The 57,671-nt window shown below is 38.7% G+C and carries 49 protein-coding genes; 34 read left to right on the top strand and 15 right to left on the bottom strand.

All coding sequences use genetic code 11. From position 1 onward, the window contains the following. Nucleotides 1-245: 245 nt before the first annotated feature. Entirely contained in the window at nucleotides 246-1,727 is a 1,482-nt protein-coding gene (locus DPX34_RS07485) for a GH1 family beta-glucosidase (RefSeq protein ID WP_157964649.1), read from the bottom strand. Nucleotides 1,728-1,873: 146 nt separating this feature from the next. On the opposite strand from DPX34_RS07485, the gene DPX34_RS07490 reads away from it, so the two are divergent. After that, nucleotides 1,874-2,458 (top strand): DNA-J related domain-containing protein, encoded by a 585-nt coding sequence (locus tag DPX34_RS07490; RefSeq protein WP_111977793.1) that lies wholly within the window; start codon nucleotides 1,874-1,876, stop codon nucleotides 2,456-2,458. A 344-nt stretch (nucleotides 2,459-2,802) separates the two neighbouring features. Then, complete coding sequence (gene fadD, locus DPX34_RS07495; protein WP_111977794.1) at nucleotides 2,803-4,485, top strand: long-chain-fatty-acid--CoA ligase FadD; 1,683 nt, start codon at nucleotides 2,803-2,805, stop codon at nucleotides 4,483-4,485. Between the two features lie 50 nt (nucleotides 4,486-4,535). On the opposite strand, the gene DPX34_RS07500 is transcribed toward fadD, so the two are convergent. From DPX34_RS07500 to DPX34_RS07520, 5 genes are all read right to left on the bottom strand, one after another. Next, entirely contained in the window at nucleotides 4,536-5,498 is a 963-nt protein-coding gene (locus DPX34_RS07500; protein WP_111977795.1) for a 2-hydroxyacid dehydrogenase, read from the bottom strand. A gap of 280 nt (nucleotides 5,499-5,778) precedes the next feature. Next, complete coding sequence (locus tag DPX34_RS07505; protein WP_111977796.1) at nucleotides 5,779-6,264, bottom strand: glutathione peroxidase; 486 nt, start codon at nucleotides 6,262-6,264, stop codon at nucleotides 5,779-5,781. 42 nt (nucleotides 6,265-6,306) lie between these two features. After that, nucleotides 6,307-6,909 carry a hypothetical protein gene (locus DPX34_RS07510; RefSeq protein WP_232824691.1) on the bottom strand — a complete coding sequence of 201 codons (603 nt, stop codon included), beginning with the start codon at nucleotides 6,907-6,909 and terminating at the stop codon, nucleotides 6,307-6,309. Nucleotides 6,910-7,119: 210 nt separating this feature from the next. Further along, nucleotides 7,120-8,556 (bottom strand): exodeoxyribonuclease I, encoded by a 1,437-nt coding sequence (sbcB, locus tag DPX34_RS07515; protein WP_111977797.1) that lies wholly within the window; start codon nucleotides 8,554-8,556, stop codon nucleotides 7,120-7,122. Between the two features lie 110 nt (nucleotides 8,557-8,666). After that, complete coding sequence (locus DPX34_RS07520) at nucleotides 8,667-9,851, bottom strand: class I SAM-dependent rRNA methyltransferase (RefSeq protein WP_111977798.1); 1,185 nt, start codon at nucleotides 9,849-9,851, stop codon at nucleotides 8,667-8,669. A 276-nt stretch (nucleotides 9,852-10,127) separates the two neighbouring features. Between DPX34_RS07520 and tgt the strand changes: the two genes are divergently transcribed. From tgt to recR, 10 genes are all read left to right on the top strand, one after another. Next, nucleotides 10,128-11,249: a tRNA guanosine(34) transglycosylase Tgt gene (gene tgt / locus DPX34_RS07525; RefSeq protein ID WP_111977799.1), complete on the top strand. Its 1,122-nt coding sequence runs from the start codon at nucleotides 10,128-10,130 to the stop codon at nucleotides 11,247-11,249. Nucleotides 11,250-11,373: 124 nt separating this feature from the next. Continuing rightward, nucleotides 11,374-11,709, top strand: a complete 336-nt coding sequence (yajC, locus tag DPX34_RS07530) for a preprotein translocase subunit YajC (protein ID WP_111977800.1) — start codon at nucleotides 11,374-11,376, stop codon at nucleotides 11,707-11,709. Nucleotides 11,710-11,721: 12 nt separating this feature from the next. Continuing rightward, complete coding sequence (gene secD / locus DPX34_RS07535; protein ID WP_111977801.1) at nucleotides 11,722-13,575, top strand: protein translocase subunit SecD; 1,854 nt, start codon at nucleotides 11,722-11,724, stop codon at nucleotides 13,573-13,575. A 12-nt stretch (nucleotides 13,576-13,587) separates the two neighbouring features. After that, a complete protein-coding gene (gene secF, locus DPX34_RS07540; RefSeq protein WP_111977802.1) occupies nucleotides 13,588-14,532 on the top strand; it encodes a protein translocase subunit SecF in 945 nt (314 codons plus the stop codon). A gap of 170 nt (nucleotides 14,533-14,702) precedes the next feature. Next, a complete protein-coding gene (locus DPX34_RS22265; protein ID WP_269815514.1) occupies nucleotides 14,703-14,825 on the top strand; it encodes a hypothetical protein in 123 nt (40 codons plus the stop codon). Nucleotides 14,826-14,877: 52 nt separating this feature from the next. Further along, on the top strand, nucleotides 14,878-15,246 hold the full coding sequence (locus tag DPX34_RS07545) for a response regulator (RefSeq protein ID WP_111977803.1): 369 nt from the start codon (nucleotides 14,878-14,880) through the stop codon (nucleotides 15,244-15,246). Between the two features lie 76 nt (nucleotides 15,247-15,322). Continuing rightward, the gene (gene apt / locus DPX34_RS07550; RefSeq protein ID WP_111977804.1) at nucleotides 15,323-15,868 is read left to right on the top strand and encodes an adenine phosphoribosyltransferase; all 546 of its coding nucleotides are present in this window, start codon (nucleotides 15,323-15,325) and stop codon (nucleotides 15,866-15,868) included. Nucleotides 15,869-15,873: 5 nt separating this feature from the next. After that, nucleotides 15,874-18,696, top strand: a complete 2,823-nt coding sequence (gene dnaX / locus DPX34_RS07555; RefSeq protein WP_111977805.1) for a DNA polymerase III subunit gamma/tau — start codon at nucleotides 15,874-15,876, stop codon at nucleotides 18,694-18,696. A gap of 27 nt (nucleotides 18,697-18,723) precedes the next feature. Next, nucleotides 18,724-19,050: a YbaB/EbfC family nucleoid-associated protein gene (locus tag DPX34_RS07560; RefSeq protein WP_111977806.1), complete on the top strand. Its 327-nt coding sequence runs from the start codon at nucleotides 18,724-18,726 to the stop codon at nucleotides 19,048-19,050. A gap of 106 nt (nucleotides 19,051-19,156) precedes the next feature. Further along, complete coding sequence (gene recR, locus DPX34_RS07565) at nucleotides 19,157-19,756, top strand: recombination mediator RecR (RefSeq protein ID WP_111977807.1); 600 nt, start codon at nucleotides 19,157-19,159, stop codon at nucleotides 19,754-19,756. Between the two features lie 98 nt (nucleotides 19,757-19,854). Here the strand turns inward: recR and DPX34_RS07570 are convergent, their stop codons facing one another. From DPX34_RS07570 to mutS, 3 genes are all read right to left on the bottom strand, one after another. After that, a complete protein-coding gene (locus DPX34_RS07570; protein ID WP_111977808.1) occupies nucleotides 19,855-20,688 on the bottom strand; it encodes an SDR family NAD(P)-dependent oxidoreductase in 834 nt (277 codons plus the stop codon). A 474-nt stretch (nucleotides 20,689-21,162) separates the two neighbouring features. Beyond that, on the bottom strand, nucleotides 21,163-21,738 hold the full coding sequence (locus tag DPX34_RS07580; protein ID WP_111977809.1) for a peroxiredoxin family protein: 576 nt from the start codon (nucleotides 21,736-21,738) through the stop codon (nucleotides 21,163-21,165). A 77-nt stretch (nucleotides 21,739-21,815) separates the two neighbouring features. Then, nucleotides 21,816-24,413, bottom strand: a complete 2,598-nt coding sequence (gene mutS / locus DPX34_RS07585; protein ID WP_232824692.1) for a DNA mismatch repair protein MutS — start codon at nucleotides 24,411-24,413, stop codon at nucleotides 21,816-21,818. A 24-nt stretch (nucleotides 24,414-24,437) separates the two neighbouring features. Here mutS and DPX34_RS07590 point away from each other — a divergent pair, with 24 nt between their 5' ends. The 10 genes from DPX34_RS07590 (at nucleotide 24,438) to DPX34_RS07635 (ending at nucleotide 36,382) form a co-directional block, all read left to right on the top strand. Beyond that, nucleotides 24,438-24,941 (top strand): CinA family protein, encoded by a 504-nt coding sequence (locus DPX34_RS07590; protein ID WP_111977810.1) that lies wholly within the window; start codon nucleotides 24,438-24,440, stop codon nucleotides 24,939-24,941. 166 nt (nucleotides 24,942-25,107) lie between these two features. Continuing rightward, the gene (recA, locus tag DPX34_RS07595) at nucleotides 25,108-26,145 is read left to right on the top strand and encodes a recombinase RecA (protein WP_111977811.1); all 1,038 of its coding nucleotides are present in this window, start codon (nucleotides 25,108-25,110) and stop codon (nucleotides 26,143-26,145) included. A 212-nt stretch (nucleotides 26,146-26,357) separates the two neighbouring features. Further along, the gene (locus DPX34_RS07600; RefSeq protein ID WP_111977812.1) at nucleotides 26,358-27,578 is read left to right on the top strand and encodes a hypothetical protein; all 1,221 of its coding nucleotides are present in this window, start codon (nucleotides 26,358-26,360) and stop codon (nucleotides 27,576-27,578) included. Further along, nucleotides 27,578-28,009 (top strand): type 2 periplasmic-binding domain-containing protein, encoded by a 432-nt coding sequence (locus DPX34_RS07605; RefSeq protein ID WP_111977813.1) that lies wholly within the window; start codon nucleotides 27,578-27,580, stop codon nucleotides 28,007-28,009. Before DPX34_RS07600 ends, DPX34_RS07605 begins: the two co-directional genes overlap by 1 nt. Further along, nucleotides 28,002-29,579: a sensor domain-containing diguanylate cyclase gene (locus DPX34_RS07610; RefSeq protein WP_111977814.1), complete on the top strand. Its 1,578-nt coding sequence runs from the start codon at nucleotides 28,002-28,004 to the stop codon at nucleotides 29,577-29,579. Before DPX34_RS07605 ends, DPX34_RS07610 begins: the two co-directional genes overlap by 8 nt. An 8-nt stretch (nucleotides 29,580-29,587) precedes the next feature. Further along, the gene (locus DPX34_RS07615) at nucleotides 29,588-31,486 is read left to right on the top strand and encodes a putative bifunctional diguanylate cyclase/phosphodiesterase (RefSeq protein ID WP_111977815.1); all 1,899 of its coding nucleotides are present in this window, start codon (nucleotides 29,588-29,590) and stop codon (nucleotides 31,484-31,486) included. A gap of 175 nt (nucleotides 31,487-31,661) precedes the next feature. Beyond that, nucleotides 31,662-32,183: an RNA pyrophosphohydrolase gene (rppH, locus tag DPX34_RS07620; protein WP_111977816.1), complete on the top strand. Its 522-nt coding sequence runs from the start codon at nucleotides 31,662-31,664 to the stop codon at nucleotides 32,181-32,183. Next, a complete protein-coding gene (gene ptsP / locus DPX34_RS07625; RefSeq protein WP_111977817.1) occupies nucleotides 32,180-34,453 on the top strand; it encodes a phosphoenolpyruvate--protein phosphotransferase in 2,274 nt (757 codons plus the stop codon). Before rppH ends, ptsP begins: the two co-directional genes overlap by 4 nt. 92 nt (nucleotides 34,454-34,545) lie before the next feature. Continuing rightward, nucleotides 34,546-35,352, top strand: coding sequence for a sulfite exporter TauE/SafE family protein (locus DPX34_RS07630; protein ID WP_111977818.1), 807 nt, complete (start codon nucleotides 34,546-34,548; stop codon nucleotides 35,350-35,352). 196 nt (nucleotides 35,353-35,548) lie between these two features. Continuing rightward, nucleotides 35,549-36,382: a thymidylate synthase gene (locus DPX34_RS07635; protein ID WP_111977819.1), complete on the top strand. Its 834-nt coding sequence runs from the start codon at nucleotides 35,549-35,551 to the stop codon at nucleotides 36,380-36,382. Between the two features lie 410 nt (nucleotides 36,383-36,792). On the opposite strand, the gene DPX34_RS07640 is transcribed toward DPX34_RS07635, so the two are convergent. The 4 genes from DPX34_RS07640 to rpsT all read right to left on the bottom strand — a co-directional run bounded on the left by DPX34_RS07640 (nucleotide 36,793) and on the right by rpsT (nucleotide 40,418). Continuing rightward, complete coding sequence (locus DPX34_RS07640; RefSeq protein ID WP_111977820.1) at nucleotides 36,793-37,728, bottom strand: diguanylate cyclase domain-containing protein; 936 nt, start codon at nucleotides 37,726-37,728, stop codon at nucleotides 36,793-36,795. 382 nt (nucleotides 37,729-38,110) lie between these two features. Beyond that, nucleotides 38,111-38,581 (bottom strand): hypothetical protein, encoded by a 471-nt coding sequence (locus DPX34_RS07645; protein ID WP_111977821.1) that lies wholly within the window; start codon nucleotides 38,579-38,581, stop codon nucleotides 38,111-38,113. A 14-nt stretch (nucleotides 38,582-38,595) separates the two neighbouring features. Next, entirely contained in the window at nucleotides 38,596-39,963 is a 1,368-nt protein-coding gene (locus DPX34_RS07650; RefSeq protein ID WP_111977822.1) for a M28 family peptidase, read from the bottom strand. A gap of 194 nt (nucleotides 39,964-40,157) precedes the next feature. Beyond that, nucleotides 40,158-40,418, bottom strand: coding sequence for a 30S ribosomal protein S20 (gene rpsT, locus DPX34_RS07655; RefSeq protein WP_111977823.1), 261 nt, complete (start codon nucleotides 40,416-40,418; stop codon nucleotides 40,158-40,160). 284 nt (nucleotides 40,419-40,702) lie between these two features. On the opposite strand from rpsT, the gene murJ reads away from it, so the two are divergent. The 12 genes from murJ (at nucleotide 40,703) to DPX34_RS07715 (ending at nucleotide 55,268) form a co-directional block, all read left to right on the top strand. After that, nucleotides 40,703-42,271: a murein biosynthesis integral membrane protein MurJ gene (gene murJ, locus DPX34_RS07660; RefSeq protein ID WP_111977824.1), complete on the top strand. Its 1,569-nt coding sequence runs from the start codon at nucleotides 40,703-40,705 to the stop codon at nucleotides 42,269-42,271. A gap of 53 nt (nucleotides 42,272-42,324) precedes the next feature. Further along, complete coding sequence (ribF, locus tag DPX34_RS07665; RefSeq protein WP_111977825.1) at nucleotides 42,325-43,257, top strand: bifunctional riboflavin kinase/FAD synthetase; 933 nt, start codon at nucleotides 42,325-42,327, stop codon at nucleotides 43,255-43,257. Nucleotides 43,258-43,369: 112 nt separating this feature from the next. Next, the gene (gene ileS / locus DPX34_RS07670) at nucleotides 43,370-46,201 is read left to right on the top strand and encodes an isoleucine--tRNA ligase (protein WP_111977826.1); all 2,832 of its coding nucleotides are present in this window, start codon (nucleotides 43,370-43,372) and stop codon (nucleotides 46,199-46,201) included. 18 nt (nucleotides 46,202-46,219) lie between these two features. Beyond that, nucleotides 46,220-46,726: a signal peptidase II gene (lspA, locus tag DPX34_RS07675; protein WP_111977827.1), complete on the top strand. Its 507-nt coding sequence runs from the start codon at nucleotides 46,220-46,222 to the stop codon at nucleotides 46,724-46,726. Between the two features lie 9 nt (nucleotides 46,727-46,735). Next, nucleotides 46,736-47,170 carry an FKBP-type peptidyl-prolyl cis-trans isomerase gene (gene fkpB / locus DPX34_RS07680; RefSeq protein WP_111977828.1) on the top strand — a complete coding sequence of 145 codons (435 nt, stop codon included), beginning with the start codon at nucleotides 46,736-46,738 and terminating at the stop codon, nucleotides 47,168-47,170. A gap of 29 nt (nucleotides 47,171-47,199) precedes the next feature. Then, nucleotides 47,200-48,129 (top strand): 4-hydroxy-3-methylbut-2-enyl diphosphate reductase, encoded by a 930-nt coding sequence (gene ispH, locus DPX34_RS07685; RefSeq protein ID WP_111977829.1) that lies wholly within the window; start codon nucleotides 47,200-47,202, stop codon nucleotides 48,127-48,129. Between the two features lie 387 nt (nucleotides 48,130-48,516). Beyond that, on the top strand, nucleotides 48,517-49,131 hold the full coding sequence (gene pilV, locus DPX34_RS07690; protein WP_111977830.1) for a type IV pilus modification protein PilV: 615 nt from the start codon (nucleotides 48,517-48,519) through the stop codon (nucleotides 49,129-49,131). A 25-nt stretch (nucleotides 49,132-49,156) separates the two neighbouring features. Further along, on the top strand, nucleotides 49,157-50,161 hold the full coding sequence (locus tag DPX34_RS07695; protein ID WP_111977918.1) for a PilW family protein: 1,005 nt from the start codon (nucleotides 49,157-49,159) through the stop codon (nucleotides 50,159-50,161). Continuing rightward, nucleotides 50,158-50,709 (top strand): pilus assembly PilX family protein, encoded by a 552-nt coding sequence (locus DPX34_RS07700; protein ID WP_111977831.1) that lies wholly within the window; start codon nucleotides 50,158-50,160, stop codon nucleotides 50,707-50,709. The genes DPX34_RS07695 and DPX34_RS07700 overlap by 4 nt, the downstream gene beginning before the upstream one ends. Before the next feature lie 7 nt (nucleotides 50,710-50,716). Then, complete coding sequence (locus DPX34_RS07705; RefSeq protein ID WP_157964650.1) at nucleotides 50,717-54,472, top strand: pilus assembly protein; 3,756 nt, start codon at nucleotides 50,717-50,719, stop codon at nucleotides 54,470-54,472. Next, nucleotides 54,472-54,954: a type IV pilin protein gene (locus DPX34_RS07710; RefSeq protein WP_111977833.1), complete on the top strand. Its 483-nt coding sequence runs from the start codon at nucleotides 54,472-54,474 to the stop codon at nucleotides 54,952-54,954. The genes DPX34_RS07705 and DPX34_RS07710 overlap by 1 nt, the downstream gene beginning before the upstream one ends. Next, a complete protein-coding gene (locus tag DPX34_RS07715) occupies nucleotides 54,954-55,268 on the top strand; it encodes a hypothetical protein (protein WP_111977834.1) in 315 nt (104 codons plus the stop codon). The genes DPX34_RS07710 and DPX34_RS07715 overlap by 1 nt, the downstream gene beginning before the upstream one ends. A 77-nt stretch (nucleotides 55,269-55,345) precedes the next feature. Here the strand turns inward: DPX34_RS07715 and DPX34_RS07720 are convergent, their stop codons facing one another. Both DPX34_RS07720 and DPX34_RS07725 read right to left on the bottom strand, forming a co-directional pair. Beyond that, nucleotides 55,346-56,791, bottom strand: coding sequence for a polysaccharide lyase family 7 protein (locus DPX34_RS07720; protein ID WP_111977835.1), 1,446 nt, complete (start codon nucleotides 56,789-56,791; stop codon nucleotides 55,346-55,348). Nucleotides 56,792-57,064: 273 nt separating this feature from the next. After that, on the bottom strand, nucleotides 57,065-57,583 hold the full coding sequence (locus tag DPX34_RS07725; protein WP_111977836.1) for a hypothetical protein: 519 nt from the start codon (nucleotides 57,581-57,583) through the stop codon (nucleotides 57,065-57,067). Nucleotides 57,584-57,671 lie beyond the last annotated feature (88 nt).

Consider the following 57,671-nt stretch of genomic DNA (forward strand, 5'->3'; position numbering starts at 1 on the left):
CTAAATGCAGGTGCCTATTTTTACCTTTACGTGGCTTTCTCAGGTACATAACCTTTGTTGGGTTTATGCGGATATCGTATCACCCGGCTTACGCGCCAACGGCGCTAAACCGGTCTACGTCGTTTAAATTGAATAAATTTATCGCAGTATGACGGGTTAAATGGATTTTGTAGGGTGGTTTAGCGAAGCATGAGCGTAAGCCACCATTTTAATACACACCCTCCTTACACAATTTAATACATACTTTAATAAACAACGTTTGACCCTCTCGTGCCATTTTGTTCCACAGTCAAGGGTTTACTTTTTGATTCATTTTGCATGATATTTTGTTTATGTGTTTGTAGTAATGATTTAAACCAATAACCGCTTTGTTTTATTGTGCGTTGTTGGGTTTGATGATCGACATAAACCAAACCAAAACGTTTTTTGAACCCTTCATGCCATTCAAAATTATCTAATAATGACCAAGCAAAATACCCTGCACAATTTGAACCGGCTTTAATGGCTCGCGACACTTGATGCAGGTAGGCATTAAAAAATTCAACGCGTTTAATATCATCAACCTGATCATTAACAATATGATCAGTAAAGGCTGCGCCGTTTTCGGTGATAAATACTTTAGGGTTGTTATATTCGTCTTTAAGCAACATTAATAATTCGTATAAGCCTTCTGGGTAAACCTCCCAGCCCATGCTGGTATATTGCACGTTGTTGAGTTCATATTCTTTTTCGGGCGCTTTGGCCTGATATTCGGGCCAAAATTTATGCCCGATAAACCAAGGTGAGTATTTAACGCGATCACGTGAGTAATTATTAATTCCGATAAAGTCAATTGGGCTATTAATGATGTTCATATCGTTAGCTTCAATGGCCGGAAAAAACATTTTAATGCGATCTAGATGAGCTTGCGGGTAATAACCGCGCAAAATAGGGTCCAGAATCATGCGTCGCATGGTTAAATCAGCAAATTCAACTGCTTGATGGTCATATGGATTTAATTCGTCTAGTGGATAAATGGGGCGTAAATCAACTGTGATCCCCACTTGGTTATTGGCATTTGAACGTTTTAAATATTGAGCGGCTAAACCATGCGCTCTTAACTGATTATGTAACGATTGATAATAAGCCCAAATGTTATACCGCCCCGGTGCATGTATGCCTAAAAATTGCCCAGCAACGCAGTTAACAAAAATTTCGTTAAAGGTGATCCAGTTATTTATTTTTGCGCCGAGGTGAAAATTAACTTGCTCAACAAACTCTAAAAACCAATTGGCACAATCTCTATTGGCCCAGCCGCCTTTATCTTGTAATGCTTGTGGTAAATCCCAATGGTATAGCGTAACAAAAGGCGTTATGCCGGCTTTGTGCAAGGCATCTAACAAATTTGCATAATAGGCAATGCCTTGCATATTAACTTTGCCCGTGCCTTCTGGCATGATGCGCGCCCAAGAAAGGCTAAAGCGGTATGTTTGAAAGCCCAATGTCGACAATAGCTCAACATCATCAAGGTATTTGTGATAATGATCACAAGCAACATCGCCATTGGTGCCATCACCTATTTTTTTAGTGGTGTGGCAAAATCGGTCCCAAATGGATTCGCCTTTGCCTTCTGTTTGCCATGCACCTTCAATTTGAAAAGCGGATGTGGCGGTGCCAATTAAAAAATCAGTAGGGAAGGTTGGCTGCCCGACAAATAATGCTGATTTGTTTTTAAATTTGCAGTGCACAATTATCTCTGTCTTTTAGATTAAATGCTAAGCTTATAAACAGCATAGCGCTGCGGTGTTGCAAATTTATGGCATGGGTTGAGCGTGGTGAATGAATTATCTTTATTCATTAAAATAAAAATTTTGATTGGAGAGCTTAACTTTTTATGTTTTCAGCGCAACTGGATATGGCTATTGAAGCCTTGCTAAAAGATCAATTTGGCACGCATAGCGAGCTCGATTTAATTAAAATATTACAAGCTGAACCTTTCAATATTTTTGTTAATTACGATATGAAGTTTACTGACGAGTTATTTAAAATTCATTTTGCTTTATACAATGCGATTTATCGTTTGCGCACCAAGTGGTTAACCGAGCAAGTGGCCACTATTGAAATAAAGCTAAGTCGAATTACGATCTCGCCGTATCAAGACAAGTCCAGTTCAGCGATCAGGTTACCCGATCCCTTGCAAAGCTATTATTTAGATTGGTCTAATTTTTCAACGTCTTCGCATGATGTTGACAACATGCTCGAGCAATTTTGGCGTCAGATGACGGGGCATATTGCCGAGCCCAAGCAAAAGCAGCAAGCTTTGTCTATTTTAGGTTTGTCATTAAATGCGCATTTTACTGAAATAAAAAAGCGTTATAAATCATTGTGCATGAAACATCACCCCGACCGAGGTGGTAAGCCTGAAGAATACCGAACGGTGCAATGGGCATGGGGTATATTACAAAAATCAACGCGTTAATTTATTTGAATTTAAACACTTGTTTGAAAAAATGTTTAAAGCGTAACAAAATTATGACATTATTCAGCATAAATAATACGTTGTATTGACGTTGTGTTATACAGCTTAGCGAGACTTGTGCTGTTGTATAGTCAAAGCGATCGCGTTTTAGGGGAAGCCGTCAAGCTTCGAGACCCCATGAGCATATGCTCTACTATGTGATTGGGGCGAGTAAGCGCTGACAATGAACCATAAAACCTGAGCGAGAAGACTATAACACGCAACCATTTGAACCAGCAGCTAGTAAACTGGCGATCATTAACAACGAATTTTAACCGACTAATCAACATTAGAGAGTGACTAAAGTGGAAAGAACTTGGCTGAACAGTTACCCAGAAGGCATTCCGGCAGAAATCAATCCAGAACATTATAATTCATTGATTGATATTATTGAGCAATCAAGCGAACGCTTTACCGATAGAACGGCCTATATCAGTATGGATAAAGGGTTGTCATTCACTGAAATTGAGCGTCAAAGTCGGTATTTTGCGAGCTATTTACAAAATCATTTAGGGCTTGGTGTTGGTGATAAAGTCGCACTGATGATGCCTAACTGTTTGCAATATCCTATTGCTTTATTTGGTACGCTACGCGCAGGTTGTTGTGTTGTTAATGTTAATCCTCTCTACACTCCACGCGAATTAAAACACCAAATGATAGATTCGGGTGCCACGACAATTGTTATTATCGAAAATTTTGCTAATACCTTAGAAAAAGTGCTACCCGACACGCCGATAAAAAACATCGTGATGACTGGGTTAGGTGATTTATTAGGGCTCGTTAAAGGCACAATAGTTAATGCGGTGGTTAAACATATTAAAAAAATGGTGCCCGCTTATAAATTACCGCAGCCAGAGCCATTTAAACGCGCTATCGCGATTGGTTCATCACTTGAATATGTGCGCCCTGATGTTAAAGGCAGTGATTTAGCTTTTCTTCAATACACGGGAGGCACAACGGGGGTTGCGAAAGGGGCCATGTTAACGCACCGTAATATGGTGAGTAATCTTGAGCAAGTTTCAGCTTGGCTTGATCCGAGTATTGAATATGGTAAAGAACTGATTGTAACGGCTTTACCGCTCTATCATATATTTGCGTTAACGGCTAATGCACTTACCTTTTACAAGTATGGTGGTACTAACTTACTTATTACTAACCCAAGAGATATGCCCGGTTTTGTTAAAGAGTTAGGCAAGTATCAAGTGACCGTGTTAACGGGGGTAAACACGCTATTTAACGGGTTATTAAATACAACTGGTTTTGCTGATTTGGATTTTAGTCAATTCAAGTTTTCATTAGGCGGTGGTATGGCGGTGCAAAGAGCGGTAGCAGAAAAATGGCAAAAGGTGACAAGCTCTCCTTTGTTAGAAGCCTATGGTTTAACCGAGTGTTGCCCTGCTGTGACGATTAACCCTGCCTCTAGCGATAATGAATATAATGGCAGTATCGGTTTACCTATCCCTTCAACTGATTGCCGTGTTGTTGATGAAGAGGGTAATGAAGTTCCGGTTGGTGAATCCGGCGAGTTACAAGTTAGAGGCCCACAAGTGATGGCAGGTTATTACAATCGAGCTGATGCAACGGCTGAAGTCATGCGCGGTGAGTGGTTTTTAACCGGTGATATGGCTAAAGTGGATGAGCAAGGTTATTTTAGAATTGTCGACCGCAAAAAAGATATGATTTTAGTTTCGGGATTCAATGTTTATCCCAACGAAATTGAAAATGTTATTGCGATGCTCGATCAAGTATTAGAAGTGGCAGCGATTGGTCAAGAAGATGAGCGTTGTGGTGAAATCGTTAAAGTTTATATTGTTAAAAAAGACCCGAGTTTAACCACAGATGAGGTCATTGCGCATTGTCGTGAAAACCTAACAGGTTATAAAGTCCCTAAAATGGTTGAGTTTCGTGATGAATTGCCTAAAACCAATGTGGGTAAAATATTACGCCGCGAGCTCAGAGAAGAGAATAATAAGGCGTTATCGGTTTAGGTCTGAACCAAATAAAAGTAACGTCTTGTTTTAAATGCTTGTAAGGTTTTTTAGCTTGCAAGCATCTTATCTAAATTACTTAATGTGGTTTGCACAATACAGGTTAATGCTTCTTCAGTAAAAAAGCCTTGATGCCCTGTGATCACTACATTAGGGAAGGTGAGTAAACGTTGAAAAACATCATCATTGATAATGGTATTGGAGCGGTCTTCAAAAAAGAGTTTATCTTCTTGTTCATAAACGTCTAAGCCTAAATACCCTATATGGCCAGTTTTTAAGCTCGCTATAATCGCTGGTGTATCGAGTAATCCTCCTCGGCTTGTATTGATTAACGTTACCCCTGGTTTCATTAAACTGAGCGCTTTTTTGTTGATTAAATGATGGGTTAAATCAGTGAGTGGACAATGCAGCGATATAATATCAGCTTGGCTATACAGCGTATCTAAATCAACATAATCAACGCCAAGCTCTTCAGCTTTTGCATTTTTAATGAGATCATGTCCGAGTAATTTGCAGCCAAAGCCTTTTAATATTTTTAACGTGGCTAACCCTATTTTACCCGTACCGATTATCCCCACTGTTTTGCCGTGAAGATTAAAACCCAATAATCCGGTTAACGAAAAATTATCTTCTTTTACCCGGTTATACGCTTTATGGTATTTTCTGCTGAGTGTAAGTATTAAACCTAAGGTATGTTCAGCTATCGCCTCAGGTGAATAGGCTGGCACATTCATTAATGTAAAGCCTAATGATTTAGCGGCTGTTAAATCAATATTATTAATTCCGGCACAGCGAAAGGCGATTTTATTAATACCGAGTTCATTTAATATTATTAACGTTTTTTGGCTTAATTCATCATTTACAAATACGCAAATAGCATCTGAGCCTTTTGCTAATACTGCGGTTTCTGCGGTTAATCGCGCATCAATATATTGCAGGTTAAATTTGTTGTTATGTAAATCAAAGAAGGTTTTGTCGTAAGACTTTGCACTAAATAAGGTGATTGTCTTCATTTTTAGCTCCATTAATAACCTAAGCCTGCGTTAAGTTTATTTGCAATAGGCAAGTAATTGAGACAAGTAATTGAGGCAAAAAATTACCGCAGTCGACAATGTCTTATTAGAAATCATAAATAAATTATTCTTTCTAAATAAAAGCCTAAAGTATTGAAAAGCAGATAAATTTAAAAGCTGGCTGTATTTATTAACCTGAATTTAGGTTAAGTAAAGCATAAACCTGATTATGCAATGACGAGTCTAAAGCTGAATTGGGTTTTATTGAAGCGAGTATGGGTTATTTTTTAAGTAACTTAATGATTTGTTGCTCTAGATCAAGTGGTTTTACGGTTGGGCTAAAACGGCCGACTACTTGGCCTTCTTGGTTGATTAAAAATTTAGTGAAATTCCATTTGATACGCTTAGTGCCTAGCAAACCTTTTTTGGCTTTAGTTAAATATTGATATAACGGATCGGCATTTTTACCATTAACTTCAATTTTAGCTAATACCGGAAATGAAACATGATAATTAAGTGAACAAAATGATTGAATGTCCGTATTATTCGCCGGTTCTTGCTTGCCAAATTGATTACACGGAAACGCTAGAATTTCTAACCCTTGCGCTTTGTGTTTTTGGTAAAGCGTTTCGAGTTCTTCATATTGAGGAGTGAAGCCGCATTTACTTGCTGTATTAACAACTAAGACGACTTTATCTTTTAAACTTTCTAGGGCTAATTGCTCACCATTATTAAGACTAACTTTAAAAGAGTAGAAAACAGACATGTTAAGTTTACCTATTTAGAGTTAGTCTTAAGTGGTTATGAATTAGGCGTCGTTTGCTGCTTCTTCTGGTAATTTTTCACCTTTGCGACGGCGACGACGGGTTAATTCAAATTTAGGGTAATCAAATTCATACAATCTAACTTTGCGCCAGCTTCTATATTTATCAAATTTCATTTCATCGCCGTATTCATCCCACTCTTGGCGGAATTGGATCGCGGTTCGATATGCATGAAAATGTAGATCGGCATCAAAGGCAGTATAGCCTAAAGAGAAAGTTTTAACGGCTGGTTTGTCATCTTTACGATAACTTACCCAGAAGAAACGCTCAATTTCATTTCGACGCTTATCAATTTTTTCTCTATAGCCAACACCATTAAACCCACAGCTTGTTTCGGTGGTCGGTTTACGCACACGACGAATTTTGCTGGTTGGATGTAATGCTTTAAGTTGCTTGTTGCGGCTCATTGCAGCTCTCAATGCTTTTTCGATTCCACCCCATTGGTTATATGAGTAAAATCCACCTAAGTCCTTTTTTTTACGAATGAAGCGCATCTGACAACCAGAGCGGCAAGGAAAACTAATACCATGTGCATCTTCAACTAAAATTTTAGCGATGTCTTCAGGGACATAATCAGGTATTGACACGAGAATGAACCTCTTGGTTAGATGATTAAAATTAAAGGGAGTATAATATTGTGTTCAAGACAATATCTTTTTACAACTTAATACTAATACGAACTCTGTGGATATTCAATTACCCCTAACGAAAAAAAACGACGTTAGCCGATTTTTCTTTGTTTTTAACAACATTTAAGGGGTCACACGTATTATTGTCTTCATTAATCTTTGTTTTTGCTAAATTTCGTTAACAAAATGGTATAAAGATTTTAATATATTCAGCTTGGTTTCATCATTACTATGAAGTTCAACCAACTGCTCTAAAGCCTGCATGAGTGAATTAATCGTCATTTCATCGTTATGAGTATCGTTAGTTAATTTATCTGCACAATATGTATGCCATTTTTTTTGTTCTTGCTCATCTAAAGTATGTGGGTAATTTCGAGCTTTAAATCTAAACCATAACGTATTTAATCGCGGGTCATCAAATTCAGGTGACAAGGCCGCATATTGATCAGGTGAAGCACTTTGAATTTTATCTAAAAGCGCTACATCATGGGGTTTAAAAAAACCGTCATAAAGCATGTAATCCGCATTGGTTTCTTTTTCAAACCCAAGTTGATTATAAAACTCGACCAGCTTAGTGGCTAAGGCCGGTTGATTTTTTATGAGGGTTAAATGACTTAAGCATTTTTCTCTGTTGATGTTTAGGCGTTCTGCATTTTCGGCGGTTAAGGTTTTAGCGGGTGCCAGCACAGGGCATTTATTTATGTGCACTAACTTTATCGGTAAACGTTCTTCATCAGGCTCTAAATCTTCTGTGCGTGTAAAAAGTTTTTGCTGAATTTCGTCTACTGATAAATTAAATAAAGGTGTGGGATCTTTGTGTAAATCCAGCATGATCACGGCATTAGGGTTGCTCGGGTGCCATGCTAAAGGCACAACCCAGGTGCAACACCCTTGCGCTGCCGGTATTTTTGAAGAGACGTGCATCAAAGGGGTTAGGTTAACCACATCGATTAGTTTTTTGACTTCATGTTTGCTACGCAAATTAAATAAAAACTCAAATAATTTGGGCTGTTTATTTTTAATCAGCTCGGCGACACCAATGGTAGCCCAAACATCTGATAACGCATCATGCGCATTTGCATGTTCTAAATTATTGGCTTTACTCAGCGCTTCTAACTTAAAGCTCGGGCTGCCATCTTCTTTCAATGGCCAATTAATACCTTCTGGGCGCAAAGCATAACAAGTACGCACCATGTCGATAATATCCCAGCGACTATTACCGTTTTTCCATTCACGCGCAAACGGCTCAAATAAATTACGGTATAAACTGTAGCGTGTTACCTCGTCATCAAAACGAATGCTGTTATAACCCGCTGTACACGTATTAGGTTGTGCCATTTCAGCGAGTATTTTAGCCATGAACTCATGTTCATTTGTGCCTTTTTTAAACGTAAGTTGTGGCGTAATACCTGTGATCAAACACGCTTCAGGGTTAGGTAAATAATCAGCCGCGGGATAGCAATATATATTGATAGGCTTACCAATAGGCTCAAAATTTAAATTGGTTCTAATCGCGGCAAATTGACAAGGCCGGTCTTTTTTGGGTGATGCACCCCATGTTTCAAAGTCGTACCAGAGAATAGTGGGTTCATTACTTGAGTTCATATATATCTGCTTTTTATCGATTTATTCTGAATACTAGACAATATCAAACTTATTTTAGTAGGGGGCCGTATAATGAATAGACGCTATTCATTATACGTTTATAGATAAGGTTATGCGCGTACAACAAAGCCTTTTAGGTAATAACCTTCAGGATAAGCTAACCCAATAGGGTGATCTTTTGCTTGGCCTAGTTTTTCGATGAAAATGCCATTGCGATTAGCATCAAGCGCCGCATCAGCAATTATTTTTTGAAACAATGATTCTTCCATTAAGCCAGAACACGAGAAAGAAAGTAACGTGCCACCTTCGTTTAATAACTGAAAAGCTAACATGTTTATATCTTTATAACCGCGACACGCACCTTTAAGTTGATGTTTGTTTTCAACAAATTTAGGTGGATCAAGAATGATAGTATCGAATTTACGACCTTCTTCTTTATATTGTCTTAACAGTTTGAAAACATCTGCTTTGACAAATTCGGTTTCTTTTTCATCAAAGCCATTTAAAGTATGATTTTGTCGAGCTAAAGCAATCGCATTGGCTGAAATATCGACATTGGTAATGCTTTTAGCACCCGCTTGTTTGGCATATAAACTAAATGCGCCAGTGTAACTAAAGCAATTTAAAACGGTTTTGCCTTGACAGTATTTACGGGTCGCATAACGGCTATCACGTTGATCTAAATAAAAACCTGTTTTGTGACCTTGCTCTATATCAAGCTCTATTTTTAAGCCATGTTCGGTTATCACCACTTTTGTGCTTTCTTGTGGATTTGCTAACCAACCTTTTATCGGGTGTAAGCCTTCTTTTTTACGCACATCAACATCTGATCGCTCAAAAATAGGCGCATTGGGAAATACGTTTAAAAGCGCCGTTACGATATTGGCTTTGTGAAATTCAGCCCCCGCAGATAAAAACTGTGCCACGATAGTGCCCGCATAGTAATCAATGGTGACGCCGGGTAAACCGTCTGATTCGGCTGCGATTAAGCGATATGCATCACTTTCGTCTGCGATAATATCTAAACGGGTTTTTAATGCTTTTGTTATTTTTTGCTCAAAGAAATCAGCATCAATTGTGTCTTTAGCATTAAAACTCCATGCTCTTGCTGTAATTTGCGAATCTGGCGAATAAGCGGCTAAACACAAAAAATTATTTTTGTTATTGACGACTTCAACCGTTTCACCGCGCTCGGGTTTGCCTTGTATTTCTTTTATTGCGCGTGAAAACACCCAAGGGTGCTTTCTAATTAATGATTTGTCTCTGCCTGGGTTTAAAACAATGCGTGCTGTCATGGTGGTCTCGATAGATGCGTTTAATGAGGCGAATTGTACGGAGTGTGCATCTGCTGTGCAATCTAATTTAGACAATCAATTTTAGGTGTGTCGTCTTAACGAATATTAATGCTGCTTGGTCGTATTTTGAGGTTGTTATACGCATTTTCATCGTAAAAATGTCGGTATCTGTTAAATAGTTGGGGTCAATAATTGCTTTCTTTTGCCTATTTTGTTCAAATTGGGGCAAAATTAGAACCACCTTTTTTGTGGCTTGAAATAAAGCGAAGTTAATTGATGAAATTTGAAAAAATAACTACCGAAGGCAAAGCGCGACGCGGACGTCTTATTTTTGAGCGTGGCGTAGTTGAAACGCCTGCTTTTATGCCTGTGGGCACCTACGGAACGGTTAAAGGTATGTCGCCTGATGAAGTTAAAGATATCGGCGCACATATCATTTTAGGCAATACGTTTCATTTAATGCTTCGCCCTGGTACTGAAATCATAAAACAGCATGGTGACTTGCATGACTTTATGAACTGGCAAGGGCCTATTTTAACGGACTCGGGCGGTTTTCAAGTTTTCAGTTTAGGCGATTTACGTAAAATAAATGAAGAAGGTGTTATTTTTCGCTCGCCGATTAATGGCGAACGTATTGAATTAACACCCGAAAAAGCCATGCACGTGCAACGTGATTTAGGCTCAGATATCGTGATGATATTTGATGAATGTACGCCTTACCCTGCTACTGAAAAAGAAGCTCGTGATTCGATGGAGTTGTCTTTACGTTGGGCTCAGCGTTCTAAAGATGCTCATGACGGTAACCCCAATGCATTGTTTGGTATTGTGCAAGGTGGAATGTACCCTCATTTACGTCAAGAAAGTTTAGACGGCTTAGTTAAAATAGAATTTGACGGCTACGCCATTGGCGGGTTATCGGTTGGTGAACCTAAAGAAGATATGATTAATATTCTTGATCATATTGCTTGGAAGTTACCTGAAGATAAACCGCGCTATTTAATGGGCGTAGGCAAGCCTGAAGATTTAGTTGAAGCGGTTCGCCGTGGTATTGATATGTTTGATTGTGTTATGCCGACGCGAAATGCGCGTAACGCTCACATTTTTGTATCAAGTGGTGTTTTAAAATTACGTAACGCTAAACATAAAACCGACACATCGCCGTTAGAAGATAATTGCGATTGTTACACTTGTAAAAACTTTTCACGCGCTTATTTGCATCACTTAGATAAGTGTAATGAAATTTTAGGTGCTCGCCTAAATACTATTCACAATTTGCGTTTTTACCAACGATTAATGAGCGATATGCGAGATGCGATAGAAGAGCATCGTTTTGCTGAGTTTGTTGATGCTTTTTATGCGGCCAGAGAATTGCCTGTACCGACATTAGCCGAGGTTTAAACGTAACAATTTGCTAGCATAAAGCTTGATAATAAGCTTTATGCCCCAACGTATAGCCCACTAGCGCAATTTAATGCGCAAAACGCTAACAATAAAATTATAAATATATTAAGAGGATTTTTTGATGGATTTCTTTATTGCTTCGGCTTACGCCAATGATGCTGCTTCACCACAAGGTGGAAGTTTTATGAGCCTAGCTATGTTAGGTATTATGGTTTTAATCTTTTATTTTTTACTTTATCGCCCACAAGCTAAGCGTGTAAAAGAGCATAAAAACCTAGTTTCATCGCTTTCAAAAGGTGATGAGGTACTAACGCAAGGCGGATTATTAGGTAAAATTACTAAAGTAACTGAAGAGAAAGATTTTGTTCAAGTTTCTTTTAGTGAAAACGTAGAAGTGGCTGTACAAAAAGCGGCAATTACGGCTGTTTTACCGAAAGGCACTATCAAGTCAATCTAAAAGGCGACTCTTGTGTTAAATAAATACCCTTTATGGAAGTACATCATGCTGATTATGATAATCGGCGTGGGTTTTTTGTTTGCGTTGCCTAATTTGTATGGTGAAGACCCTGCTTTGCAAATTTCGGGGTTACGCGGCGCTGAATTAGAATTGGCTGATCTAGATCGAATTAAAGGCGAACTAGACACAAATAGCATTAAGTATCAATCGGCTGCAATTGTTAATAATCAAGTTGAAGTGCGATTTTATGATACTGAGGCACAATTAACCAGTAAAAAAGCGTTAAACCATTCATTTGGTGAAGACTACGTTATTGCTCTTAATTTATCGCCCGCCACGCCAACATGGTTATCTGATTTAAACGCTAATCCGATGAAATTAGGCTTGGATTTACGGGGTGGTGTTCACTTCTTGATGGAAGTCGACATGAGTGCGCCACTCAAGAAATTCGTCGAAGAGACCGTTTCTGGTTTTCGTATGGATTTACGCGAGGCTAAAATTCGTTATCGCAGAGTGAGCGAAGTTAAAAATGGTGCACAGGTGGAGTTTAAATCAGAAGAAGATTTAGATAATGCCGCCCGTATTTTGAAAAAGAAATATGCTGATATCACATTCAAAGATTCGACAGATGAAGGCTTTATTTTAGTTGGCACATTAGGTGAACTAAAAATTAAAGAAATCAAAGAAAATGCATTACAAAAAAACATTACGATCATTCGTAATCGTGTAAATGCAATTGGTGTTGCAGAGCCTGTTGTTATGCGTCAAGGCGCAGAACGAATTGTTGTTGAATTACCGGGTGTACAAGATACAGCGCTTGCTAAGTCAATCTTAGGCGCGACGGCAACGCTTGAATTTAGACTGGTTGATCAAGAAAACGATGTTCGTTCTGCTGCCAATGGTCGTGTGCCGGCGGGGAGTGAATTATTTTATCGCCAAGATTCGGGGCAGCCAGTATTGGTTAAGCGCCGTGTCATGTTAACGGGTGATCATATTATTAACGCATCTTCTAGCTTTGATGAATATGGCAGCCCACAAGTTAACATCGATCTTGATTCTAAAGGCGGTAGTATTTTCTCTAATGCAACTAAAGGTGCTATTGGTAAGCCAATGGCCACGTTGTTTATTGAATATAAGCCAACAGGTAAACGTGATCATGATGGTAACCCTGTGTTTAAGAAAAACATTGAGGTTATTAATGTTGCGACTATTCAAGCGCGTTTAGGTCGCTCATTCCGTACAACTGGATTAGGTTCACCTCAAGAAGCACAAAACTTGGCTTTATTACTTAAAGCGGGTGCTTTGATTGCGCCTATCCAAATTGTGGAAGAGCGCACGGTAGGGCCAAGCTTAGGTCAAGAGAATATCGACTTAGGTATGCAAGCTATCATGTGGGGGTTTGTTTTAGTCTTGTTCTTTATGGCTATTTGGTACAAAGGTTTTGGTTTAGTAGCCAACTTAGCACTAGCCCTAAACTTAGTTTTGATTGTTGGGGTCATGTCGATGATTCCAGGTGCCACATTAACCTTGCCCGGTATGGCGGGTATCGTGTTAACCGTGGGGATGGCTGTTGATGCTAATGTGCTGATATTTGAGCGTATTCGAGAAGAATTACGTGACGGTAAGGGGCCACAGCAAGCCATTCATCAAGGTTATGATAGTGCATTTTCGACTATTGCTGATGCTAATATTACGACCTTTATTGCGGCTGTTATATTGTTTGCCATTGGTGCAGGACCGATCAAAGGCTTTGCGGTTACGTTAGCGATTGGTATTGCAACATCGATGTTTACTGCGATCGTGGGTACACGTGCGGTTATCAATTTAGTATACGGCGGACGTCGTGTTAAAAACTTATCGATATAATAGGGCTTAATTATGTTTGCCATTCGTTTTAAAGAAACTATCGAATTTATGTCATATCGCAAAATTGCGATGATATTTTCGGGGTTACTTATTATTACTTCATTAGTCTCGTTGGGTGTTAACAAGCTAAATTTTGGTCTGGATTTTACCGGCGGAACGTTAATTGAAGTTGGCTTTGAACAGTCGGCTGATTTAAAAGCTATCCGCACGGTTTTAGACTCGAATAATTACTCAGATGCCGTTGTTCAGCATTTTGGTTCAAGCTCTGAAGTGCTTATTCGGTTAGCGCCTCGTGATGGTGTTAAAGCCGTTGATATTAGCAATGATGTTCTCAATGTTTTAGATAGTGCCGGACAAGGAAAAGCCGATATTCGCCGTGTTGAGTTTGTTGGCCCGAGCGTAGGAGAAGAGTTAACAGAGCAAGGCGGTTTAGCGATGTTAACGGCGTTGATCTGTATATTGATTTATGTCGCATTTCGTTTTGAATGGCGCTTTGCGTTAGGGTCGGTATCGGCACTTGCGCATGATGTTATTCTGACTTTAGGTTTATTCTCGGTGTTAAACATTGAATTTGATTTAACGGTTTTAGCGGCAATATTAGCGGTTATTGGTTATTCGTTAAACGATACGATTGTGGTATCGGATCGAATTCGTGAAAACTTTCGTCGTTTACGTAAGGGTGGACCAGAAGAAATTATCAATATTTCACTGACTCAAACGTTAAGCCGAACGATGATAACCTCTGTAACAACGATATTAGTATTACTGGCTTTGTTCTTTAAAGGTGGAGCTCTAATACATGGTTTTGCTACGGCGTTATTGTTTGGTGTTTTTGTGGGTACTTATTCTTCGGTTTATGTCGCCAGTACAATTGCATTAACGTTAGGCGTTAGTAAGGATGACTTAATTCCGACTGTTATTGAAAAAGAAGGCGCAGATCAAGACGCGATTGTTTAATAGCGTATTGAGATAATAGTGCAAATAACTAAAGGCAATGCAATCGCATTGCTTTTTTTTATTTTATGGCTAACGAGAGTTATAAGTCATTTAGGTTAAATTTGTGTAAACAACTAGATTTTTATACCTAAAGTGGCTAGTATAGCGCGCAAATTTTTAGGAGTATTATAATGTCACATCATGATGAAGAAGGTGAAAGCGTAACCGTCGTGCATTTGTTTATCGCGATTGCCGTACTAGGTTTACCTTTGCTTCCCGCTATTTTAACGTGGTTTAATTTATTAGCTGCGTAGTTAATTTTTACACATTCACTTTTGCATAAGTAACATGAATTAAGGAAGAAACATGTTGATATTACTCGTCGATGATAATGCCAAAATTAGGCATGATATTAAATTGAGCTTAACCTCTGATGGGCATGAAGTTATCTGTGCCGAAAATGGGTTAACAGCATGGTCACTTATGCAGAAGAATGAATTTGATTTTGTTATAACGGACCACATTATGCCTATTATGAACGGCATAACCCTTGTTGATAATATTCTACGAGCTGATAAATTAACAGCTAATAAATTGGTTGTGCTTTCAACTAAAATTGATGCGGTTATTAAACATAAACTGGCCAAATATGGTGTCGCTTTAATGAGCAAACCAGTGAGTTATAACTCACTTAAAAATAAATTAAACACAGAACAATCTTTGTCAGTCGCTTAAATTATAAAGTGTACCTTGCATTTATTTGGTAATTTGCTTTAATGCGGGCATAAGATATCAAATAAAAATAGCTAAAATGAATCCTGAAATCCTCGCTAACATCAAATCAAGTATTACGACCATTCCTGATTACCCTAAAAAGGGGATCATGTTCAGAGACATCACCAGCTTAATTCAAGACAGCGAAGCCTTTAATCAAACGATAGATTGCTTCGTTGAGCATTATAAAGATCAAGGTTTTACCAAAGTACTTGGCGCTGAAGCTCGTGGTTTTATTTTTGGTGCGGCGATCGCTCATCGACTCAATATTGGTTTTATTCCTGCTCGTAAGCCACATAAGCTACCACGTGAAACCATTAGTCGCTCATACCAATTAGAGTATGGTGATGACGCGTTACACATCCATAAAGATGCCCTTGACGCTAATGATAAAGTCTTGGTTGTAGATGATTTAATTGCCACTGGCGGCACGATAACAGCTGCTATTGAGTTAGTACGAGAGTTAGGTGCCAGCACAACTGACGCGGCTTTTGTTATTGGTTTACCTGAGTTAGGCGGCCTTGAAAAATTAAGTGCACTTAATATGAATTCTTTTTGCCTAATCTCATTTGATGGTGAGTAATTAATATGAGCTATCAAGTACTGGCCCGAAAGTGGCGTCCCCAAATATTTAGTGAACTGGTTGGACAATCTCACGTTGTTACGGCTTTATCTAATGCATTAACGAATGACAGACTCCATCACGCTTATCTTTTTACCGGTACTCGAGGAGTTGGTAAAACAACCATCGCTCGTATTTTTTCTAAAAGCTTAAACTGTGTTAATGGGGTTACTGCAGAGCCTTGTGGACAATGTCAAAATTGCTCATCAATTGAAGAAGGCCGTTTTGTTGATCTCGTTGAGGTTGATGCAGCATCGCGTACTAAGGTTGAAGATACACGCGAAATTTTGGATAACGTGCAATATCGTCCTAGCCAAGGGCGTTATAAAGTTTATTTGATTGATGAAGTCCATATGTTGTCGCGCCACTCTTTTAATGCTTTGCTTAAAACGTTAGAAGAGCCACCGCCGCATGTGAAATTTTTATTGGCAACCACCGATCCACAAAAGTTACCCATTACGATCCTTTCACGTTGTTTACAATTTAGCTTAAAAGCTTTAACGCCTGAGCAAATTAATAAGCAGTTAGCACATGTATTAACGGCAGAATCATTACCTTTTGAAGCGGCTGCGCTTGATAAATTGTCGTTAGCGGCTAACGGCAGTATGCGAGATGCGTTGAGTTTAACTGACCAAGCGATAGCTCAAGGAAATGGCAAAGTCGGTGAGCAAATTGTACGCAGTATGTTAGGTATGTTAGATGAGCAACATATTGCACAATTATTAACGGCTCTTGTTTCTGCTGATTTTGATGCGGTGATGAATGCGATTGATCAACTTTCGTTAGCGGCTGTCGAGCCTTCGCAAGCGCTTTTAGAATTAATTAATGCCTTACACCAAGTTGCACTTGTTCAAGTATTACCCAGTTATAAACGTTTAAACCCAGCACTGGCGACTTTATTAACGGAATTATCTCAGCAATTATCAGCTGAGCAGATCCAGCTATATTACCAAATATTGCTTGATGGGCGTAAAGATTTACCTTATGCCGCTAACCCGCGATCGGGTTTAGAAATGACGTTGTTACGTGTTTTATCTTTTGCACCGGTTAAAACAATTAACCCCGATGTGATCACCGCAGAAGTCACAGAAAAAAAAACTGAATTAAATAGAGAACTAAATACAGAGCTAAACACAAAATTAAAGACTGAAAGGTCAGCAAGTGATGTAAAAACGTCTAAACCTGACATTCAAGTTGATAATAATATTAGTGAAGGCGTGGTTGATAACGACGCCGATTCACTACAACATTCAGAATTGACTTCTGTTCACTCTGAACCTGAACCGCTTAACGTTACCGATTCATCTGTGAGTCATTCTGCTATTTCTGCTCTCGCTCCTGCCGAATCTATACAGAATGTGCCATCGGCAATAGGTGAGCAAGTTAAAGCACCTTCAGATTCGAGAACGACAAAACCGGAAGTTGAAACTGAATTACCGCGTACTTTAGAACCAGAACCAGAACAAAAAATAACAACGCCAACAGCTGCTCTTAACACAGCCGATACTGCCAATGTGCTGATGGACGTACATGAGCAGATGGGCTCTGTTTTTGCTTCGCAATTTGATGATCCTGGTTATGGTAATACGCATGAATCAGCAGAATATGATCCTGCAATGGATGCTGATTACCATGCGAACTCTATTGAAAATGAATTTCCGCCTTCAGAATTTGAACCGCTAATTGATGATGAATATTTATCAGCCCAACAAGCGCAAATTGAATCTTTAGCCGCTAGTCAAGGATTTGACCAATCCGGTGTGGGTTCAGTTCAAAATGAACCTTCTGATATCGAACAATCAAATCATAAACCGCTACTGATTGATGAAAATGTAACCGCTGAAAGTTTAGATATTATGGGTGCGTTGCTAGGGATAAGAGCGCAAAAAAAACAGTTAGCAGATAAACAAGAAACTGAAAACGCCAGTAATCGTAGCTTTAAAGATCAGGCTCCTAAACCGTCACCCTCGGTAACAAATGAAGCTCAGGCCGCTGATACAAAACCCGAACAAAATGACAGTGAATTGGGGTTGTCTTCGGTAGAGGAAAATCATATTGAGCAGGCCATCCAAGCGCCTGGGCAACCATTTAATGATCCCAGTATCAACAACCAAGATGCTAACGCTATCAACTCAGACGCACATGAGCATGATAATGATGTGCCTTGGGTTGATGAGTTTTCTGGCGATATGTTTGCTGAATCAAGTGATGAGTTATCGACTTCCGATCCATTAAGTACCGAGCGCGAACCCGTTAATGAGCCTATCCCTGCTGCTGTGAATCATACGGCGAATAGCCCCGTTGCACCAGAGATACAGCCGGGTATGACTAACGGCGCTTCGTTAGCCCCTTCACATTCGATTAATGATTTGTCATTACAAGAGAAGGTTCGAGGCGGTGTTATTAAGTCAGCCGAGGTTGATTTATGGGCCGAGGTTGTTGATAGTGCTGATTTAATTGGTTTACAGCGCCAGTTTGCTTTGCATTCTACTTTAGAGCAACAAGGTGATTTAGTTGTACTTTCTTTGCAAGCCGAGCATGCGCATCTTGATACTGAAAATAACCGACTGAAAATAACGGCTGCATTGCAAAAAGCACTGGGCCAACAAGTTGCTTTGCAAGTTAATATTGCTGACCGACCGCAAGTCACTCCGTTTAATATTCAAACTCATATTGATGTTGAACGACTTGATTATGCCAAAGAATTAATATTGAGCGATGTAAACGTTCAAGCGTTACAAGAACACTTTAATGCTGAAATTGATCTTGAATCAATTAAAGCTATTTAATCTTAATAAATTGATATAGGTAAAAATATGTTTAAAGGCGGAATGGGTAACATGATGAAGCAGGCGCAACAAATGCAAGAGCGCATGCAAAAAATGCAAGAAGAAATTGCAAACATTGAAGTCACGGGCGAATCAGGCGCGGGTATGGTTAAAGTGTCTATGTTAGGTAACCATAACGTACGTCGCGTTGCTATTGACGAAAGCTTAATGCAAGACGATAAAGAGATGTTGGAAGATTTAATTGCAGCTGCAATTAATGATGCTGTTCGTCGTGTTGAGCAAACCAATAAAGAAAAAATGGCTGAAGTTACGGGGGGTATGCAATTACCGCCAGGCATGAAAATGCCATTCTAATTTGGGTTTTATATTTGAATTATAAAAAAGCCGATTTTATTATCGGCTTTTTTATGAGTTAATGCGCTTTGTATTATTCCCCCTAAAGTAAATAATTTGGATTTTTATGTCGTTCCCTGTTTTATTAGAAGATTTGATCCGTTCATTAAAAGTATTACCCGGAGTTGGTGCAAAATCAGCTCAACGTATGGCGTTTGCGCTATTAGAAGGTGAGCGTTTAGGTGGAAAAAAACTAGCGAGTACGTTAACCAATGCAATCGCTGGCATTAAACATTGCCAATCATGCCGTAATTATACCGATGTTGAATTATGCGAGCTTTGCAGTAATCCTCGTCGTGTATTAAATGGACAAATATGTGTCGTGGCAAACCCATCTGATGTTGCTGCGATTGAACAAACTGGACATTTTCAAGGCCGTTATTTTGTCTTGATGGGGTTATTATCACCTCTTGATGGTATTGGTCCGGAAGAGCTTGGTTTAGACAAGCTTAAACATTTGATGCAGGATGACACCAGCAATGAATTAATATTAGCGACAAACCCGACTGTTGAAGGCGAAGCTACTGCGCATTATATTGCTGAAATTGCCCAAACCTTAGGCCTGAAGGTAAGCCGAATTGCTCAAGGTGTACCGGTTGGCGGTGAGTTAGGTATGGTGGATGGTAAAACTTTAGGGCATGCGTTTTCAGGTCGAAAAATACTATAACGAAGTATAGAGCCGAAGCTTGTGTTTGGGGTGAAGCCGCAGTTGAGTTATACCCATAAGATTGGGTATAACACGCTTGTTACTTATAGTTTCATTGGTTATGCTTTTGATGCCCCTATTATGGTGTCTAGCCAAGCCGCAGGTAACAACCTTTTTAATGTACCGAATAAATAAGTTGGGAACGTAACATAGTATCGCGGTTTTGGCTTTTTGCTGTTTATGATCTTTGTTATGCGTTTATAAACTGCTGAAGGGGGTAAAGTAAAAGGTACGGCAGGCCCTTCTTTTTCGAGTCGAGCTAACGTTTTTTGGTATAGAACGTGATGAACGCTATCTTCAACATTAATGCTTTTTTGCATTTGAATTAACGCATTTTTTCTAAATTGGCTGGTGATCGGCCCAGGTTCTATTAAGCTAATACTAATATTGGAATCTCGTAATTCTAATCTTAGCGTATCGGCTAAACCTTCAATTGCATATTTCGATGCGTTATAAGCGCCCCTAAAAGGCATTGATACGATACCGAGTACAGATGAGTTGTAAACTATTTTTCCATGCCCGATTTCACGCATGTGTTTAATACACAGGTTAGTGAGTTGATGCCAACCAAAGACATTGGTCGAAAACTGTTTTTCAAGCCACTCACGCGATATATCTTCTAATGCACCGGCTTGGCCATAGGCACCATTGTTAAAAAGTAATGCGATTTGATTATGTTGTGCATTCTTTAAAGCCCAAGCAAACCCTGCTATTACGCTTTCTGAATCGTCTAAATCGAGCTTATAGGCCGTGAAGCCAGCTAAGGTTAAACGCTTTACATCTTCATCATGGCGCGCTGTCGCTAATACATGAAATCCATCAGCTTTTAGTTGTTTTGCAACATATTCACCAATACCAGAAGAGCAACCTGTAATTAAAATAGAACCTTGCATAATTAACTGTATTTGTTTGATTTTAAGGGATTATATACACAAGCTTGGCTTAGAAATAGGCATTTTTATGAATATTGATTGATGTATTGAGAGTTTATTGTTGAAAGCCACATAAATGTAGACGCACTGTTATTTATCAAAAGCGTTTATCGTGTTTGAGTTTAGATTGTTTAATACCAATTCATATAAATAAGTGATCTCTCAGAATGCATCCAGCGGTTTTTGAACAAGGCGTCGGTGTACAGGAATGGTTGTTCCCTTTCAAATACCGATAACGCAGGTCAAAAGCCGCTGGGGCATTCCTTTCAGGCGAGTTTTAAATGCGCTTACTCTGTGTTGCTGGAACTCAAAAGAGTACCATTATTTAATTTAAGCGCATTTAAGCGTTCGCTGAGTGGGCACTTATTATTACGGATTGGTATAAGTGTATTTTTCGGCGTTAAATTTAATTTAACGCCTATTATTGAGGTGTTGTTACTTTAATCGTTTTTTGATGACGTCAAGCATTTGTTGACCTGTCGGGCGCTCTTTAACGTTTTCGCTCACGTAAAACCAAACAATTTTACCTTGCTGGTTTATTAAAAATACACCCGGGTGAGGGTAATCTTTATTGGTTTTTATACCGTAAGTCATGCTGGTTTTGTGGTTTTCATCACTTAAAAATAGGTAGTCTTGGCCAAATTTACGTTGTGTATTTTGATTAGTCTGTACTGAATCTGGGCTGATCGCGACTAATTGCACGTTAAATGCTTCAAGTTCTGGCAGAATGGTTTCAAACGATGACAAGTTGCTAATACAGAAAGGGCACCACTCACCTCGATAAAAAACCAGCATGGCATGTTTAGATTTTAATATATCGTTTAATTCGACCGTTTTATTATTGGAATTTTTAAGGGAAAAGCTCGGTGCTATTTGACCAGTTTGTACTTGTACACCGCTAATGTCGCTGTAACTTTGTTGATTTAATTGTGCTTCTGGCACCCCACTGGCCGTGCAGCCAAAAAGGAGTACACAGAATAGAGATGAAATAATAGAGGTTGTTTTTGTCATTTTGCTATCAAGGCCTTATTGAATTTTATGCTTATTCAATAAGACCTTAACTTTGTATTTTAAATTACACAAATGAATTAATTATTTAGACTTAATTTTTTTAGCTCATAAATTAATTCTAAAGCGGCTTTGGGGGTTAAATCATCAGGTGAAATAACATCAAAAGCACTAACAAGTGGATGAACCGCTTCAAGTTGAGCTAGCGCGAGCTGGGTTTGTTGATTGAGCTCTGCTGAAGATAAGTGAGTTTGTTTATTGATTGTCTCAAGTGCTTGTAGCTTGGCTTTGGCTTGGCGTACTATCTTTTGTGGCACCCCAGCTAAAGCCGCAACTTGCAAACCATATGACCGGTTGGCTGCCCCTTCTTGTACGGCATGCATAAACGAAATCGTGTCGCCGTGTTCGATAGCATCTAAATGAACATTAACTACATTAGCGTGATCTTCTGCCAACTGAGTTAATTCAAAGTAATGAGTTGCAAACAACGTTAGCGCACAAATTTTGGTAGAGAGTGATTCAGCACAAGCCCAGGCTAATGATAAACCATCGTAAGTACTGGTTCCGCGGCCTATTTCATCCATTAATACCAAACTGTTTTCGGTTGCATTATTTAAAATGTTAGCGGTTTCTGTCATTTCAACCATAAAAGTTGAGCGACCGCTAGCCAGATCGTCTGACGCACCAATTCGAGTAAATATACGATCAATTGGGCCTATTTCAGCACTTTCTGCCGGCACAAAACAGCCCATATGCGCCATAATTGTAATTAGGGCTACTTGGCGCATGTAAGTTGATTTACCGCCCATATTAGGACCGGTAATGATCAGCATTTTACGATCATGTGAAAAGCTAGCGGGGTTGGCAATAAAAGGTTCTGTTGATAAAACCTCAACTACAGGGTGTCGGCCACCTTGAATATTTAATCCCGGTTCGGGGCTGAATGTTGGTCTTGCATAATTAAGTGTTTCAGCGCGTTCAGCTAAATTATTCATTACGTCTAAATTAGCTAAATGCTGAGCCGTGAGTTGTAATTGAGTAATATGTGGGACAAATTCATCAAATAGGTTTTCGTATAATTGCTTTTCAAGGGCTAACGCTTGGCTTTGGCTGCTTAACACTTTGTCTTCTAATTCTTTGAGTTCAGGCGTGATAAAACGTTCTGCATTTTTCAAGGTTTGTCGGCGAACATATTCTGTCGGCGCGTCATGTGATTGTGAACGGCTGATTTCGATATAAAAACCGTGAACTCGGTTATAGCCGACTTTTAAGGAATGTAAGCCCGTGCGTTCACGTTCACGTTGTTCAATTTGCTCTAAGATACTTTCAGCGCCACGACTAAGTTCGCGGTAATCATCGAGTTGGCTATTATAGCCTGCCGCGATCACGCCACCATCTCTGATCACGACGGGTGGGTTTTCAACTATTGCGGTTTGAAGTAATTGAGCGAGCGAATCAAATGTAAATATGCCATTGGCATAGGCTTCTAAAATAGCATTATTGGCTTGGCCTAGGTGCTGTTTTAAATCAGGTAATGCATTTAATGCTTTTGATAAGCGTGAAAAATCACGGGGTCGAGCAGAGCGTAATGCTACTCGCGACAGTATGCGTTCAATGTCGCCAACAAGCTTTAATGCCTGTTTTATATCATCGTGGTATTCAACGGATTGTATTGCTTCAATTAAATCTAATCGAGATTCAATAATATTAACATCACGTGTGGGTTGCACTAAATAACGCTGTAGTAATCGGCTACCCATAGGCGTCGACGTTTTATCAAGCACGGCAATGAGCGCGTTTTCACGTTGACCCGCTAGCGTTTGATTAAGCTCTAAGTTTTTAATCGTTACCGCATCTAAATATAAACATTGATCAAGCCTGAGTATTTTAATGCTTTGCAAATGCGGCAGGGCTGTTTTTTGAGTTTCTTTAACATATTGTAATACACAACCCGCTGCCGAAATGGCAAGGTCTGTTTCTTTTAGCCCAAAGCCTGATAAATCTGAAATAGCAAATTGCTTGCACAATTGAATCGTGGACGATTTTAATTCGAAATCCCAATCAGGGCGATGTTTGATGCATTTTAATTTATCTAATACGGCGGTATACATGAAGCTCTCAGGATAGAGCACTTCACTGGGCGACACTTGCTGTAAAAAAGTTTTTAGTTCATCAAGCGATTTTATATTCGCAACTTCAAATCGACCTGTACTGATTTCAATGCAGGCTACGCCAAATTTTTCTTCTGAACTCCCATATACCGCGACTAATAAATTATCTTTTTGCTCATCGAGTAAGGCTTCATCGGTAATGGTACCCGGTGTTAGCACTCGCATTACTTTGCGCTCAACAGGCCCTTTACTGGTTGCTGGATCTCCAACTTGCTCACAAATGGCGACGGTTTCACCGAGCTGTACTAATTTAGCAAGGTAAGTTTCAACCGCGTGATAAGGAACACCAGCCATCGGAATCGGTTTGCCAGCGGTTTTTCCTCGGTGTGTTAATGAAATACCGATTAATTCGGCTGCTTTTTTGGCATCATCAAAAAAGAGTTCGTAGAAGTCCCCCATACGATAAAAAAGCAATGTTGTAGGAAAATCTGCTTTTAATCCTAAATATTGCTGCATCATGGGCGTATGTTGGGTAATATTTTGCTCTTTATTACTATGTTGTGGCATTAACCTTAAACCTGAATCAAAAATATGAATAAAAATTGGACGAATATTAAACAGCTATCAACTGATGTTGGTAAGTTATTAGCTAATAATAACAGTACTTTATCCACTGCCGAATCATGTACGGGCGGTGGGATTGCATATGCTATTACAGAAATAGCCGGTAGTTCTGCCTATTTTACCCAATCTTGGGTAACATACAGTAATTTAGCTAAAATAAATTTACTGAATATTCCAGAGAGCATTATTGAGCAATACGGTGCGGTGAGTGAATCAACGGTTAATGCCATGGCTATATCAGCATTAAATCAAGCGGGTAGCGATTATAGTATCGCTACTAGCGGAATAGCCGGGCCAGATGGCGGCAGCAATGATAAACCCATAGGCTTAGTTTGGTTTGCCTTTGGTATGCAAGGAAAAGATACATTAGTTGAAAAGCAAATTTTTGATGGAGATAGAGAATCGGTGCGTATACAAGCCATTGAGTTTGCACTTAATAAATTGAAAATGGTGATCATGCCTAACGTGTGATTATGAAAAAATTAGATAAAAAACTTGATACTGGATAGTTAAACAGTATACTTACTGTTAATTGATACAGTGTATTTAACATTACATCTCAGCATCATCATAATTTTATAATGAGTAACTAACTAGCGATTGTTACTAGCAAAAACAGAATTTAACGGAGCTAAAAATGAGCGATAATAAAAAGCAAGCCTTAGGCGCAGCATTAACTCAAATTGAACGCCAATTTGGTAAAGGTTCAATTATGCGTTTAGGTGATAACACAACACTAAAAATTGACAGTGTATCAACGGGGTCATTAGGTTTAGATATCGCTTTAGGTATAGGTGGTTTACCTTATGGTCGAATCGTTGAAATCTACGGCCCTGAATCATCTGGTAAAACAACGTTAACGTTGCAAACAATCGCTCAAGCTCAATTACAAGGCAAAACGTGTGCATTTATTGATGCAGAACACGCTCTTGATCCAATATATGCAAAAAAGTTAGGTGTAAATGTAGAAGAGTTAATCGTTTCTCAACCTGATACTGGTGAACAAGCATTAGAAATTGCAGATATGCTGGTTCGTTCAAGCGCCGTTGATGTTGTTATTGTTGATTCCGTTGCCGCATTAACACCAAAAGCTGAAATTGAAGGCGAAATGGGTGATCACCATGTTGGTTTACAAGCTCGCTTAATGTCACAAGCATTACGTAAGTTAACCGCGAATATTAAAAGATCAAATACCTTATGTATATTTATCAACCAAATTCGCATGAAAATAGGCGTTATGTTTGGTAACCCTGAAACGACAACAGGTGGTAACGCGCTAAAATTCTATTCTTCGGTTCGTTTAGATATTCGTCGAATTGGTGCTGTAAAAGATGGCGATGAAGTGACGGGTAATGAAACTCGCGTTAAAGTGGTTAAAAACAAAGTTGCACCCCCTTTCAAACAAGCTGAATTTCAAATTCTTTATGGCGAAGGTATTTGCAAACAAGCTGAACTACTTGATTTAGGCGTGCAGCATAAGTTAGTTGAAAAAGCGGGGGCTTGGTATAGTTATCAGGGTAACCGTATTGGCCAAGGTAAATCAAACTGTACTAAATACCTTAAAGAAAACGTTGAAATTGCAAATGATATTGAAACAAAATTACGTGATTTATTATTATTAAAAGCAGTAGCTGAAGACGTTGAAGATTTAAAAGAAGAAGCACCAGAAGAGTAAACTTTCAATCAAATTTTTTAAACGATATTTGATTTTTAGACACGACTCGTTTTCAAATAAAGCCTAAACAGAAATGTTTGGGCTTTATTTGTTTTGAAACTTGAAAAAATCGTCGTGTAGTACGAAGATTAAAGTACTGTTTCTAAGCCATATTTATAATATGGTTTGGTTTAGATTATTCAATGAGTTTTGTGAGTAGGTAACTATCCCCCATGATAAAAAACCTTGTTATGGTCTTTACGTTGTTAATGGCATCAACCGCTTTTGCTGAACAGTCTGTTATGTTTAGTGGGTTTGGTACGTTGGGAGCAGTATATTCCGATTCAGATGTTTATGGGTATCGCAAAGATGTTAGCTTTAATAAAGGCGTATTTGATGGCGATGTAAATTTTAAAACTAATTCATTACTTGGGGCACAAATTGACGTTAATTTATTAACCGATGTTGATATTGTTATTCAAGGTGTTTTAAAAGATGTACCCAAAGATACCTTTAATCGCTATATAACTCTCGCTTTTATTCGATACGATTTATCGCCTAGTTGGCAATTTAGAGTGGGTAGAACCGCTGCTGACGTATATTTAATAACTGAATTTAGAGATGTAAATTTTTCTTATACTTGGGCAAATGCACCGACAGAAGTATATGGCATAAACCCATTTAAAAGTTTAGATGGTGGTGATGTAACATACTCGACGCGTATTGCTAACGGGACTTTTAGCGCCAAAATCTTTGCTGGCAGTGCCGAATCAGAAATATCGAGTATACAAGTTGTAGAAGATGTTGCGCTGGATAATGTTTATGGTGTTTCGTTAACTTATGATGAATTTGATTGGTTAATTCAGATAAAGCGCACCGAGGTTAAAATTGGTAATGAAAGTGAAACTAATTTACAGCTCATCGCTGCATTGCAAGAGATCCCCGATTTTTTATGGCCATCTGCTGATTCATTTACTGAAACCATGCGAACGAAAGACGCTAGGGTCGCTTATACATCTGTTAATGGTAAATATTTAACGGGCAATTGGTTATTAAATGCAGAGTTGGCACATATAAATTCAGCCAGTGATGTTATCCCCGATATTACGAGTGCATATACTTCAATTGCTTATGAATTGCTTGATAATACTTTTTATGGTGTATATGGTTTAATTAAATCTGATCGATATGTATTTGATGAACCCGATGCTAATACAGAGCTCTTGTTGCCAATTATTTCCGCTATTTCTGGCGCTAGAAATTTCTATTCTGCTAATCAAAAAACATTGTCGCTAGGCTGGCGCTATAATTTTAATACTCACATGGCGCTTACAGCACAGTGGAGTAATACAAAAATAGAAGATACCGGTGGAACCTTGTGGTTAAGAAAAGCGAATAACGCACCGGCTGAAACCGTTAATACTTACCAATTGAATATGAGTTTTACATACTAATGAAAACTTTATATGCAATCCTCATCCTTTTTAGCTTTCTAGCTGGATCATATGCATACGCTAATGACCAGTTGGTTGTTGTAGTTAATAAAAATAACCCAATTGAAAAAATGAATAAATCAGAGGTGATCGATTTATTCATGGGTAAATATGTTGCTTTTCCTAACGGAGAAAAAGCCACACCGGTTGAAATGGAAGGTGAAAATTTAACTAAACAAGCTTTCTATGAACAACTCGTGGGAATGTCATTATCAAGAATAAATGCCTATTGGTCGCGGATCCGTTTTTCGGGCCGAACACGTTCTTCAATCCAACAAAATAATGAAGATGATTTAATGGTTTATATTAATAATACCGAGTCTGCGATCGGTTATATTCCACGTTCTAAAGTGACTGATGATGTAAAGGTGGTTTTTGAATTAAATGAATAAAAGTGGTTTAATTATTCGATTAGCTGTCGTTGTCGTTTTTACGGCTATTTGTGCAGGCGTCGTTATTACACAGCTATTTAATAGAATCACTTATTTAAATGAATTAGCGTTGAGTGAGCAAAAAATTCAACAATTACATAATACTGTCTTTGCAACTGCCTCTATTGCCACCTATTTACAAGATGAAGAACTTATTCAAGAAGTTATCAACGGCTTAAATTCAAACGATATCGTACAAAACGCACAAATATACACTGATTGGGATACAGACCATACTATAACGAAGCCGGCTAACTCGACTGTATTTGCTTTATATTCACCTTTTGAAGTGACACGCAAAGTGGGTGCATTAATTATTACACCCAATGTTGAACATATTAAAGAAAGGGCAGAACAGATTGGCCGAGATAATACGATTGTATTAGCTTTGCAGGCGAGTATTGTATCGTTTATTACCTTAATTGTGGCTTATTTTGTTATCACTAAACCTATTTTAAGAATTGGTCATGGCTTGCATCATATAGAGCCTGGGAACCGTGACCGAGTTAAATTACCTGAATATCACACTGAAAGTGAACTCGGTTTGTTAGTTTCTGATATCAATAGCTTATTAGATAAGGCTGAGCAGCAAATAGAGCAAGAGCGTGCATTACGATCTGAAGTTGAGTTGTTAGAAAAGCGCTTTAGAATGTTATTTGAAAATTCGACTGCGCCTATTGTTTTAATGGAGCCGAAAGGCAATATATTACTTTATAATAATGCTTTTTTAGGATTGGTTAATAAATTAAATATTCCCTTTAAGAAAAATTTTGGCTCATATTTAAAACATCTTTTTTTAGATGAAAAATTATTAGATAACACGGTTCAAGCGGCTTTTAATAATGATGAAACGGCGACAGGAGAGTTTAAATTACATTCAAATAACTCAGATATAACCGTTTGGGTTCAAGCGGTTATTACGTCTACCGTTACCAATGACTACAAAGAATACTACCAAGTTACCCTGCATGATATTTCTAAGCGAAAACAACAACTCGAAATTCTTGATCACAAAGCTAACTATGATCAATTAACGCAGTTATTTAATCGGCATGCTGCCGAAATTAAAATTCAAGGGTTTATTGATAAACGACAACCTTTTGCTTTATTGCTTTTAGACTTAAATGATTTTAAGCCAATCAATGATATTTATGGGCATGATGCTGGAGATGAGATTTTAATCCACGTTACTGGTCAATTAACCGCCTCTTTAAGAAAACAAGATATACTGTCGCGTTGGGGCGGTGACGAGTTTGTCATTCTGTTACCGAATGTAACCCCCGATATAGTCGATAAAATTGCAATAAAGTTATATGACAAGGCGAGTAAAAGTTACTTTCTTAAAGAACATGATAAAAGCGTGGGGGTTACATTAAGTATCGGTGTTTCATTTTTCCCTGATGATAAAGAAACTTTACACACATTAGTCAAAGGTGCAGATCAAGCGATGTATGAAATTAAACGTAATAAAGTGACTCATCCGGAGATATACATTAAGCATTACGCTAACCTTAGCCATAAATTGATTTAGACTTTAAAATGAGTAATCGCTTTTTACCCGATAACAATTTACTTTTTGATGCCAACCGTCGTATTAGCCAATTACGCACGTTATTACGTTTGATATTACTCATTGTTTCTTCACTATTGGCTACATATTTTATCCAATACGATTTTAATCAAATCCATATTGCGTTGATTAGCACCATCTTTGTATTAAGCCTGTTTTATGTATTTTTAACACTTGATACCAGTAGTATTATTTCAGGTATGTTGATATGGGGATTGACAATATTAATTCTCTTTTTGGCTTGGCATAATGGTGGGTTATACGCCTCCGCTATTACCGCGTTGCCATGCATCTTAATGCTCGCGATAATTTCGACGAATCGAGTCGTGTTCATTCCTTTAGTTTTATTTATTTTATTGGCTATTTATGCTTTAGGTTATGCTCACGTTTTTGGGTTGATTGCATTTAAAAGCACAGACCAAATCGAGTTTGTATGGCGTAAAGCGTTTGATATATCGGTCGTCTTGTTTTCTTTTTCGCTTGTTATGTCATTTATTACTAAAGATATTTCAAGTTTATTATTTAATTTATCACAGCAAAATGAAACCTTATTAAATGAAAAAAATGAAGCTATAAAATTAGGTAATTACGACGATTTGACTGAATTACCAAATGAGCGTTTGTGTTTGGAAGGGTTAGAGTCGCTTATCACCATAGCCCAAAAAAAGGGAACTATTTTAGCATTTATAACGCTTGATATACATAACTATAAAGACATTTGCAGTTCATTAGGTCATAGCCAAGGTGACTTAGTTTTAAAAGAGCTTGCGGTTAGATTGTTAGTTTTGTTTAACGGCCAACCTTATTTATACCGTTTTCCGGGCAATGAATTTGTGATTTTGCGCCCTGCTATTGATTATGAAGAAGTCTCTGTTTTTGCTGAGCAAATATTACAAGCGCTGACTAGCCCTTTTATGATAAGAGAATATGAAATTGAATTATTAGGTGCCATTGGTGTTGCTATTGCGCCTTTTGATGGCGATTCAATGGAATTATTGCGTAAAAAATCTCATCTCGCTTTATATAAAATAAAAGATAAAAAAACGTGTGAGTATCACTTTTATGATGAAGATTTAGAGAGTATTGAATCAAATAAATATCAGATGATTAAAGCGCTAAAGTTAGCCTTAGAAAATGACGAGTTTGAATTGTATTTTCAACCCAAAGTTGATTTATCTAATGGTAAAATTATTGGTGCTGAAGCGCTGATCCGCTGGCATCGGCCTAACCATGGAATGGTCCCACCTGATGTTTTTATTGGGCTTGCAGAAGAGTCGGGCTTAATCGTCGATTTAACTAAATGGGTTGCAAAAAATGCGATCCAAGCTTGTAAAGGTTGGCATTCTGCCGATTTAAATCATTTAAGTGTGGCGATTAATTTATCCGCTGTTGATTTTCGCCGCGGCAATTTACCTCAAACTATCTTCAAAATGCTTAATAATGCGTGTTTATCGACTCATTATTTAGAGCTTGAATTAACTGAGTCGATGATTATTGATGATCAGTCGCACGTACAAAGTCAAATATTAGAGCTTCATACTAAAGGGGTCATGCTAGCTATTGATGATTTTGGAACGGGCTACTCAAATTTAGGTTATTTAAGTCGGTTTAATGTCACCACTCTAAAAATCGACCAATCATTTATTAAACGGATGAATGACACGCAACACGATTATTTAATTGTAAAAGCGATTATTCAATTAGGCCAGAGCTTAGGTATTAGCATTGTTGCTGAAGGTGTTGAAGACCAAGAAAATGCCGAATTATTAAAGCAGCTTAATTGCCAATATGGTCAGGGCTATTATTGGTCTAAGCCTTTGAAGAATGAGGATTTCATTCAATTAGTCAAAAAACATAACGTGATATAATTTAAAACCATAGAACCCTACTTTTTTTATGCTGTTTTTTTCGCCTTTTAGCGGTTTTTTTATTCAAAGTGCAAATTATTATCAATACTAAGGCTAAATAACAGATAAGTCGTTTGCGCATGTTGCAAGTTTGTGAAAAAATCAATCTATACAAATATTTTATTGCGAGATTAACGTGATTGATGCCGAAGGTTATCGAGCTAACGTCGGTATAGTCATTTGTAATCGATATGGACAAGTCTTCTGGGCGAAGCGGTTAGGGCAGCACTCTTGGCAATTTCCACAAGGTGGAGTTGATGAAGGTGAGACAGCTGAAGAAACAATGTACCGTGAGTTATTTGAAGAAGTCGGATTGCGCAAAGATGATGTTGAAATTCTTTGTTATACCCGTAACTGGTATCGATATAGATTACCGAAACGCTTAATTAGAAAAGATTCCTCACCTGTTTGTATTGGTCAAAAACAACGTTGGTATTTATTACGTTTAACCTGCCAAGAAAGTGATGTGAATTTATTACACTCATCTCATCCCGAATTTGATGATTGGCGTTGGGTCAGTTTTTGGTATCCAGTTAGACAAGTCGTATCGTTTAAACGTGACGTATACCGTAAAGTATTAAAAGAGTTTGCTTCAGTGGCCATGCCCTTTATCAAACGAAAAGATAATAAAAAGAGACGGAGACAATATCGAAAATGATCACCGCGCTAAAACGCATTGTTGAGGAATTTGTTCAACAACAAGAGCTAGAGCGTGCGCTGACTGATGTTGTGTCTCAAGTTAAAGAGGCAATGTCGACAGAGTGCTGCTCGCTATACTTAGCTGATCATGAGCAGCAGCACTTTTTGTTAATGGCAACTGACGGTTTATCGAGTCATGCTGTTGGTGAAGTTGTTATTGGGTTTAATCAAGGTTTAGTCGGTTTGGTGGGGCAACGTGAAGAACCTGTTAATGTCGCTAATGCGCAAGCACATCCACGATTTTTAAAAACCCCGCAAGTTCAAGAAGATAATTTTAATTCATTTTTAGGGACTCCCATCATCCACCAACGTAAAGTTTTAGGTGTGATGTCGGTTCAACAAACGAATACACGCGTATTTGGTGAAGATGAAGTCGCATTTTTAGTTACATTGGCTGCTCAACTGGCCTCTGCGATTGCTAATGTGGGCATACAAAAGATCACCCGTAAATCGGCTAATAAACCGTCTAATGATTTATCTAAAAAACAAATTGAAGGTGTACCTGGATCTGCCGGTATTGCGATTGCAACGGCTTATGTTCTTGAACCTGAAATTACGTTTAATTCAATTTTACCTCGGCGTGAAGCTAACAGCCCTAAAGAGTTAATTAAATTTCAGCAAGCCATTAAAAATACACGCAATCAGTTAGGTGAATTAGCCGCGCGTATGAATACGTTATTACCATCTGAAGTTTCTGCTATTTTTGATGTTTACAATCATTTGCTGAGTGATGCTAGTTTAGGTATTCAGGTTAACGAACATATTAATGCGGGTTGGAATGCGGCCACATCACTTAAATTTGTTATTGAAAATACGATTAGAGAATTTTCAGAAGTTGATGATGATTATATTCGTGAACGTGTCACGGATATTCGTGATATTGGTCAGCGAGTATTAGTCAACTTAATGCAAAAAGATATCGCTAAACGGGTCATGCCTGAACAGTTTGTATTGGTTGCAGATGAAGTAACCGCGAGTATGTTAGCTGAGCTGCCTCGCGAAAATATTAAAGGTATTTGTTCAAGAAGAGGTTCAAGTAGCTCCCACGCCAGTATTTTAGCGAGTGCGCTGGGAATTCCTGCGGTTATGGGCTTAAATGACTTACCTATTAACTCAATTGATGGGCATTCTATTGTTCTAGATGGTTATAGTGGTCATATTTATATTAACGCTGACGAATCGATCAAGCGTGAATATAAACGTTTACAAACAGAAGAGTTAGAGCTCAATGATTTAGTTCAAGCGTTAGCCGACAAGAAAGCAGTCACGATTGATGGTACTCCTGTTGCTTTGCATATTAATACCGGTCTTGTGACTGACTTTGATATCATTCATGGTTTAGATATTGATGGTATTGGATTATACCGCACGGAAATTCCGTTTATGATCCGTCAGCGTTTTCCTACTGAATCTGAACAGGTTGAACTTTATAAAAGTGTATTACAATCATATCCCGATAAACCCGTTTGCATGCGAACGTTAGATGTAGGTGGCGATAAACCATTACCCTATTTCCCATTAGAAGAAGATAACCCTTTTTTAGGCTGGCGTGGTATTCGTATGACGCTAGATCACCCTGAAATTCAGCTTGTGCAAATGCGAGCGATGTTACGAGCTAACATTGAAACCAATAATCTTAATATTCTTTTACCGATGATCACGTCTATTTCAGAAGTTGAAGAATCAATTCGATTGTTAAATCAAGCTTATGCTGAATTAACGGAAGAGTTAAAAATTGATATTCCTTGGCCTAAACTTGGTGTCATGCTTGAAGTCCCTGCCGCTATTTATCAAATTGAAAAGTTGGCATCGCTTATTGACTATTTTTCTATTGGGACTAACGATTTAACGCAATATTTATTAGCTGTAGATCGGAATAATGCACGGGTTGCTAACTTATATGATTATTATCATCCTGGCGTTTTACAGGCATTACAATTTACGATAAATGAATGTAATAAGCATAAAATTCCTGTAACAATTTGTGGTGAAATGGCAGGTGAAGCCATTGGTATTATTTTGCTTTTAGCGATGGGGTGTACGCGTTTCAGTATGAGTGCGCAAAATTTATTAAAAGCCAAGTGGATTTTACGCCATATATCGCTGCAAGATGCGCATGAATTATTAGCTGAGATCAGTGTCATGTCTTGCCCTAAAATGATTAGGGAAGTCATGATCGATAAATTAGAACAAATAGGTTTAGGTGGTTTTATACGCGCCGGCAAATAATGACGATGACTCATTGCTCCAATCATCGAAGATAAACCTTCTGCTTGATTAACTAACCTGCAATTTTAATTCTGTTTTATAAGTAGACATTTATGGATTTTGTATCACTCGCTATTTTATTTTTGTTAACCGGTGTTGTGGCGGGGATTCTTGCTGGCTTTTTAGGCATCGGTGGTGGGCTTGTTGTTGTGCCATTATTAACTATTTCACTTCCCTTGGTTGGTGTGCAGCAAGAAAACGTGATCACAATGGCTATTGGTACCTCTTTGGCGACCATTATTTTTACCGCGATGTCTTCGCTTATCGCTCATCAGAAAAGGGCTAATATAATTTGGCCTGCGGTCTTTAGTTTATTTCCTGGCATTATGTTGGGTAGTATGTTGGGCGCAGCGATAGGGACACAAATTGCATCAAAAAGTTTAACGTTGATTTTTGGTTGTTTTTGTACTTTTTTAGCTATTTATACGTTGTTTGGTGATAAATGGTTTAAACCTAAATGGGATTACAACAGTAGCCGAAATTGGCTCTCTCTCGTTGGTTTCATTATCGGTGGCGGTTCGAGCATGGTCGGTATTGGTGGTGGGACGTTATTAGGACCGTGGTTGATTTGGCTTGGTTTAGAAGCTAAAAGAGCCGTTGGTACCTCCGCTGCATGTGGTTTTTTTATTGCGATCTTTGGTTCGGCTAGTTATTTAATTACCGGTGTTGGCTTGACTGACTTGCCTGAGTATTCTTTAGGTTATATTTATTTACCGGCGTTTTGGGGCATCATTATTATGTCGATGTTAACGGCACCTTTAGGCGCTAAAATGGCGAGTTATTTTGCACCTAAAACAATTAAAATATGTTTAGGTTTAGCTTTATTTACCGCCGCAAGTAAAATGTTCTTTAGTTTGTGAAAACGACTATCAAGATCCTTGCCCAGTTCTGCTACCTCTGTATTATTTAACTACTTAACTTTGCTTTTATAACAACGTTTTAAGTTAGGAATTGTTATTCAAATTTAAAACTGAGTAGTATAATTGGTTTATGCGTTTAGGTTCATGCTGATTGATATATTCACCAATAGCTTGTGCCACTAATTGAGATGATAAAATGAAACAATATTTAGATTTAATGCAGCATGTGCTCGATAAAGGAACAAAAAAAGAAGATAGAACAGGAACCGGGACTTTAAGCGTATTTGGCTACCAAATGCGTTTTGATTTAGCTGACGGTTTTCCATTAGTTTCGACTAAAAAATGCCATCTTCGTTCTATTATTCATGAGTTACTTTGGTTTTTAAAAGGCGAAACTAATATTGCTTATTTAAAAGAAAATGGTGTTTCAATTTGGGATGGTTGGGCAACAGAAGAAGGCGAGCTTGGTCCTGTTTATGGTAAGCAGTGGCGTTCGTGGGAAGACTCAAATGGCGAATCGATTGATCAAATTAGTGAATTGGTTGAGCAATTAAAAAATAATCCTGATTCTCGCCGTTTAATTGTAAGTGCATGGAACCCCGCTGTATTGCCTGACACTACTTTTTCACCGTCTGAAAATGCTGCGATGGGGCGTCAAGCGTTGCCGCCTTGCCATACTCTTTTTCAATTTTATGTAGCGGATGGAAAATTGAGCTGCCAGTTATATCAACGCAGCGCTGACATTTTTTTAGGTGTGCCCTTTAATATTGCAAGCTATGCTTTATTAACAATGATGTTAGCTCAGGTTTGTGATTTAGAGTTAGGCGATTTTGTTCATACGCTAGGTGACGCGCATTTATACTTAAATCATTTAGATCAAACTAAATTACAGTTAAGTCGAGAGCCTAAAGCGTTGCCGATATTGAAAATAAACCCAGATGTAAAAGATATATTTGGTTTTAAATTTGAAGATTTTGAATTAACCGGATATGAACCTCACCCTCATATTAAAGCAAGCGTTGCTATATAGTTTAACCGATATATAGTCTTCTCGCTCAGGTTTTATAGGTCATTGTCAGCACTTACTCGCCCCAATCACATAGTAGAGCATATGCTCATGGGGTCTCGAAGCTTGACTGCTTCCCCTAAAACCCGAGCGCTTTGACTATAGTTAAACTTATACCCAAGTGACTTGAGTAGGGATACCTAAGCTTAACGTGTTGTTAATTGCTTTGAGCTTAGATTCTCATCTATGATTTTTTCCTACCGCTAGGGCGTGTTTAGCTTTGTCGTATCGATTTTGTTCAATTTCAAAGCGTTTTGATCGCGGTATTGGCTTGATGGCATAGTGGAATAACGACACCGCAATCGCTCTGCCTTGTATAAATCGTGCAAATACGGCTGCAAAAGCATACACAAAAGATAAACACGCCCTAGGCTTTAAAAAGTGTAAGTACCAAACTTATACTTGTTTCGGCCACTGTATTTCGCCGAGTAGAGCAGTTGGTCTGCAGCATCCATAACTGATTCAATATTAGATTCAAGACAAGGGCAGTGATTAATTGCACCTATACTGATACTTAGAATAGGGTGGGTGTCTGATTTTTCGTGTGGAATATCTAAATCTAATACGGCTTCATTACACTCTGCCAAAATTTGCTCATTTAATGCTGAATTATTTTCTGGAAAGTAAAAATAAAACTCTTCGCCGCCACATCGATAAATATGTCCATCATATTTATATAAAATACGTTTTATGCTATTCGATATTTTGCGTAAAACGATATCACCTTTCAAATGCCCATAAAAATCATTATAGTTTTTAAAATGATCGACATCGGCAATACCAAATATGATTTTTTGTTTCTTTTTAGACGCTGTATGCCAGAGAATTTCAGAGTCTGTTTCCCATTTTCTCCGGTTAGGGATTTCAGTTAAAATATCAACATGGGCAAACTTTTCTAATAACTTTCGCTGCCGAACGATCTCTAGATGGGCGTTCACACGAGCAAAGATGATTGTGTGGTTGAAAGGTTTATGAATATAGTCACATGCGCCTAATTTTAAGCCTTTTGCTTCGTCATCTTCACTATGCAAACCGGTAATAAAAATAACGGGAATATGAGCTAGCTGGGGCGTATTTTTAAACTGAGTGATCAGATCAAAGCCATTTTGGTTTGGCATGATAATATCAAGTAAAATGAGATCGGGTTGAATATCGATTGCTTTTTGAAACCCGCTGTCGGCATCTTTAGTTAAGATGACTTTGTAGTGATCGCGAAAAATACTCGAAAGTACTTTTAAATTAACGCTCTCATCATCGATACATAAGATTGTGAACGTTTTGTCTTTTGCTCTGCGGTTGTCTACATCCATTCTATTATTTCCATATTAAGAAGGCTTGTTATTTTTATCGGTATTACTTTTTTGAACGATAGCCATAGCTCATAAACGGGTTATTCTATCGGTGAATATAGTGCAATATACTTTCGTTTTTAACTCAGCTAAATGTACTAATTTAATATAATTTAATTTAAGAGTTGGCTGTTTGCAATTAGTTGCTTAGACCGAATGTGGTAATCGAGTTGTTGAATGTGAATAATTAGGGTGGGGAGATAAGTGCCCAACTAACCTTTTTTAGGAAAAATCACGAATAACGTTATTAGGCTTTATTATTAAACTTTATAGAACAAAAGTAAGAACTGACAAAACTTATTTTACCTGTTTTCACTTTACAAGACGTTAGGCGCTACTGGGGTTATTCTAGTAACTTACCGATCACCGAAAAGATCCCTTTTTTCTCGACTAATAAATAACGCTGACAATTTTGTTTAGTTTGAATGGTATTGCAGATATAAAGCCACTCTCCGCCATTATCGATATTTACTGTGCCATTAGAATCTAAAATTTTTCCCTTTGTAAGGCCTAAAAAACTCGGTATATATATACTCTCTGTTACTATTTTCAGCTTTTCATATTTTATAAGTTTTGGGTACGGCACAATAATCAGTAAAAATAATATAAAACCGCCGATGCTTAACATTTGCTTCGGTGTTGCTGGCTTTTTTTCGACGACCGGTGGCGCATTTTGAGCCGCTTCAGCTGCTTGAATTGCTGCCATTTTTGCTTGAATAGTAGCTTGCTGTTTGGCAATAGCATTCGCTTTCTTTTTTTTCGCGAGTTGGCGATTATATGCTTCTTGGTCGAGTAACTTTTGCTTATTAGCCATACTTATTTCCTTTCTTACCTAAATACCATATCGCTATTGGCAACGCTAAAGATAAACAAACTGTAAGCGGCAACATTTTGTTTTACGTTAGCGATATCTATTTTATCTAAAGTATCGTTTGCTGTGTGGTGAAAATCAAAATAATCCGTACCGTCTTGTACTAGACTAACCACGGGCACACCCGCATCAGCTAAATGAATAATATCAGGGCCACCATATGCTTGATTATGTCCGCGCTGAATATTTAAAGGCAATAAATAGTCATAAATTATATCTGCATTTTTTATTTTAGCGTCTGAAAAGCGAGTATCAAACCGCCAAATGGTGCCTGCGCCAAAGTCAGATTCTGCGGCGACAATGATATTTTGTAAATTACTTTTATTTTTCTCAACATATAGTTTAGCACCTCGTGAACCAAATTCTTCATTAGCAAAAAGAATAACCCGAATACTGCGCTGTGGTTGAGCGAAATTTTTAATGATATGTGCAGAGGCTGTTACGATCCCAACGCCTACTGCGTTATCAATTGCGCCCGTGCCTTGATCCCATGAATCAAGATGAGCGGCTAATACAATAAATTCATCCGGCGATTCTGTGCCTGTTATTTCACCGACGACATTATATGAATTAAGCCATTTATTTTCTGATGTTTGAATATTCAGGCTCATGTTTACACTATCGCCATACATGAGGATACGTTCAAGTTGATCTGCGTCGGTATTTGATAGGGCGGCAGCGGGGATTTTAGGGGTGTTTTTAGCATAAAACATGGCACCAGAGTGCGGGAAATTTGTATTGCTTGTACCAATAGAACGAATGACTAGCGCTTTAGCGCCTAATCTTGCGGCAATAATGGCACTTTTTGTTCTAATGTTGACTAGGCTAGTATAAGCATCGCCTACCCTATCTTTAGGTAATTTAACTGAAATAAACACTATTTTATTTTGAACTTGTTCAACGTTAGCATCAACTAACTCACCAAGTGATTTGAATAGGATAACCTCTCCAGTTAAACCCTCCTTTGGCGTGGAAATTGAGCCACCCAAAGCCACGATATTTAATGTGTGCTTGAAAGGCGAGTCTACGGTGGCGGTTGCGCTTTTTTGTTGCCAATTACGCACAGGAACCGCTTGTTTATAAACCTTATCAAAACCTAATGCATTAAGTTTGTTTTCTGCCCACATCACGGCTTTCATATCGTTGGGTGAACCTGCCAATCTTGGACCTATTTCGGTTGTTAACGAAGTAATGAGTTCGTAGGCAAGTGTACTTTGCATTGCAATTTCTTTTAATTGCTCTGCATTTGGATCGGGTTGTGCGATTGCATGGCGAGCCAAAAGTAAAGAGAGTAGACTGATTAAGCAGAAAAAACGTAAATTCATGTTTATTAGGTTTGTTTAATGAGTTGTGCAGATTGCAGATAGTTGATTGAGTTTACCTTGTTAAGCACTGAGGGGGAACTGTTATTCCAGAGCCAAAGTTATACAACCGGTGTATTTTGTACTAAAAGTTATGCACTTTAGATACAAAAAAACCGCCCGAAGGCGGTTTTTTTAAGTTAGAACAATATAATAAATTATAAAGCTTTAACTTTAGCGCTAAGACGGCTCATATGACGAGCTGCTTTGTTCTTGTGGATTAAACCACGAGTAGCAAAACGGTCTAAAATAGGCTGAACGTCAGATAATGCCTTTTGAGCAATTTCTTTATCACCAGCGTCGATCGCTGCGATTACTTTTTTCAAGTAAGTACGCATCATTGAGCGACGGCTAGCGTTGTGTTTGCGACGTTTTTCAGATTGAATTGCGCGCTTTTTAGCAGACTTAATGTTAGCCAAAACCAAACTCCTAAACGAAAAATAGGTTACCCTTATTTGAGGGCGGGGAATATGCCTTTTTTTCAGCCGTAAGTCAATCTAAATATCATTTTATGCTTATATTTTTATGAAAAATTTAAAATAAGCTGTCTATAGGTCATTTCAAGTCGTTTAAATCTTACGCTAAATGGTTAACTGAAGTATAAGTTAAAGCGTCATGGTCTTTAAATTAACTAGGTTTATTTCTATCAAGCCGATAAACTTCACGCCCATCTATTATCGATACATAAACAAGTAATCCCCCATTGAGCAAAAAATTAATTAAATCCAGTCTTATATTTAGTTTTATGACCCTGATCTCGCGTGTATTGGGTTTGGTTAGAGACGTCGTTGTTGCCAATTTAATGGGCGCTGGTGCGGCTGCAGATGTTTTCTTCTTTGCAAATAAAATCCCTAATTTTTTGAGACGTTTATTTGCCGAAGGGGCTTTTGCTCAGGCATTTGTGCCTGTTTTAGCCGAATACAAAGAAACAAAGCCAGAAGATGAAGTTAAGTTGTTGATCGCTAAAGCGTCAGGCACCTTAGGGTGTATCATTTTAATGGTTACTTTGTTTGCGGTTATTTGTGCGCCGGTATTAGTGGCTTTATTTGGCACAGGTTGGTTTATTGATTGGTTACATGATGGGCCAAATGCTGATAAATTCGATTTGGCTAGTAGCATGCTGCGTATTACATTCCCTTATCTCTTTTTTATTTCTTTAGTTGCTTTATCGGGGGCGATATTAAATACCTATGGGCGTTTTGGTGCTGCGGCTTTTACGCCAGTCTTGCTGAATATTGTTATTATTCTATTCGCCACTTTAGGTCAATTTGAACAACCCGCATTTGCCCTTGCTTGGGGGGTCTTTTTTGGCGGTTTAGTGCAATTACTTTTTCAGCTGCCTTTTTTATTCAAGGTAGGCGCTATCGCACGACCTCGTTGGGGCTGGCATGATGATGGTGTTAAAAAGATACGACTGCTAATGATCCCCGCTCTATTTGGTGTATCGGTTAGTCAAATAAACTTATTATTCGACACTTTTTTGGCTAGCTTTTTACAAACGGGATCAATTAGCTGGTTATATTACGCAGATCGTTTATTAGAGTTTCCACTGGGGTTATTTGGTATCGCTATTTCAACGGTCATTTTGCCGCAATTAGCGAAAGATCATGTTAAGTCTGACGAGACTCATTTTTTACAAACAATGGATTGGGGCGTTGCGACGATCTGTTTATTAGGTTTACCTTCTGCAGTCGGGCTTGCGCTACTAGCGGAACCTATGCTGATGGTTTTATTTATGCGTGGTGCGTTCGATATGACGGTAGTCACGCATTCTGCGCACAGCTTAATTGCTTATTCATCGGGCTTGTTGTTTTTCATGTTAATTAAAGTGCTCGCGTCCGGTTTTTATTCAAGACAAGATACCAAAACACCGGTCAGTATTGGTATCAAAGCAATGATCGCGAATATGGTTTTTAACCTTATTTTGATTTTTCCGTTAGCTCATGTCGGCTTAGCTTTAGCTACATCGATGTCGGCATTATTTAATGCGGGTTTTTTATATTACACATTGCGAAAACAAGGTGTTTACACAATGGGTAAACAAGTTAAAACAAATCTTATTCGTATTATTTTAAGTGTGTTGATCATGGCTGTCTTTTTGATTGTTTATGCGCCAGATTCGGTTGAATGGCTTAACTATTCGACGGTTGAACGGATTCTTAACTTAGTTTATTTAATATTCAGCGGCTTTTTAATCTACATTTTGGCTCTTTTTGTTAGTGGAGCCCGTTTAAAACAGTTTAAACCGGCTGCATTTAATCGTCTATCTTGAAGTCAATCGTGTATGCGTTATAATCCGAGCCCGAAAAAATAAGTTGTAGGTATATGGAGTTACTCCGTAATTTAAGCAGTGTGACTGCCCGCCATCATGGCTGCGTATTAACAATTGGTAATTTTGATGGCGTTCATCGTGGTCATGAAGCTGTACTTAAACAAGTGCTTACTCAATCGGCTGCCTTAAATTTACCTGCCGCGGTAATGGTTTTTGAGCCGCAGCCCGCAGAAGTGTTTAATCCTGAAGCGGCGCCAGCACGCTTAACGCGATGGCGAGAAAAATATAATTTATTCAAAGCGGCGAATATTCAACGAATGTTGTGTTTACGCTTTTCACCCGCGTTTGCAGAAATACAAGCCGAGACATTTATTGAAGCGCTATTAGTTAAAAAATTAGGTGTGAAGTATTTAGTTGTTGGTGATGATTTTAGATTTGGCCAAGGTCGTAAAGGAACTTTTTCGATGTTGCAGCAAGCCGGAGAAAAATTTGGTTTTCAGGTAACGGATACCGCCTCTTGTCGGCAAGAAGGAGAGCGCATTAGTAGCACGCTTATACGGCAAGCTATCCATAAAAATGATTTTGAACGAGCTGAGCATTTATTAGGGCGCCCTTATAGTATCATTGGTAAAGTTGTACATGGCGACAAAAAAGGTCGGACTATCGGTTTTCCAACGGTAAATATTTTATTACGTCGTTGTGTGTCACCCGTTAAAGGTGTTTATGCCGTGCAAGTTAAGTATAAAAACCATATTTTTGATGGTGTTGCCAATGCTGGCACTCGTCCTACCGTTAAAGGTGCTCGACAGCAATTAGAAGTGCATTTATTTAATTTTAGTGGCGACTTGTACGGGCAAGAGCTCGATGTCACATTTAAGCACAAAATAAGAGATGAACATAAGTTTGAAACGTTTCAAGCTTTAAAGCAACAAATTGAACTTGATGCTGCTTTCGCTATAGAATGGCTTCATGCTAACAAAGGCTAAAGCGGTATCACGTTTTAAAAAATATATTATTGAATTAAACATAATTGCTTATTTTAAGTGTTAATGTTTTAACCTAATCTGTGAATGATTTTTATCAGGAATGCCCAACTCAATGAGTGATTACAAACATACTTTAAACTTGCCCGATACTGAATTTCCAATGCGTGGCAACTTGGCTCAACGTGAACCAAAAATGCTAAATAGCTGGAATGAAAAGAAATTATACCAAGCTATTCGTGACGCTCGACAGGGTGCAGAACAATTTATATTACATGATGGTCCTCCATACGCGAATGGTGATATTCATATCGGCCATGCAGTTAATAAAGTATTAAAAGATATCATCGTAAAAGCCAAAACGTTATCAGGTTTTGATGCGCCCTATGTGCCTGGTTGGGATTGTCATGGTTTACCGATTGAGCTTAAAGTTGAAAAGAAGGTGGGCAAGCCAGGTAAAAAAGTAACCGCCGCTCAATTTAGACAAAAATGTCGTGAATATGCGCAAACGCAAGTTGATGGCCAAAAAGCTGACTTTATGCGTTTAGGAGTATTAGGTGATTGGGACAATCCTTATTTGACCATGGACTTCAAATTTGAAGCCAACATCATTCGTTCATTAGGTAAAATCATTGATAATGGTCATTTAGAAAAAGGCTTTAAGCCTGTTCATTGGTGCACAGATTGTGGTTCTGCTTTAGCAGAGGCCGAAGTTGAGTATCAAGACAAACAATCACCAGCCATTGATGTACGCTTTACTTTAACCGATGATGCTATTGCGAGTAAATTTAGTTTAGCTGACGAATCAAAAGCAGGTACAGGTAAAATATCAACGGTTATTTGGACTACAACTCCGTGGACACTACCCGCAAACCGCGCCGTGTGTATTCATCCTGATGTTGAATATACATTAGTTCAAGTGGAAAACGGTGATCAGAGTGAACGTTTAATCTTAGCATCTGATTTAGTTAAATCGGCTATGGACCGCTTTGGTTTTGAACACTACCATGCTTTGGGTTTTGTTAAAGGTGAAGCCTTAGAACATGCACAAGCTCAACACCCTTTTTACGATTTTACGGTACCGGTTATTTTAGGTGATCATGTCACGACGGATTCGGGTACAGGTTGTGTTCATACCGCCCCTGGCCATGGTCAAGACGATTTTGTTGTTGGTCAAAAATATAACTTAGAAGTAGCGAACCCTGTTGGCAGTAATGGTGTGTATTTAGAAGGTACGCCATTATTTGAAGGCAAGCATGTATTCAAAGCCAATGCAGATGTAGTTGACGTACTTAATGAAAAAGGTGCGCTTGTTCATCATCATGCTTACGAGCATAGCTATCCGCATTGCTGGCGTCATAAAACGCCGATTATCTTCCGTGCCACACCACAATGGTTTGTCGCGATGGACAAGGCGGGTCTTCGTGAAAAATCAATTGAAGCGATTAAAGATACACGCTGGATCCCAGCTTGGGGTGAAGCGCGTATTCAAAACATGGTTGAGAGTCGACCTGATTGGTGTATTTCTCGTCAACGCACATGGGGTGTTCCTATCGCCTTGTTTGTTCATAAAGATACAGGCAACTTGCATCCTAAAAGCTTAGCCTTAATAGAAGAAGTGGCATTAAAAGTTGAAGAACAAGGTATTCAAGCTTGGTTCGACTTAGATGCTGAAACATTGATCGGTAAAGATGCTGAAGAGTTTGTAAAAGTCGCTGACACATTAGATGTTTGGTTTGATTCAGGTGTTACGCATGCGTGTGTTATCGCCGCTCGTGAAACGTTTACTAAATCAGCTGATTTATATTTAGAAGGTTCAGATCAACATCGTGGTTGGTTTATGTCGTCACTGATGACAGGCATAGCCATCAATGGCGAACCACCATATAAACAAGTATTAACACATGGCTTTACGGTGGATGCACACGGTAAAAAAATGTCTAAATCATTAGGTAATACGGTTGCTCCGCAAAATGTTGTTAATAAATTGGGCGCTGATATTTTACGTTTGTGGGTTGCTTCTGCTAATTACACGGCTGAAATGACGGTATCAGATGAAATATTAAAACGCTCTGCAGATGCTTATCGTCGTATTCGCAATACGGCTCGCTTTTTATTAGCCAATTTGACAGGGTTTAATCCTGAAACGGATATGGTTGCTAACGATGATCTCATTGCATTAGATCGTTGGGCGGTTGCAAAAGCACTTGAAACACAAAATGATATTTTAGCTGCTTATGATGATTATCAGTTCCATGGTGTTGCACAAAAATTAATGCAATTCTGTTCAATTGATATGGGTAGTTTCTATCTTGATGTGATTAAAGACCGTCAATATACAGCCAAATCAGATGGTTTAGCCCGCCGTTCTTGTCAAACCGCAATGTACCATATTGTGCAAGCGCTCGTTCGTTGGATGGCGCCAATTATGAGCTTTACGGCACAAGAAATTTGGCAAACGTTGCCTAATCATAAAGAAACGGAATTTGTATTTACTGAAACCTGGTATGACGGATTATTTGGTCAAGCTGAAGATAGTGAATATGATGATGCGTTTTGGGCAACGGTTATGCAAGTAAAGCCAGAAGTAAACCGCGTAATAGAGCAAAGTCGTAAAGATAAATTAGTCGGTAGTGCGTTAGAGGCTGAAATAGTCGTTTATGTATCTGACGATATTTACACACCACTGCTTAAGTTAGGTGATGAATTACGCTTTGTATTAATTACATCGGGCGCTTCTGTTGCTAAATTAGCTGATGCTCCAGCTGATGCGTTAGCCACTGATAACGCCAATGTTAAAGTCAGCATTAGTAAATCGACTGGCAAAAAGTGTGATCGTTGTTGGCATTATACAGATGATGTAGGTAGTCACCCTGAACATGAAGAAATTTGTGGTCGTTGCATAACTAATATTGAAGGCGATGGCGAAATTCGTCAATTTGCATAAATATTTAAAGGATTTTAAATGCAGGTTTTTAAAAATACGGGTTTACGATGGATTTGGTTAACCCTCGTTATATTGGTGCTTGACCAAGCAACTAAATTGGCCGTTCTTGATAGTTTAGTGTTATACGAACGAATTAATTATGCACCCTTTTTTAATTTAGTTTATGTACAAAATTTTGGGGCCGCCTTTAGTTTTTTAGCTGATGCGGGCGGTTGGCAACGTTGGTTCTTTACTGGCATTGCTGCTGCTGCTGCCATTTTATTAGCGTACTGGTTATATAAAACACCGGCTGAACAAAAAATAATTCCAATCGGATTTAGTTTAATACTCGGCGGCGCTTTAGGTAATTTGTACGACCGAGTAGCCTACGGTTATGTGGTCGATTTTCTGGATTTTTACATTAATAATTACCATTGGCCTGCATTTAATGTAGCGGATATGGCCATTGTGATCGGTGCTGGATTTGTACTTCTTGATTCATTTACCTCCGATAAAAAATCAGAAAGCTCTGAAAATAAAAATTAAGCAAAGTTAATGACAAAAATAATTGATCGTTCAAGCGAAGTCGTGCTTCATTTTTCTATATTATTAGAAGACGGCTCAGCAGCAGAAAGTACAAAAGTAAACAATAAACCCGCTAAATTTGTAATGGGTGATGGCTCGTTAACGCCGAGTTTTGAACAGTGTTTGCTTGGGTTAAAAGAAGGCGATAAAAAAGCCGTTAAACTTGAACCAGCAGACGCTTTTGGCTTGCCTAACCCTGATAATATATATCATATGGATCGAACAAAGTTTGGATCTGATGCACCCGCTGAAGTTGGTGCGATTATCGCCTTTACTAACCCTGACGGTTCTGAGATCCCTGGTATCGTACGTGAAGTTGTGGGTGATTCTGTTACTGTTGATTTTAATCATCCACTTGCTGGGCAAGTCGTAACGTTTGATGTCGAAATTTTAACGATAAATTAATGCGTTAAATATTATACAAGGTTATTTAGATGAAAATTGAACTCGCTAATCCTCGCGGCTTTTGTGCTGGTGTTGATCGTGCTATTAGTATTGTTGAGCGTGCGATAGAGTTATTTAATCCACCTATTTATGTACGTCATGAAGTGGTACATAACAAATATGTTGTAGATGGCTTGCGTGATCGCGGTGCAGTTTTTGTTGATGAATTAACAGAAGTACCTGATGATAGCATCGTTATTTTTAGTGCGCATGGCGTATCACAAGCGGTACGGCAAGAAGCTAAAAAACGTGAATTAAAGATATTCGATGCGACTTGTCCTCTCGTGACTAAAGTTCATATGGAAGTGAATCGTGCGAGTCGACGCGGCACTGAATGTATATTGATAGGTCATCAAGGTCACCCCGAAGTCGAAGGCACTATGGGACAATATGCTAATGATGAAGGCGGAATTTATCTCGTAGAATCTGAGGTTGATGTCGAGTCTCTTATTGTTAAGGATCCTGATAACTTACAGTATTGCTCACAAACCACCTTGTCAGTCGACGATACGGCTGATGTTATTGATGCTTTACGCATTAAGTTTCCAAATATTCAAGGCCCACGTAAAGACGATATTTGTTATGCAACACAAAATAGACAAGATGCTGTACGTCAATTAGCCGCGACCAATGATGTTGTACTGGTAGTTGGGGCTAAAAATAGCTCTAATTCAAACCGCTTGCGCGAACTGGCTGACAAGTTAGGTGCGACAGCCTATTTAATTGATACCGCAAACGATATTCAAACGGCTTGGTTTGAAAATGCAAAAGGTGTTGGTGTAACGGCGGGGGCTTCAGCGCCAGAAATCTTAGTGCAACAAGTTATCGAACGCTTAAAATCGTTTGGTGGTGTTAATGTGGCAGAAACACAAGGTATAGAAGAAAATGTTGTTTTCGCTCTGCCGGTAGAATTACGTTAATTCTTTTAACTACGTCTCATTTTTTGAACAAAAAGTAGGCAGCTTTAAAAATCACGACTAAGCTTAAACTGTTTAGTAACTGCTTAGTGATTTAGCGTTAATCACAATTTTAACGCTACGAGGTTATGATGTACTCATTTAAAGCTGAATTGACACAAGGTAAGTTTAACTTTTTAAACTTACTCTCTCCTTATTTTAACCAAATTATACTGTTTGGTTATTCGCCAATCTTCATTTTTTTGAACTACATTTATACCTATACCCAAGTAATTAAAAGGTGATTTTTATCTCACCTCACTTTGATATGAATTAAATATTTTGATTACGTGTTTAACATCGAATTAATCGTTGTTAAGCGCGAAAGGTCTTAATTTATAGGTTGTCGATATGCGTTCAAATAAAGGGTTCTCGTTAGTCGAATTAATGGTTGCAATGTTAATACTCACTACGGGTGTAGTGGGTTCAATCGCCATACAAAGCCATGCAAAAAAAAATAGTTTTGACGCTATTCAACGGGCACAAGCCACCGCGTTAGCACACGACATAATTGAACGAATGCGTGGCAACAAAACGCAATTAGCCTCATATGCAGGCACTGATTTTGGTTCTAAAGAATGGAGTAACGTTACGTTGTGCCACCGAACCACCACAACGACTAACTCCGTCAGCTGCACCCCAGAACAACTTGCTACATACGACATCTATCAATGGGATCAGGCCATTAGAGGAGGGCATGTTACTAAAACGGTTACCGATGATAATGGTGATTCTACCATTAAAATTGGCGGCTTAATAAACCCAACTGGCTGTATAGTTATTACACCTGCAACAAATGCTGCGGGCTCATCAAATTTAACGGGTGCGGGGTCGGTAACGGTTGTTGTGAGTTGGCAAGGGCGCTTTGGCACTAAAGATGCAAATGTCGCAAGTGGTAATAATTGTGGTGGTTCAGATGTTGATAAAAAACGTCGCGAAGTCAGCATGACGGCTTATATTTTTTAAGGCTAAATAATAAGGAACTCACAGCATGTTAAAACCAAAAGGGTTTAGTTTAGTCGAAATGCTCATCGCGGGCGTATTAGGTTTAGTGGTGTTTGGCGGCATGATTAATTTATTTATTGCATCTGATTCGATAACGGAAGACACAGTGCAAAATGGCGAATTACAAGAAGTCGGTACGTATGCCTTAAATGTATTAACCAAAGATTTAATGATGCATGGTTATTTTGGTGAATACACGGGCAGCAACATGATGAATGCTAATTTACATGCCTCGGCCGTGTCCGAAGATTGTACAGGCGAAAATGGCAATAATGGGTCTTTTCCTAATACCTCTGATTTTTCATTTCGGACGTTATGGATGATGATTGCAACCGGTGTTGATGACTTTGGTTGCATCGTGAATGCCAAAGCCGGTAGCACTATTTTGCAAATTAAGCGGGGTATTAGTGACGAGCTTGACCCCGGTGATGAGAAAAAAACACGCTATTACATAAAAAGTAATCGCGACGAAATTCATTTTTACGCGGGCAATGATCAAGCGTCGGTTAATACAAGCATGGCTAAAAATTTAATAATGGAATACCAGAATCGAATTTACTACGTCAGAATTGAAGACCAAGGTGGTATTAGTGTTCCAATTTTAGCGCGTTATCAGCTAGAAAAAGCAGAAGACGCGGCGGCTAATGCCGGTCGATTAACCAGTTATGATTTAGCTGAAGGTATTGAATATATTAATTTTTTGATGGGGGTCGATAATAATAGTGATGGTGTCGCTAATTTTTATTTACCCGTGGCAGATATGGCAACTAGCCGTGATTATTGGGATCAATCTGGTGGCATGGCTATTGTATCGGCCAAAGTGTTTGTTTTAGCGCGGGCGTTAACGCCTGACGAAAGTTTACAAAATAAAAATTCATACGATTTAGGTAGTTGGATATTTACGGCCAAAGGTGACGGCTACCGCAGAATGTTATTTACCAATACGGTCTATATCGCAAACAAAGGTTTGCAAGGGTGGGTAGAGCAATGAATAAACCGCTAATAAACAATATTAACCAAAAGCCAAGTCCGCTTTTTAATCGACGTTTACAGGTTATGGGGTTGCCCACTGAACAGCGAGGTGCCGCCTTATTTGCTGGGTTAATTTTTACTGCGCTGGTTACTTCATTGGCTGTTACTTTACTGAGTAGTAGTGTGATGGATCAAAAAATAGCGGCGGCTAACTCAGATCAAATTAGCTCACTTGATAAAGCTGTAGGTGGTGTTTCTCAAACTATTTATAAAGCGATTTATCGAAAAATAAGTAGCTCAAATTTTTTAGCTGAAAACAAGTCAATGGATAAAACAAAGTTAGAAGATGATCTCTATTTTGAAAGCCAAATTGATGTTATTGATGATTTATCAGGTGAACAATCAGCGACGGGCGGTTGTATTCGTGAAAAATACGCAGATGATGCCAGTACGATAAGTTGTAAAAATTACACGATTAACGTGACTAATGCTTATGGCAAAAATAAATCGGCTACAACATCGGTTAAAGCGGGTGTTAGCTACAAAACCAATAATAGTGATAGTTGAGGCTGTAATGAAAACTAAATTACTCTGTTTTATTTTTGCGTTTGCCTTACCGTTTAGCACATTAAGCGAAGACATTGAGTTGTACGTAAATCAAAATGCTGAGAGCGATGGCAATAACCCCCAAATTATGATCATTTTTGATAACAGTGGCAGTATGTCAAGTCCTGCTTATTCTCGTCCTACTTATGATCCGTCTGTTGTATACCCAATGGCCGCTAATAACTTAACCTACCGTGCGACTTATTTTGCAAAGGGTTCACGAGTAAACAGTTCAAGTATTCCTGAAGTTGAAGATGAAAATGAAGTGGGCGATGTCCGCCGTTTTGAACGCACCAACAATGCGTGTAACTCTTCACGTGAGCCTTTGTATGGTTTATGGCGTAAAAAAGATGCAGAGGGGGAGCCAGATGCCACTAATCCAATTGAGTATGGCGACGATATTCAAAACCGTGGTGATTCATTAAGTGACTATGAATTGATATCGGGTGGTGAGGGTACATATCTTGATCGCATTATTGAGTATAAAAATAGAGAATGGGTCGAACTCCGAGATAATAATGGCCTAAATGCCAACGATGTTATTGATTGTTATGCTGATACACCGCGTTGGGTTAGACGTCGACATGGCCACGATTATTATGAACCAGGCGATGATCAAAACCAAGCCACGATCAAACAGGGTAGTAATTTTTATGAATTCCCTGATGGATTTCCGGTTGATAATCAAAAATCAGGTAATCAGGCTATATACCATCTAGATGATAGCGATTCTGATTATGAAGATAATAAAGCTGACTTTGATGGTATAGAGTACACTACTTTATACACGGTTAATTACCTTAATTGGTATCATTCAAAAGCTGATTATGATAATCGCTCACGTTTAGCCGTTGCTAAAGAATCGATCACAAACCTCATTAATGCATCTTCTAATAGCGTTGATTATGGCCTCACCTTTTTTAATTATAATACGAATGATAGCAATAATGGTGGCCGTATTGTTAATGCATTAAATGACTATCCGATTGATGTTGTCTCCATTAAACAAAATGTAGCAAATGTGACGGCAAGTACTTATACCCCTCTAGCTGAATCTTTGTATGAAGTCTATCGATATTTCTCTGGTCAATCTGTGTTGTATGGTTATAACGCCGGATCATTAACACCGGCAAGAGATACGAGTGCTGAAAGCCCACTAGGGACTTATGAAAGCCCTGTTTTAGGGACTAATTGCCGAGACCAAATTTATGTGGTGATTATTACCGATGGAGAACCTTATTATGATGTTGCCGCTGATGATGCTATTCAAGCTTTAATTTCAGGTGATTCTGAATTAGAAGCCAACGGCATTGTTAATGATAGTTATTTACCGGCATTAGCGGGATACATGGCTAAAAATGATTTAAATAACGATTTAAGTGATGGTAAACAAACCGCTATTACTTACACCATTGGTTTTGGTGATGATGCTATCAATGATGCAGGCGATATACTCAATCAAACCGCTGTACTGGGTGGTGGGCATTATTATGAAGCAGCAGATGCCACACAGTTAACCAATGCATTGCAAAATGCGATTGTGTCTATTTTACAAACTAGCTCTTCTTTTACCTCTCCTGCGATTGCAGCTAACAATTTTGACAGAACTCACAGTTTAGATTCGGTTTATTTTTCTATGTTTTTACCCGAGCAAGGGCCTAAATGGCGTGGCAATATTAAAAAATTGAAGGTTATTAATAGCAAAATTGTAGATTCGGCGGGTAACAATGCCATTAATACGTTTGGCAATATAGAAGATACGGCCAAGTCATTTTGGGGCGGCACCAGTAATTGCAGCGGTGCTACCTCTTGTTCTGATGGAAATGATGTAGAAGATGGTGGGGTGGCTGAAGCGCTGGCTAAAGCAGAAGTGAGTTCACGCAAATTGTTAAGTGATATTGATTCTGGCGGTGGTTTAGCTACGTTTAATTACGATAACGTATCATCTTTTGATTTTGGTGAACCTGTAATCGATGTCATGAATGTATTGCTAACCGAAGTTGAAGACAATGTTAAGTGGGCGATGGGTTACGACATTGATGATTACGATCGCGATTTAAATGTAACTGAAATGCGCGAAGATGTGTTTGGTGATCCATTACACTCAAAACCTGTGGTGATTAATTATGGTGGTTTAACCGAAAGCACACAAGATTTACGCATTGTGGTGGGCACAAATGCAGGGGCTCTGCATATGTTTAAAGATAGCTCAAACGCGACGTCGGTTTCTGAATCTTGGGCTTTTTACCCGCGCAAATTTTTCCCGAATATACAAAATTTACGTTTTGATACCTCTGGCAAAGTCTATGGTATAGACGGCTCACCTGTTGTTTATACCAACGATAAAGACAATGACGGTATTATTGAGCAAAGTGCAGGCGAAAAAGCGATCGTTATATTTGGTTTACGCCGAGGTGGGCGCGATTATTATGCATTAGATATTAGTGACCCGGATGATCCTAAATTACTTTGGCATATTAAGGGGGGCAGTGGCGATTTTGCCGAGTTAGGGCAAAGCTGGAGTAAACCAGTTGTTGGATATATTAACCATAAATCACATACTAATGGTGATCCGGTTATCTTTTTCTCTGGTGGATACAATGGTGATTCAGATACCGGAAGTAGCTCTACAAATCCAGGGCGAGGTGTTTTTATTGTTGATGTGTTAACCGGTGGGTTAATTTGGAAGGCAACCTCAAGCGCTTATTCAAGTGGCAGTAAAAATACGTATGCGAATTTTAAACATGCAATACCGGGGCGAATAGCCATATTAGACAGCGATGGCAATGGGCTAATTGACCGCTTATATTCAGCCGATATTGGTGGTCATGTGTGGCGTATTGATTTAGCCAGTAGTGATCCTTTTTCATCGACTAAACCTTGGACCGTGCAAGAATTAGCGTCATTGGGTGGCTCGGGCTTGTCGGCTCGAAAATTCTTTGCTGAGCCGGTGATTGTGCGCACGGTGTTTAGCGAAGTAAAAGAGTTATTACTGGATTATGGTACTAAAACCGAAACGGTGACGAGTAAACGTGAGGTGCCATACGATGGTATATTATTAGGTAGTGGTGATAGAGCTAACCCGAATGATAAAGCGGTTAACGACATGATGTTTATGATCCAAGACCGTGACATTGTTACACGTTCTTTTGTTGCCCCTAGTGATTATGAGCCGATCACGGTCGATAATTTATATGATTTTTCAAACGATCCGTTCAGTAATCAAACCTCTGCCACGTTTGAAGCAAACCAAATATCGTTAGGTTCGAGTTTAGGTTGGAAATATGACTTTTCATCGTCAGGTGAAAAAGTGATGTCTCCGAGTCGTGCATTAGGTGGCATTGCTTACTTTACGTCATTTTTGCCTGGTGCTAAATCGGCTGATGTTAGTGCTTGTGAACTTGTTGCCGGCACGGGCAATTTATATGCCCTTGATTTTCATTATGGTACGCGAGTTTATAATTGGGAGAGCATTTCGCTAGGCGAGCGCATCCCTGATACACCGGTATTGTTTGCCGGAGACAACGCAGATGGATCATCTAACTTAACGTTAATTGGTGTAGGTAGCGGTGAAAATACAACGGGAACGATTGATTTAAAAGAGGTAAAAGCCGACCCTGATACTTGTGAAACGGGTGAGACTTGCGAAGCCACTAAAGTCGCAGATTACAATGCGCTTGAAGTCAAACGTACATACATTGCAATTAAAGAGGAAAGCCAATAATGCCAATAACAAAGCAGGCAAAAGGGCAGAACAATAAACAGATAAAAATACGAAAGCCCATAAGCGCTTTTTCTTTAATTGAACTCATGGTATCGGTTGCGATTGTTGGCATTATTGCGGCTATCGCAACACCGGCTTACATTGAATATTTAGGGCAGGGGTATCGCTCAGAAGCGATGCGTGAGTTAGTGACTGTGGTTAATTTGCAAGAGCAATATTTAATTGAAAATAGAACTTACACGACAGACATGAAAGAGTTAGGTTTTGCTGCTGACCCATACGAATCTGAAAATGAGCGTTATAAAATTGATGCAACGGCAATTGCTGATATTAGTTCTGATTTTATCGTCACCGCCACCGCAACGGATGCGCAAAAAGCAACTGATTTAACGTGTTATACCATTTCAATGAACTACCTTTTGCAAAAGTCGGCGACCGATAGTGAAGGTAATGATTCAACTGATACATGTTGGGGGCAATAATGAAACGAGCTAAAATATTTGCCTTGTGTTGTTTATTTAGTGCTTTTACTTTTTCAAGTTTTGCCGCTAAATATCCACAAGTTAAGTGTCACATAACCTACTTAAAAGCCGCATTAGAGCGACAAACCATTACACTGCAAGAGTTAGGGCCGTGGTTTACGAAGAGCATTGAACAAGAATTACGCGAGCGCTTTATTTATGATGAAGACGGTATAACAAAATTACCGGTTGTTGCTGTGCATGAGTGTGTTGATATAAAAGCTGAATTTTCTACTTCTATCGCACGAGAGCTTGAAAGAAACACCCCTTTTTAGTTTTTACATTGTTTAACGTAAAAAAACAGCACATTGATGTGCTGTTTTATTATTAACAACTACTTTTCTCGTCGAATCTATTCGCTTTCAGCATAGCCTGTATGGCTATTTTTTAATGCATAAAAGGTTGCCTGTACATAGTCATTTGCATCACTGCTGTTATTTTGATTATACACGCCTGCTTTAAAGTACATATATTGGCCGCCAACATCGTAACCACTGTTAGACATATCATGTTGGCGCACAACATCAGGTTTGCCTTCACGTATAATAGTTACTGTTAGTTCATGTCCAACAACTTGTATTTTATAGCTAAATTTTTCATTTAACGCGATACCATCACTAGGATTGCTTGCACTGTTAGTACGCGAACCTATTATTTCTATGTATTCGTCATTTTTACCAATCGGTTCGTGTGCAAAATAAATAGCGCCTTTACTATTACTGGGTAATTTACGGTAATATAAACGGATGGGCTCGTCGTCATTGGCGTGTATTTGGCCGATGATCACTCTGCCTATTTGATAATCTTCACCTGTGGTGGTGACATGATTAACTGCAACTGTCGCGAATAATTCACCATCTATTCCACCCGCGTTGTTTAAGTCGGCGCTAGGAGCCGTCGAGAAAACCCAATTATTTTTATTCACACCTTGTGTTTTATGAGATGTATTACCGCGGCGTAACATTTCACGTAATTCAGAGCGTACATATTTAGTATTGGTTGATGTTTTGAAACCTTGACTCGGGCTTTTGAATACGAGCCCTTTATCACTTGAAACATAGAAAAAATCAGAATTGCTGTACCCATTCATTAATTCAGTTTCTGATATTGAATCTGAAGTACCGCTGTTGTCATCATCAGTCGGGATGCTTAAATACCAATCAGCTAGATCAATACCTAGCTCATTAGGTAAAAGTGGAGTGCCGGCATTTTCGCATGCGTGAACATGAAACTCGACAATACTATTCCAATCATTCAATGTGTTTCCGTAACCTGTCAATTTTAAATAGCGAGCGGTTGTGGCTGTAATATTGTAACTTTCGAATGATGCTTGGGTGCCACTTGAGCTTGTTTTTGTTAATACGCTTTGCCAATTAGTTGCATCATCGGATGCTTCAATGCTAAACGTGCTTTGGCGTTCATCACCTTTAAACCACTGAATTTGAACTGAGTTTATTAGTTTACTTTCGCCTAAGTCGAGCTGTAACCAACGGTTTTGGCCTTCACTTGACCATTTTGAATCGCCGCTTGTATTGCCATCAATGGCTAAGCTTGGCGTGAAGCTTTCATCAAATAATCCTTCATCTGTTGCTTCGGCTATGTCATAAGCCACGGGGGCATTACAATCGATAACAGGGTCGGTTGTTGTATTGTCTTTATCGGTTGGTTCTGTTTTATCGGGATCAACATCGGTAATTGGCGATGGATCATTGGTTGGTGCAGTTGTACCACCGCTACTGCCACAACCAATAAGTGCGAGAATAAGAGAAGCGATTGTGAGCTGGGCTACGTTTTTCATATAAAATATCTCAATTGATAAAGCAAAATCATCCTTTATCGTTTGCTTTGATAGTGGTTATTAAATCTGTATTTTTCGTTCGATGTTCGGTTAAATAAAGTGACCGAAATCAAAACGACAGGAAGAGCCATTTAAGTATAGTCAAAGCGATCGGGTTTTAGGGGAAGCCGTCAAGCTTCGAGACCCCATGAGCATATGCTCTACTATGTGATTGGGGCGAGAAAGCGCTGACAATGAACCATAAAACCTGAGCGAGAAGACTATAACTCGCTTTTAATGTTGCCATTCTTTTGTTAAATAACTGGCTTGTTCCTGATGCCATTTAACTTCGTGTTTACCTTCTTTGCCTTTGCTATTTATAGTATAAAATTCATAAATAATGACGCCATCATTTTGCACACTTTCAATAATGCGCTTGGGTTTAATATTCGCATCTTGTTTTTTTAATTCACTGACAACGGCTTTAGGTGTTTGCGCTAAGGTTAAATCGCGTTGTATTTCTACCACTTTCCATTTGTCACCTACTTGCAATAAATCAAACTCAATGTCATTGCCATCGGCATCTTTACCTTCAATATCGATATAAGTATGGCCGTGTTTTAATTCTTTTTCTGCTTCAAGAATGGTTATACCCGCTTGTTTGTTTTTAACTGCATTAATTGCCGCTGCAGGGATTTCATTCAGCGCTAAATCAAATTTTTGATGCAAGCTAGCACCTATTTTTGTTGTGTCAGCTTGCACACTTAATGTGGCTAATAAACCAACACAAGCTAATGTTTTTATTACTTTCATAAGACTCTCGAAACCCCAAAGCCATAAAATGACTTTGGGGTTGGTTTGTTAATTTACCCAATGTTATTTATTCAACGTTGCTGATTTA

The organism is Algibacillus agarilyticus (genome assembly GCF_003286125.1).
Classification (GTDB): domain Bacteria; phylum Pseudomonadota; class Gammaproteobacteria; order Enterobacterales; family Alteromonadaceae; genus Algibacillus; species Algibacillus agarilyticus.

Coding starts and splice junctions, on each gene's coding strand:
- DPX34_RS07490 (WP_111977793.1), top strand. CDS start 1,874: ATGTTTTCAGCGCAACTGGATATGGCTATTGAAGCCTTGCTAAAAGAT.
- DPX34_RS07500 (WP_111977795.1), bottom strand. CDS start 5,498: ATGAAGACAATCACCTTATTTAGTGCAAAGTCTTACGACAAAACCTTC.
- DPX34_RS07505 (WP_111977796.1), bottom strand. CDS start 6,264: ATGTCTGTTTTCTACTCTTTTAAAGTTAGTCTTAATAATGGTGAGCAA.
- sbcB (WP_111977797.1), bottom strand. CDS start 8,556: ATGAACTCAAGTAATGAACCCACTATTCTCTGGTACGACTTTGAAACA.
- DPX34_RS07520 (WP_111977798.1), bottom strand. CDS start 9,851: ATGACAGCACGCATTGTTTTAAACCCAGGCAGAGACAAATCATTAATT.
- tgt (WP_111977799.1), top strand. CDS start 10,128: ATGAAATTTGAAAAAATAACTACCGAAGGCAAAGCGCGACGCGGACGT.
- yajC (WP_111977800.1), top strand. CDS start 11,374: ATGGATTTCTTTATTGCTTCGGCTTACGCCAATGATGCTGCTTCACCA.
- secF (WP_111977802.1), top strand. CDS start 13,588: ATGTTTGCCATTCGTTTTAAAGAAACTATCGAATTTATGTCATATCGC.
- DPX34_RS22265 (WP_269815514.1), top strand. CDS start 14,703: ATGTCACATCATGATGAAGAAGGTGAAAGCGTAACCGTCGTGCATTTG.
- DPX34_RS07545 (WP_111977803.1), top strand. CDS start 14,878: ATGTTGATATTACTCGTCGATGATAATGCCAAAATTAGGCATGATATT.
- apt (WP_111977804.1), top strand. CDS start 15,323: ATGAATCCTGAAATCCTCGCTAACATCAAATCAAGTATTACGACCATT.
- dnaX (WP_111977805.1), top strand. CDS start 15,874: ATGAGCTATCAAGTACTGGCCCGAAAGTGGCGTCCCCAAATATTTAGT.
- DPX34_RS07560 (WP_111977806.1), top strand. CDS start 18,724: ATGTTTAAAGGCGGAATGGGTAACATGATGAAGCAGGCGCAACAAATG.
- recR (WP_111977807.1), top strand. CDS start 19,157: ATGTCGTTCCCTGTTTTATTAGAAGATTTGATCCGTTCATTAAAAGTA.
- DPX34_RS07570 (WP_111977808.1), bottom strand. CDS start 20,688: ATGCAAGGTTCTATTTTAATTACAGGTTGCTCTTCTGGTATTGGTGAA.
- DPX34_RS07580 (WP_111977809.1), bottom strand. CDS start 21,738: ATGACAAAAACAACCTCTATTATTTCATCTCTATTCTGTGTACTCCTT.
- mutS (WP_232824692.1), bottom strand. CDS start 24,413: ATGCCACAACATAGTAATAAAGAGCAAAATATTACCCAACATACGCCC.
- DPX34_RS07590 (WP_111977810.1), top strand. CDS start 24,438: ATGAATAAAAATTGGACGAATATTAAACAGCTATCAACTGATGTTGGT.
- recA (WP_111977811.1), top strand. CDS start 25,108: ATGAGCGATAATAAAAAGCAAGCCTTAGGCGCAGCATTAACTCAAATT.
- DPX34_RS07600 (WP_111977812.1), top strand. CDS start 26,358: ATGATAAAAAACCTTGTTATGGTCTTTACGTTGTTAATGGCATCAACC.
- DPX34_RS07605 (WP_111977813.1), top strand. CDS start 27,578: ATGAAAACTTTATATGCAATCCTCATCCTTTTTAGCTTTCTAGCTGGA.
- DPX34_RS07610 (WP_111977814.1), top strand. CDS start 28,002: ATGAATAAAAGTGGTTTAATTATTCGATTAGCTGTCGTTGTCGTTTTT.
- DPX34_RS07615 (WP_111977815.1), top strand. CDS start 29,588: ATGAGTAATCGCTTTTTACCCGATAACAATTTACTTTTTGATGCCAAC.
- ptsP (WP_111977817.1), top strand. CDS start 32,180: ATGATCACCGCGCTAAAACGCATTGTTGAGGAATTTGTTCAACAACAA.
- DPX34_RS07630 (WP_111977818.1), top strand. CDS start 34,546: ATGGATTTTGTATCACTCGCTATTTTATTTTTGTTAACCGGTGTTGTG.
- DPX34_RS07635 (WP_111977819.1), top strand. CDS start 35,549: ATGAAACAATATTTAGATTTAATGCAGCATGTGCTCGATAAAGGAACA.
- DPX34_RS07640 (WP_111977820.1), bottom strand. CDS start 37,728: ATGGATGTAGACAACCGCAGAGCAAAAGACAAAACGTTCACAATCTTA.
- DPX34_RS07645 (WP_111977821.1), bottom strand. CDS start 38,581: ATGGCTAATAAGCAAAAGTTACTCGACCAAGAAGCATATAATCGCCAA.
- DPX34_RS07650 (WP_111977822.1), bottom strand. CDS start 39,963: ATGAATTTACGTTTTTTCTGCTTAATCAGTCTACTCTCTTTACTTTTG.
- ribF (WP_111977825.1), top strand. CDS start 42,325: ATGGAGTTACTCCGTAATTTAAGCAGTGTGACTGCCCGCCATCATGGC.
- ileS (WP_111977826.1), top strand. CDS start 43,370: ATGAGTGATTACAAACATACTTTAAACTTGCCCGATACTGAATTTCCA.
- lspA (WP_111977827.1), top strand. CDS start 46,220: ATGCAGGTTTTTAAAAATACGGGTTTACGATGGATTTGGTTAACCCTC.
- fkpB (WP_111977828.1), top strand. CDS start 46,736: ATGACAAAAATAATTGATCGTTCAAGCGAAGTCGTGCTTCATTTTTCT.
- ispH (WP_111977829.1), top strand. CDS start 47,200: ATGAAAATTGAACTCGCTAATCCTCGCGGCTTTTGTGCTGGTGTTGAT.
- pilV (WP_111977830.1), top strand. CDS start 48,517: ATGCGTTCAAATAAAGGGTTCTCGTTAGTCGAATTAATGGTTGCAATG.
- DPX34_RS07695 (WP_111977918.1), top strand. CDS start 49,157: ATGTTAAAACCAAAAGGGTTTAGTTTAGTCGAAATGCTCATCGCGGGC.
- DPX34_RS07700 (WP_111977831.1), top strand. CDS start 50,158: ATGAATAAACCGCTAATAAACAATATTAACCAAAAGCCAAGTCCGCTT.
- DPX34_RS07705 (WP_157964650.1), top strand. CDS start 50,717: ATGAAAACTAAATTACTCTGTTTTATTTTTGCGTTTGCCTTACCGTTT.
- DPX34_RS07710 (WP_111977833.1), top strand. CDS start 54,472: ATGCCAATAACAAAGCAGGCAAAAGGGCAGAACAATAAACAGATAAAA.
- DPX34_RS07715 (WP_111977834.1), top strand. CDS start 54,954: ATGAAACGAGCTAAAATATTTGCCTTGTGTTGTTTATTTAGTGCTTTT.
- DPX34_RS07720 (WP_111977835.1), bottom strand. CDS start 56,791: ATGAAAAACGTAGCCCAGCTCACAATCGCTTCTCTTATTCTCGCACTT.
- DPX34_RS07725 (WP_111977836.1), bottom strand. CDS start 57,583: ATGAAAGTAATAAAAACATTAGCTTGTGTTGGTTTATTAGCCACATTA.